Here is a 54369-nt window from a genome sequence, read left to right as displayed (position 1 = left end):
CCCCGCTCGGCGCGCGCCGCGGCCGAGTACACCATCAGGCGGGCCGCCTCGAGCTTCATCGCCATGTCGGCCAGCATGAACTGCACACCCTGGAAGGTGCTGATGTTCTTGCCGAACTGCTTGCGGTCCTTGGTGTACTCGATCGCCGCGTCCAGCGCGCCCTGGGCGATGCCCACCGCCTGGGCGCCGATCGTCGGACGGGTGTGGTCCAGGGTGCGCAGCGCCGTTTTGAACCCGGTTCCCGGCTCGCCGATGATCCGGTCCCCCGGAATCCGGCAGTTCTCGAAATAGAGCTCCGTGGTCGGCGACCCCTTGATGCCGAGCTTGTGCTCCTTGGGCCCGATGGTGAAACCCTCGTCGTCGATGTGCACCATGAAGGCCGAAATCCCGTTGGCGTCCAGATCCGGATCGGTCACGGCCATCACGGTGTACCAACTGGACTTGCCGCCGTTGGTGATCCAGCACTTCGACCCGTTGAGGATCCAGTCGTCGCCGTCGGCCTTGGCGCGCGTGCGCATCGCCGCGGCGTCACTGCCCGCTTCGCGCTCGGACAGCGCGTAGGAGGCCATCACCTCGCCGGCGGCGAGCGCCGGCAGCACCTGCGCCTTGAGCTCTTCGGAGCCGGACAGGATCAGCCCCATGGTGCCGAGCTTGTTCACCGCCGGTATCAGCGACGACGAGGCGCATACCCGGGCCACCTCTTCGATCACGATGCAGGCCGCGACCGAGTCCGCGCCCTGCCCGCCGTAGGCCTCGGGCACGTGCACCGCGTTGAAACCCGATGCGTTCAGCGCGGCCAGCGCCTCGTCGGGGAACCGGGCCTGCTCGTCGACCTCTTTGGCGTACGGAGCGATCTCCTTCTCCGCCAGCGCCCGAATCGCCGCCCGTAGTTCGTCATGCTCCTGCGGGAGTTTGAACAGGTCGAACGACGGATCCCCGGCCCACCCAGACATGACAGCCTCCTAAGCTACTCGCCGGTAACTTTACCTTGAAGCATCGCGTCCTTCGCAAGCACGCTCTGTGCCAACTGGTCTTGATAATCCACCATTCGCGCCCGCAGCGCAGCGTCGGCCGAGCCCAGAATGCGCACCGCCAGCAAACCTGCGTTGCGCCCACCACCGATGGACACGGTGGCCACCGGCACGCCCGCCGGCATCTGCACGATCGACAGCAAAGAATCCAGCCCGTCCAGGCGCGCCAACGGGACCGGCACCCCGATCACCGGCAGGGGTGTGGCCGAGGCCACCATCCCGGGCAGGTGCGCGGCGCCGCCGGCCCCGGCGATGATCACCTGGATGCCGCGTCCCGCGGCGTCGCGCGCGTAGTCGAACATCCGCTGCGGCGTGCGGTGCGCCGAGACCACCCCGACCTCGAACGGGACGTCGAACTCGGCGAGCGCCAGCGCCGCCTCCTCCATCACCGACCAGTCGCTGTCGCTGCCCATGATGACGCCGACCCGGGGACCGGGCTTGTGCTCACTCATGCGGATTCCATCCATCGCTCCATTCCCCGTGCGACAACCAGTGTGCCGCGCTTTCGGCCCGCTCGCGCAGCGTCGCCGAGTCCTTGGTGTCATGCCCGAGCAGGTTGATATGGCCGATCTTGCGACCGGGCCGTTCGCCCTTGCCGTAGAGGTGGACCCGGGCGTCGGGATACCGCGCGAACAGATGGTGCAGCCGCTCGTCCATCGACATCGACGGGGTCTGCGCGGCGCCCAGCACATTGGCCATCACGGTCAGCGGGGCGATCGGCGTGGTGGCGCCGAGCGGATAGTCCAGCACCGCGCGCAGATGCTGCTCGAACTGGCCGGTGGCCGCCCCGTCCATGGTCCAGTGCCCCGAGTTGTGCGGTCGCATCGCCAGCTCGTTGACCAGCAACTGGCCCTCAGCGGTCTCGAACAGCTCAACGGCCAGCACACCGACGACCCCCAGCTCATCGGCCAGCCGCAGCGCCAGTTGCTGGGCGGCGGCGGCTGTCTCATCGGAGAGGTCGGGGGCCGGCGCGATCACCGTCACGCAGATCCCGTCTTCCTGCACGGTCTCGACCACCGGCCAGGCCGCGCCCTGGCCGAACGGTGAGCGGGCCACCAGTGCGGAAAGCTCGCGGCGCATCACCACGCGCTCCTCGGCCAGCACCGGTACTCCGGCCGCCAGATAGTCGGCGACCACCGCCCGGGCCTGGGGCAGGTCGTCGACCAGGGAAACCCCACGGCCGTCATAACCGCCCCGGGCCGCCTTCACCACCATCGGCCCACCGGTCAGCTCCGCGAAACGCTCAAGGTCTTCGGTGGTCTCGATCGCGGCGAAGCGGGGCACCGGCGCCCCCAGCTCCGCCAGTCTGCGGCGCATCACCAGCTTGTCCTGGGCGTGCCGCAGAGCCGCCGGTGGCGGTGCGACGTTGACCCCTTCGGCGACCAGCCGGTCGAGCAGTTCGCCCGGGACGTGCTCGTGGTCGAAGGTGAGCACGGTGGCGCCGTCGGCAGCGCGGCGCAGGTCGTCGAGGTCGGTGTGGGAGCCCAGTACGACGTCCGGGGTGACTTGGGCTGCCGGCTCGTCGGGAGCGGCCGCCAGCACCCGCAACCGCTGTCCGAGCGCGATCGCTGCCTGATGGGTCATCCGCGCCAGCTGACCACCGCCCACCATGGCGACCAGGGGGCTGCGGCCATCCGATGGCGGCGGGGTGGTTGCGGCGTTCGGCACGGGCAATATCGTGTCACGCCCGTACGCGGCGATCGCAAGTGCGGCGCAGCCGCACGCAGCGGGTCGCCGCCTCAGGCACAGCCGATCGCAAGTGCGGCGCGGCCACCTGGGCGCCCCAGGGTCGTTACGCAGTCGTTAGGTGGGAAGGGTGCCGAGTCCGTACACTGGCAACTTGTGTCTTTTACCGACGCCACCATCGCCCGCCTGCCGCGGGTGATCCGCCCGCTGGCCGAACGCCATCACGAGTTGATCAAGTTCGCCATCGTCGGGGCAACCACATTCGTCATCGACTCGGCGTTGTTCTACACGCTCAAGCTGACGATCCTGTCTCCCAAGCCCGTCACCGCCAAGGTCATCTCCGGGATCGTCGCGGTGATCGCCTCCTACATCCTCAACCGGGAGTGGAGCTTCAAGGACCGGGGTGGCCGGGAACGCCACCACGAGGCCCTGCTGTTCTTCGGCGTCAGCGGCGTCGGTGTGCTGTTGTCTATGGCCCCGCTGTGGTTCTCCAGTTACGTGCTCGGGCTGCGAGCGCCCATGGTTTCGTTGACCGTCGAGAACCTGTCAGACTTCTTCTCGGCCTACATCATCGGCAACCTGCTGCAGATGGCGTTCCGGTTCTGGGCATTTCGCCGCTGGGTCTTTCCCGACGAGTTCGCCCGCAGTTCCGAAGCCGCGCTGGACGCCACGCTGCAGACCGGCGCGCTCGCCGAGGCGATCGAGGACTCGCTGGAGGCCGGCGGGGACACCGGCGTGGTGACCTTGTTCAGGCGCCCGGCCCGTCGTCATCAACCGCCGGCGGACGGCCTGTCGAAGACTTCGTGATAGAGCAGCGTGTGCACCTGCTCCACGCGCGGAATGTCATAGAACTCCAACGGCTCCTGTGACGCCGACTCGATGATCAGCGTGCCGGTCCGCAGGATCCGGTCGATGAACCCGTGGACGAACTCCACACTGTTGATCCGCGCCAGCGCGATGTCGATGCCGCTGCGGGTCAGCAATCCGTGGCGGAACATCACCCGCCGGTCGGTGACCACGAAATGCGTGGTCAGCCAGCTCAAGAACGGCCAGAGCGTCAGCCAACCGACCACCACCAGCCAGATCGCCCAGATCACTGCGAACACGACGTTCTTGGCGGTCGGATCCCAGGCCAGCGGGTTGATCAGACCGGCGGCGAACGCCGCGCAGGCCGTGGCCAGCAGCAGCACCAGCACCGGCGCAATCAGGCGCTTGACGTGCGGGTGCCGGTGCAACACGACGTGCTCATCGGCGGCGAGCACGCTTTCCGGATAACCCACTGGCAGCCCTATTCGTTGGGCCGCAGCCGGGTGACGTCGCCGGCAGAGACGGTGACGGTGCCATCGCCGGTGTCGATGACCAGGCGCCCCGTGTCATCGATGGATTCGGCCAGTCCCTCCACGCGCCGGCCACCGGGTATGTCGGCGCGCACCTTGGCGCCCAGCGTGCAGCTGTGCCGCCGGTAATCCGACAGCAGCGCGTCGTCGGCGCCACCGGCCGCACGCCAGGCCGCGATCCGATCCGCCAGGTTACGAAGGACCTTGGTGGCCACAATGTTTCGATCGACTACCGGGGCACCGAGCATGGCCAGCGACACCGCCGTCGGCTCCGGCGCTTCCTGCGCCGTCATGGTCACGTTGAGTCCGAGACCCACCACGATCAGCTGCTGGGGCGCGGCCACTTCGGCCAGGATGCCGGCCAGCTTGCCCTCCCCCACGATGACGTCGTTGGGCCACTTGAGGCCGACGCGCAGGCCCGCGACGTCGGCGATGGCATCGGCCACCGCAACCCCGGTGGCCAGGGGCAGCCACCCCCAGCCGGATGTGGGCACGGTGTTTGCGGCAACGCCCACCGACAGCGCGAGCTGGCTGTGCGCCGGGGTGCTCCAGTGCCGACCGTGCCGCCCACGACCGGCGGTCTGGTGCTCGGCCAGCAGCACGGCCCCGTCGATGTCTTCCCCGGCGGCCGCGCGCGCCAACAGATCGGCGTTGGTGGAACCCGTGCTGTCGACGACATCCACGACACGCCACGGGCCGTTGGGCGTGGTCAGGCCCGCCCGCAACACCGTCGCGTCCAGCGGCGGCCGGGGCGGAGAACTCATTGCGCCAGCTTAGCCACCAGCTCCCCGGCCACACCGGTTGAAACGCCCGGTTCGCGGGTAAGCGGCCAGGTGGAGGAGGTGATCGAATGGTCACCAGGGGTTTGACGCGGCGTGTTCACCACCGTCACAGCGCCCAGTCGGTCGCGGTGTCGCTGGCCAGCCGGTTTGTGGTGAAGAATCTGGTGCGCGTGTGGGCGCTGCAACCCGACCTGGGGTGGCCGCTCGCTTCGGTGGACCGCCTGGCTGGGGTGGTGCCGCGGCCGCCCTCAGCGCGAGTGGAGCGCTTCGCCCTCGGCCACTGCGCCGCCGAGCAGGTTCGCGCCCACGACGTCTCCGACCAGCGGGCCATCCTGTATCTGCACGGGGGCGCGTTTTTGACCTGCGGACTCAACACCCATCGCACGCTGGTCGCCCGATTGTCGCGAGCGGCGGATGCGACGGTGCTCAACGTCGGCTACCGGATGCTTCCGCAACACCGGATTGCCGACGCGATCGACGACGGCCTGAACGGCTTGCGCTGGTTGCTGCGCCACGGCTACGACCCGGAGCAGATCGTGGTCGCCGGGGACTCCGCCGGCGGCTATCTGGCATTCCTGACCGCGCTGACCGCCGTGCAGACGCAGCTGTTGACTCCTGCGGGCGTGGCGACCGTCTCACCGTTCACCGACGCGGACCCCACCGCGAAGCTGGCGCACCGCAATGCCCAGCGCTGTGCGATGTTTCCGTGCGAGGCACTCACGGCGTTCACCCGTTACCTGCAGCGCGCGCGGGCCTTGTCGCCGATCGACGCCGACCTGTCGGCACTGCCGCCGGTCACCATTCACGCCAGCATGGACGAACTGCTGCTTCCCGACGCCGAGGTGATGGAGCAGCGCCTGGATGCCGCGGGGGTGCGTTGCGACCTGCACCTGTGGGAAGGCCAGGTGCACGACTTCCCGCTGGCCGCCGACGTGCTGCCCGAGGGACGCCGGGCCATCGGCTACATCGGCGACTTCGTCAAGGAAGTCACCCTCGGCGCGGCGCAGCGGCGGCCGGACATCGCGCCCCCGCCACCGGTCCGCGAAGCCGGCGCCCCCGGCGGGCTCTTTGCCTAGGCGGGTCCGGTCGGGCGATCCGATGGCCCGCGATTAAGATCGTTTCTTATGACCAGTGTTACTGAGCACGCCGGTGAATCCCTCGTAGAGGCACAAGCCGAGCATGTCGTCGACATCCACACCACCGCGGGCAAGCTCGCCGATCTCAAGCGTCGGACCGAAGAGACCCTGCACCCGGTCGGTGAGGCCGCGGTCGAGAAGGTGCATGCCAAGGGCAAGCTGACGGCTCGGGAGCGGGTCTACGCCCTGCTTGACGAGGGCTCATTCGTCGAGCTCGACGCGCTGGCCCGCCATCGCAGCACCAATTTCGGCCTGGCCGACAAGCGTCCGCTCGGCGACGGCGTGGTCACCGGCTACGGCACCATCGACGGCCGCGAGGTCTGCATCTTCAGCCAGGACGCCACCGTGTTCGGCGGCAGCCTCGGCGAGGTCTACGGCGAGAAGATCGTCAAGGTCCAGGAGCTGGCCATGAAGACCGGCCGGCCGCTGATCGGGATCAACGACGGCGCCGGCGCCCGCATCCAGGAGGGTGTGGTCTCGCTGGGTCTGTACAGCAAGATCTTCCACAACAACATCCGGGCCTCCGGCGTCATCCCGCAGATCTCGCTGATCATGGGCGCGGCGGCCGGTGGCCACGTGTACTCCCCCGCACTGACCGACTTCATCGTGATGGTCGACCAGACCTCCCAGATGTTCATCACCGGCCCGGACGTGATCAAGACCGTCACCGGTGAGGAGGTCACCCAGGAGGAGCTGGGCGGCGCCCACACCCACATGGGCAAGTCCGGCACCGCGCACTATGTCGCCTCGGGCGAGCAGGACGCGCTGGACTACGTCCGCGACCTGCTGAGCTACCTGCCCCCGAACAACTACGCCGACCCGCCGCACTTCCCGGTACCGGCGCCCGAGGGCTCCATCGAGGACAACCTCACTGCCGAGGACCTCGAACTCGACACGCTGATTCCGGACTCGCCGAACCAGCCGTACGACATGCACGAGGTCATCACCCGGATTCTCGACGACGACGAGTTCCTCGAGGTCCAGGCCGGTTACGCCCAGAACATCATCGTCGGCTTCGGCCGCATCGAGGGTCGCACCGTGGGCATCGTGGCCAACCAGCCGACCCAGTTCGCCGGCTGCCTGGACATCAACGCCTCGGAGAAGGCCGCCCGGTTCATCCGGACCTGCGACTGCTTCAATATCCCGATCGTGCTGCTGGTCGACGTGCCCGGCTTCCTGCCCGGTACCGAGCAGGAGTACAACGGCATCATCCGGCGCGGCGCCAAGCTGCTCTACGCCTACGGCGAGGCCACGGTCGCCAAGATCACCGTCATCACCCGCAAGGCCTACGGCGGCGCCTACTGCGTGATGGGTTCCAAGGAGATGGGCGCCGACGTCAACGTGGCCTGGCCGACGGCCCAGATCGCGGTGATGGGCGCCTCCGGCGCCGTCGGGTTCGTCTACCGCCAGCAGCTCAACGAAGCCGCAAAGAGCGGTGACGATGTCGATGCGCTCCGGTTGCAGCTGCAGCAGGAGTACGAAGACACGCTGGTGAACCCCTATGTCGCCGCCGAGCGGGGCTACGTCGACGCGGTGATCCCGCCGTCGCACACCCGCGGCTACATCGCCACATCGCTGCGGCTGTTGGAACGCAAGATCGTCCAACCGCTGCCCAAGAAGCACGGGAACATTCCGCTGTGAGCGACGACGCCACCGAAGTCACCGAGGCTTCCGAAGTCCCCACCGCCACCGAGCCGCACATCAAGGTGCTGCGGGGCAACCCCACCGACGAGGACATCGCGGTGCTGGTCGCGGTGCTGGGTGCGGCCGGCGGCGGCGCCGCCGAGCCTGCCGCGCGGGACCGCAATCTGTGGGGAAACCCGGTCGACAAGCTGCGGATGCCGGTGTTCAGCTGGCAGCGGATCACCCTGGTGGAACGCACCCACATGCGCCGGTGACACACCGGTGACGCGGCTGGTTCTCGGTTCGGCCTCCGCTGGCCGGCTGGCCGTGCTGCGCGGCGCTGGAATCGACCCCCTGGTGGTGGTCTCCGGTGTCGATGAGGACGCCGTCATGGCAAGTCTGCCCGAGGACGCCGGCCCGGCTGCGGTCACCGGCGCCTTGGCCGCCGCCAAAGCCGAGCAGGTGGCCGCTGTTCTTCAGCCCCCGGTAAGCGCCGATTGCGTTGTGATCGGCTGCGATTCGATGCTCTACATCGACGGCAAGCTGTGCGGCAAGCCGCCGACGGTCGAGCAGGCCCGCATTCGCTGGCGCGCGATGGCCGGCAAGTCCGGCCAGCTGCACACCGGTCACAGCCTGATCCGGCTGCGTGACAACGTGATCACCCATCAGATCACCGAAACCGCTGTCACCACGGTGCGATTCGGTTGCCCCGATGACGACGACCTGGAGGCCTACCTGGCCAGCGGGGAGCCGCTGCGGGTGGCCGGCGGATTCACCCTGGACGGTCTGGGGGGCTGGTTCGTCGACGGTGTCGACGGCGACCCCTCCAGCGTCATCGGCATCAGCCTGCCGATGGTGCGCCGGCTGTTGCGTCACGCCGGCCTCTCGGTCGCCGAGCTGTGGGCGACCAACCCCGCTCGCCGAGCGTGAACTCCGGGCGGGATTCCCGCCGGATTCCCGCCACCACTTCACACTCGGTGCACTGTCGGTGCTGTTCGGCAGGCTCTCGTCATGGACGAGCCCTTCCTCGGCAGTGAGGCCCTCGCAGCCGGCCGGTTGACCCGGCACGCACTGCGCAGCCGGCACCGCGTCGTCTATCCGGGCGTGTACCTGCCCGCGGGCAAGCCCCTCACACCGGTGAACCGTGCGCAGGCCGCCTGGCTGTGGTCGCGGCGGCGCGCCGTGCCGGCCGGCCGCTCGGCGGCGGCGCTGCACGGCGCGAAGTGGCTCGACGCGGGTTACCCGGCCGAGCTGCACTACGCCAACCGCCGTCCGCCGCCGGGCATCAGGACGTGGGCTGACGAACTCGCCTCAGACGAGGTCACCGCGGTCGGCGGCATACCGGTGACGACGCCGCTGCGCACCGCGTTCGACATCGCGTCGCGCTACCGGCTGGATGCGGCCGTCGCCACGATCGACGCGCTGGCCCGCTCGACCAGATTGAAAGTGGCCGACATCGAACTGTTCGCCCAGCGCTACCCGGGGCATCGGGGCATCCGGCACGCCCGTGCCGCCATCGGACTGGTCGATCCGGGGGCCGAGTCGCCCAGGGAGACCTGGCTGCGCCTGCTGTTGATCAGAGCCGGCTTCCCCCGGCCCACCACCCAGATCCCGGTCTACGGCGAATACCGCACGCTGATCGCGGTCGTCGACATGGGTTGGGAGGAGATCAAAGTCGGTGTCGACTACGAGGGCGACCATCACCGTCTGAGCGTCAGGCAGTTCAACCACGACATTCGTCGTGCCGAGGCGCTGGCCGAGATGGGCTGGATCGACGTGCGCATCACCAAGGACGACACCGTCGGCGGAATCGTCGGCCGGGTGGGGGAAGCACGAGCCCGCCGAGTGTGAACTGGGGGCGGGATTCCCACCTGATTTCCGCCCCCAGTTCACACTCGGTGCGCTGGCCACAGCAAAGCAACGCGGTAGGCTCGGCATCGTGCCAGTTCCTGCCGATCCCGCGCCCGCCCTGCAGTCCTACGCCCACCCCGAACGGCTGGTGACAGCCGATTGGCTCGCGGGCAATCTCGGCAGGCCGGGCCTCGTCGTGGTGGAGTCCGACGAGGACGTGTTGCTCTACGACATCGGCCACATCCCGACCGCCGTCAAGATCGACTGGGTTACCGATCTCAACGATTCCCCGGTCCGCGACTACATCACCGGTGAGCAGTTCGCCGACCTGATGAACCGCAAGGGCATCTCCCGCGACGACACCGTGGTCATCTACGGCGACAAGTCCAACTGGTGGGCCGCCTACGCGTTGTGGGTCTTCACCCTGTTCGGTCACGAAGACGTCCGGCTGCTCGACGGCGGGCGCGACCTGTGGGTCTCCTCGGGCCGCGAGACCACCCTCGACGTGCCGTCGAAACAGACGACCGGCTACCCCGTCGTGACCCGCAACGACGCTCCCATCCGGGCCTACAAGGACGACGTGCTGGCCCACATCGGCCGGGTACCGCTGATCGACGTCCGCTCGCCGCAGGAGTACACCGGCGAGCGCACCCACATGCCGGAATACCCCGAGGAGGGTGTGCTGCGCGGCGGCCACATCCCCACCGCGGTGTCAGTCCCGTGGAGCAAGGCCGCCGACGATGCCGGCCGATTCCGCAAGCGCGAGGAACTCGAGCAGCTGTACTCCTTCCTCGAGCCCGACGACAAGCCGATCGCGTACTGCCGCATCGGGGAACGCTCCAGCCACACCTGGTTCGTGCTGACCCACCTGCTGGGCATGGAGGGGGTCCGCAACTACGACGGCTCGTGGACCGAGTGGGGTAACACCGTTCGCGTGCCCATCGTCGACGGTCCGGAGCCCGGAGCGCTACCAGCAGCCGCAGCCGGCTGATGAGTCTGCCGGAGGCATTGGCGCAGGTGGTCTCCGACTTCGCCGAGGTCGAAGGCCAGGACAAGCTGCGACTGCTGCTGGAATTCGCCGACGAGCTGCCCGAGCTGCCCGATGACCTGGCCGAGTCGGCCATGGAACCGGTACCGGAGTGCCAGTCGCCGCTGTTCATGCATGTCGATGCCGCCGACCCGCAGCGGGTGCGGCTGTACTTCAGCGCGCCCCCCGAGGCGCCGACGACGCGCGGCTTCGCCTCGATCTGGGCGGCGGGCCTCGACGGGCAGCCGGCCGACGTCATCTTGGCCGTGCCGGAGGATTTCGCCTCGCGACTGGGCCTGGCGGCCCTGATCAGCCCGTTGCGCCTGCGCGGAATGTCGGCCATGTTGACGCGCATCAAGCGGCATTTGCGCGCAGCGTAGGGGCACCTGGAACAGGTTGGGTGGTCGCGCTTTACACTGCTGTGAAGTTACATTCTTAAAGACCTTTCTTAAACATGCCATCAGGAGGGCCAGTGGCGAACCATGCCAGCTCGAAGATCTCCAAGGTGCTCGTCGCCAACCGCGGGGAGATCGCAGTCCGGGTGATCCGCGCCGCGCGCGACGCCGGATTGGCCAGCGTGGCCGTGTACGCCGAACCCGACGCCGACGCCCCGCACGTCCGGCTCGCCGACGAGGCGTTCGCGCTCGGCGGTCAGACCTCCGCGGAGTCCTACCTGGTCTTCGAGAAGATCCTGGACGCCGCCGCCCAGTCCGGCGCCAACGCCATCCACCCGGGCTACGGCTTCCTCTCGGAGAACGCCGACTTCGCGCAGGCCGTGATCGATGCCGGGCTGATCTGGATCGGGCCGAGCCCGCAGTCGATCCGCGACCTCGGTGACAAGGTCACCGCCCGCCACATCGCCGCCCGCGCCAAGGCGCCGCTGGTGCCCGGCACCCCGGACCCGGTCAAGGACGCCGACGAGGTGGTGGCCTTCGCCCAGGAGCACGGCGTGCCGGTGGCGATCAAGGCCGCGTTCGGCGGCGGCGGTCGCGGCATGAAGGTTGCGCGCACCATCGAGGAGATTCCCGAGCTGTTCGAATCGGCCACCCGTGAGGCGATTGCGGCATTCGGTCGCGGCGAGTGCTTCGTGGAGCGCTACCTGGACAAGCCGCGCCACGTCGAGGCGCAGGTGATCGCCGACCAGCACGGCAACGTGGTGGTCGCGGGCACCCGCGACTGCTCGCTGCAGCGCCGCTTCCAGAAGCTCGTCGAGGAGGCCCCGGCGCCGTTCCTGACCGACGCGCAGCGCAAGGAGATCCACGAGTCCGCCAAGCGGATCTGCAAGGAGGCCGGCTACTACGGCGCCGGCACCGTGGAGTACCTGGTCGGCCAGGACGGGCTGATCAGCTTCCTGGAGGTCAACACCCGCCTGCAGGTCGAACACCCGGTGACCGAGGAGACCTCGGGTATTGACCTGGTGCGTGAGCAGTTCCGCATCGCCAACGGCGAGAAGCTGGATATCACCGAAGACCCCGAGCCGCGCGGCCACTCGATCGAGTTCCGCATCAACGGCGAGGACGCCGGTCGTGGCTTCCTGCCCGCGCCCGGCCCGGTCACCCGGTTCGACCCGCCGACCGGCCCCGGCATCCGGATGGACTCCGGCGTGGAGACCGGCTCGGTGATCGGCGGCCAGTTCGACTCGATGCTGGCAAAGCTGATCGTCACCGGCGCGACCCGTACCGAGGCCCTGGAGCGCGCCCGGCGCGCCCTGGACGAGTTCCACGTGGAGGGGCTGGCGACCGTCATCCCGTTCGACCGGGTGGTGGTGCGCGACCCGGCGTTCGTCGGCGACGAGAACGGCTTCTCGGTGCACACCCGCTGGATCGAGACCGAGTTCGAGAACACCATCGAGCCCTTCAACGGCGGCGAGCCCCTCGACGAGGACGACGCCCAGCCGCGGCAGAAGGTGGTCGTCGAGGTCGGCGGCCGGCGCGTGGAGGTGTCGCTGCCCGGCGATCTGGCCCTGGGCGGCGGCGGCGGGGCTGGTGGAGCCATCCGCAAGAAGCCCAAGGCGCGCAAGCGTGGCGCGCACGGCGGCGCGGCGGTGTCCGGTGACGCGGTCACCGCCCCGATGCAGGGCACCGTGGTGAAGGTTGCCGTCGAGGAGGGCCAGGAGGTCGCCGCCGGTGACCTGGTGGTGGTTCTCGAGGCGATGAAGATGGAGAACCCGGTCACCGCGCACAAGGACGGCACCATCACGGGCCTGTCGGCCGAGGCCGGATCGGCGATCACGCAGGGCACCGTGCTCTGCGAGATCAAGTAACCGGCCTCCCCCGTCCGACAGCCGTGCTGAGCCCAAGAGCGAGGAACCGGACATAGAGCCGGTCGAGATCAACGCCGGCCCGTGGTATCTGCGGATGCCACGGGCTGACGACCGGGTCGATGATCGCCCGAGCCTCGCCGACCTCGGTGAGACGGATCCGGACTACGTGGCCAAGGCCGCCCTGGGGTGGGCCGGCGAGACGCGCTATCTGTGGGCGGTGTGCAAGCCGACGACGGGTGAGCTGCTGGCCGAGGTGACGCTGGATCCGGTCTCGGGCGAAATCAGCACCCGCCACCGGGCAGGCCACCTCGACGCCGCCCAGACCGGGGCACAGTCGGTGTCCCGTTTCGCCGCGGGCGCTTTAGGGATGACGGTGGTGACCGCCGGCGGGGTGGGTGGCCCGGTGTCGGGTGATGTAAAACCAGATCGAGCCGACGATCGCCAAGACTAGCGCGACGATCCCGAAACCCAGGGTCCACTCACCGTTCTGCTGGGCGGCGGCGCACAGCGCGCCCACCAGTGCAGCCGTGGCCATCAGCAGCACGGCCAACGCCGGCAGCTCATGGCCATCCTTGAACACCAGTCCGGTCCGCGGTCGCGTCGTGCGCCGTAGGTCCATGCCTTCCTCGGTGTCGTCCATGAGACTGTCTGTACCCGAAGCGCAGTCCCCCGAAACCCCGGTGGCCCCTAGGCCGCGGCGTCGCGCAGCGCCGCCAACAGCGGTCCGGCAGCCTCTTTGAAGAAGGCCTCCTGGGATTCGCCACCGATCTGGATCAACGCGATGTCGGTGAACCCCGCTTCCCGATAGGCGCCCACGGCCTGCACGATCGCGTCCAGATCCGGACCGCACGGGATCGCCGCCGCGACGTCCTGGGGCGTCACGTAGCGTGTGGCCGCCTCGAAGGCCGCCGGGGTGGGCAGCTCCGCGTTGACCGGCCAACCGCCGCCGAACCAGCGAAACTGCCGGTGTGCACGCTGCACCGCCGTGTCGCGGTCTTGATCCCAGCACACCGGCAACTGCCCGACGATGCGTCCGCCGGGCAGCCCGGTCCCCTGCCGGGCAGCGTGCCAAGAGTGCACCAATTGGCGGTCGGGTTGCACCGCGATCAGGTGATCGGCGGCTGCGGCGAACCTCTCGACTCCCTTGGGACCCGACATCGCGACGGCCAGCGCGACCGGAATGTCGGGGAGGTCCCACAACCGCGCCTGGTCGACGTGGAAGTAATCGCCGTCGTGGTTGACCGTCTCGCCCATGAGCAGCTCGCGGATGATCTTGATCGCTTCGGTGAGCATGGCTTGGCGGCGCGCGAGATTCGGCCAGCCGGGGCCGGTCACAATGTGCTCGTTGAGGTTCTCGCCACTGCCCAGGCCCAGGGTGAAGCGGCCCTCGGCGAGGATCTGCACGGTGGCCGCCTGCTGAGCCACGATCGCCGGGTGGTAACGCATGGTGGGACAGGTCACGTAGCTGTACAGGTCCAGCTGGGCGGTGGCGTGGGCGATCGCACCCAGCAACGCCCAGGCGTTGGGAGCATGCCCCTGTGATGCCAGCCAGGGCGAGAAGTGATCGCTGCAGACCGCGAAATCGAAGCCGTGCTCCTCGGCCGCAACCGCGCAGCGCACCAGTTCGGCGGGACCGTTCTGCTCGGTCATCAGGGTGTAGCCGAAGCGTGTCATGCTCGCGGGGTACCCACGGTCCTACCGGCGAAACGGCACCGCCGTTTGGTGAGGCGGGTGCGCGGGGTACACGCGAGGGTGCCCACCGCAGCGATTCAGACCGAAGCGAACCTGCCCCTCGAGTGCGGGCCCCTGTCGGCGGCGGTGTGCCGGCTTCTGCGCCGGCCACCCGGGACGTCGCCGGGGCCGCTGCCGCCCACCGCCGGCGTCGACGGCTACGCGCGCGACCTGCAACTGGCGCTCTACGTCTGCTACGAGCTGCACTACCGGGGCTTCGCCGGCGTGGACCCCGGCTGGGAATGGGACGCCACGTTGTTGGCGCTGCGCGCCGAACTCGAGCGGGCATTTCTCGACCGGGTGCGCAGTGATGTCGGGCCCGTGCCCGCGTCCGCGTCCGCCCGCGCCGAGATGGACGCTGCCGCGACGGAGCCGCTGCACGGTACCGGGCCGTCCTGGTACCTGCGCGACCGCGGCACCTGGGACCAGGCCCGCGAATACTTCGTGCACCGCTCGCTGTATCACCTCAAGGAGGGCGATCCGCACGCCTGGGTGATCCCGCGGCTCACCGGCCAGGCCAAGGCCTCGTTCGTCGCGGTCGAGTTCGACGAGTACGGCGCCGGACGGGGCGCGCGGGTGCACCAGCAACTGTTCGCCGATCTGCTCACCGCCGCCGGCCTGGATGCCGGGTACCTCGCCTACCTCGACGTGGTTCCCGCCGAATCGCTGGCAGTGGTGAATCTGATGTCGCTGTTCGGGCTTCATCGTCGCTGGCGGGGCGCGGCCGCCGGACATTTCGCCGCCACCGAGATCACCTCGCCGCCCGGATCGAGCCGAATCGTCGCGGCATTGCGCCGCTTCGGTGCACCGGACGCCTGCGTGGCGTTCTATGCAGAGCACGTCGAGGCCGACGCAGTGCACGAACAGGTGGTCCGCGCGGACGTTATCGGCGACCTGTTGGACCACTCTCCGCGGTTGGAGACCGATGTCGTGTTCGGTATCCGGGCTCACGATGCTGTGGAAAGTCGGCTCGCCGATGTCATGACGTCAGCCTGGTCAGCGGGGCGTTCGTCGTTGCTGACAAACTGAAAGTTAAGTCTGGGCTGGGAGTTTCCCGAAAGTGTCGGACGATCCCTTTACCAGTCGAAGCGGATGTCGGTAACGTCTGGTTTCTCCGGTTGAGCTCACAGCCGCAGTGAAGCGTCCATGTCAACACGGATCCGTAAGTGATTTCGTTGACATGATCCAACAGCACGATTCGTCGACTGATGGAGCCATAAGCATGACCACCATCGATTTGTCGCAGAACGCTTTCGCCGCGCCCGCCACAGAAGCCACCCAGGTCTGGCGGAGTCATACCGCCCGGTTCACCGTCCATTGGGGCCGCACGGGTGCCGTCGTCGCCGTCAACGGAGAGGTCGACGCCGTCAACGCCGGCCCGTTCGCCGACTACGCGCAACGTTGCGCCGAATGCTGCGAGTGGCTGGTAGTCGACTTGGCTGAGCTGACATTCATTGGCACCGCCGGTTTTACGGCGCTGCAATCGATCAGCGCGCGGTGCGAAAGCGCGCAGACGCAATTCAAAGTGGTCACAAGCCCCGCCCTGTCGAACCTGCTGCGAATCTGTGACCCGCAGTCGCGTCTTCCGCTGGTTACCTCGCTGGCGGATGCCTTGGCCGACGTTCAGCGGTCGGGCCGCCCGCTTCGCCTGGTGCCCTGACGGTCCTCACCCCGCCGGGACATCGGCGACGGAAGGGGAACACGTGCGTGGGCAACCGGCTGTGCTGTTCGACATCGACGGCACCCTCGTCGATTCCAATTACCTGCATGTGTACGCCTGGCAGCGTTCGTTCGCCGAGTTGAACGTCGAGGTGGAATGCTGGCGCATCCACCGCGCCATCGGCATGGACGGCGCGGAGCTGGTACGCACATTGTCCGGCGATGCCGATGAGGACGTTCGCCACCGGCTCCAAGACCTGCACTCGCGCTACTACCTTCAGTCCGCGGAGCTGCTCGCACCACTTCCGGGAGCTCGCGCACTTCTGGAATCGGTTGCCGCCTTGGGCCTTCCGGTGGTGCTGGCCACTTCTGCCCCAGAGGACGAGTTGACGGTCCTGCGCCAGGTCCTCGCGTGCGATGAGTTGATCACGGCAGTCACCTCATCGGCCGACGTCGATGTCGCCAAGCCGCACCCGGGCATCATCGGCGTCGCACTGGATCGCGTCGGCGCCACGGCTGAAAGCGCGGTCTTTGTGGGCGACGCGGTCTGGGACGCGAAGGCATGCGCACGTGCGGGGGTGGTCAGCATCGGTCTGCTCAGCGGCGGCGCATGCCGCTTGGAGCTGGAAAATGCCGGGGCCGCTGCGGTTTTCGACAATGCCGAGGATCTGTCGGCACACCTGGGTCAGACGCCGATCGCCGGGTTGGCCGGCGGCCGCGGCCCGCAGTGAATGGCGGACGGCCGCCGACAGTCGGCTACTTTCCCCGGACCCGGCGGTTGTGTTTCTTGATCGCCGTGACCAGCTCGGACTTTCGCATCGTCGAGCGTCCGTGAATGTCCAGCCGCCGGGCAAGGTCGAGCAGGTGCCGCTTGCTCGCGTTGGCGTCGACGCCCTCTGCTGAGCTTCCGGAGTTGTTCGGCCCGCCACCGGCCGCGAGCTGATCTGAGGGGCCCCGCTTCTTCTTCGGCTCCCAATGGTCGCCGACCTTCTCGAAACTGTGCTTGAGCGCTGCGTAGGCGACTCGGTGGGCGCGCTGCTCGCTGCCGTACTCCTTGGCCGCCGCGTCGTGGGCTTTGGCGAAGGTGCGTTGTGCCTTGGCGCTGGAACGCTGCAGCGTGGTGGGCAACTCGCCGCGTTTGGCGGTGCCGCTCTTCGTCGTCTTGGGCATGAGACCTCCAATAGCGATCCGATGCCTCCGGGATACCCACCGGGTCCGGCCGGAAATCCTCTGCCGCATCCATGCGGATGGTCAAACCTCGCGATCGAGGCCGGTTTCTGCGAATCAGGTTTGAAATGGCTTTGGCCGGGGAATGGTGGCCCTACAGGTGAATGGAGGACGGATGCGCTTCGGTGGATTGGCCGGGACGGTGGTGCTGTTGTGGTTGCTCATCGGCGCCTTCGCGGCGTGGCAGCGCGGGTACTTCCACGAGGGCCCCACCAGTTGCGCCTCGGCCGGTACCATCGCCGTCACCGTCTTGGCCGGCCCGCTGAACTATGCGGGCGTCAAGCCTGTGGTCTCGGATTGCCGTTTACCGCAGCCCTCTTCGTCGGATGCGGTCAGTTTCATTGTGTGAGAGAAGGGATTAGTGATGATTGCCCTCGGAGTAATCCTGATTATTCTGGCGCTCATCTTCAAGATCAACATCCTCTGGACTGTCGGCATCATTCTGCTGATCGTCGGCGCGGCCTTGTGGATTCTGGGCGCAGTCGGGCGCCCGGTGGCCGGTCGGCGCTACTGGTATTGATCGGTACCCGCGGCACACCGGACGCCCCCGGACCGCGCCTCGCGCTGATGGACTCGAGCCTGCGCTGCGGCTCGTTCACGCGCGGATAGACAGGGCTGGGAGCGATGACGGTCACTGCCGATCTTCAGCGCGGCCCTGCCGGGCACATCGCCCTGTTCTACCGGTCACCGCAGGAGTATCTCGACTGCCTGGTGCCGTTCGTCGCCGACGGTGTGGCGGCTGGGCAGCCCGTATTGGTGGCGGTGCCCGGCCCGAACCTGTCGCGACTGCGCCAGGCCTTACCCGCGGACACCGCCGCGGCTGTGAGCCTGATCGACATCGGCACCGTGGGGCGCAACCCCGGTCACGTACTGGGCGGCGTACTGGGCACATTCGCCGACAGGCACCCCTCGAGTGCGGTACGGATGGTTTGCGAGCTGGTCTGGCAGGGCCGATCGGCACCGGAGTATCCGGCCTGCGTCCAGCATGAGGCTCTGGTCAACGAGGCCTTTGACGGCCGGGACATCACCGTGCTGTGCCCCTACGACGCAGGCCTGGACTCGAAGACGCTCGCCGACGCCGAGATCACCCATCCCCTGCTCGGGCATTCCGGGCAACCACAGCGAGCGAGTTCGGATTTCGCGCCCGATGCCGCGTGGGCCCGCTACAACGAGCCGCTGCCGCCGAGCCCCACGGCGGCGAGCTACACGCTGCACCGGCTCACCGATCTGGCCGGTGCCCGGCAGTTCTGCGCGAAGTACGCGCGCTGGTTCGGCTTCGCCGGCACCGATATCGCGGACTTGCAACTGATCGTCAATGAGCTGGCATCCAACAGCCTGCAGCACGGACGTGGCCCGTGCACACTTCTGCTCTGGGACAGTGGCGACCAATTGGTCTGCCAGGCACGCGATCTGGGGTACTTGACGGACCGATTGGCCGGCCGGCGGCCCTTTATCGATGGAGATGGGCACGGATGCGGCCTCTTCGTCGTCAACGCGACCGCGGACCTGGTCCGCATCCACACGGCCGCGACCGGAACCACCGTGCAGGCGCACCTTCGGATGAGCTGACGCACTGGCTGCGCCTCGGCCCGGCCGGTGCGTCGGCGAGCACGTTGCGCGCAGAGCACCGGCGGGGTACCCGCTGCCGAGGAGAGCAGACAGACAGCGGGTACCCCGCCGACGCGCACGGTGACATCGCGGGCGGCGATGGCACACCGGTTATCGCTGGAACATCACCTCCTTCTTCGCGGCCTGGCAGTCACCGCGGCCTCGGAGGCGACCGCTGTGTCGGCCACACGGTTCCGCTGCGCTGCCGCGGTTCGCACCCGCACCGGAGCAGTACGGGTTCGGGCCAACCACGCCGGGCCGGCCTGACGGCGGCGAGCGTACGAAGGCGAGGCCGGGCGACGGGCATTTCGGTGCGTGCCGCGGTGCAGGTCTGCGGTATCGCGGCGAACAGGCGCAACCATTCGGCGCGCACAATGTCCTCCGCTTCGTCGAGGACCTCCGCGGACAGGGTGTCGGTGGTCATGGTGCTCACCTCCTTCACCGGGTAGCAGGCCGCCGCCCGGCCCCTCGCAATCAGGCGTTGATGATCCGATCGCCGTGGCCGCTGGCGATCTTGATGCGGCGCGGCTTCGCCTTCTCCGCGACCGGGATGGTCAGCCGTAGCACGCCGTCGTGGTAACTGGCCTGGATGTGTTCGACGTCGAGGTTGTCGCCGAGAAACAGCTGCCGGCTGAACACACCGCGCGGCCGCTCCGCGGACACCATTTCGCGGTTCTGGTCCAGGGGGCGCTCGGCGTGCACCGTCAGCACATTGCGCTCGACATCGAGATCCAAGGAGTCTTCCGCGACGCCGGGCAGGTCGAATTCGACGATGAACTCGTCACCGTCGCGCCAGGCGTCCATGGGCATGACCGCCGGCCGGGCCGCGGTGCCCAACACCTGCTGGGTCCACCGGTCGAGATCACGCAACGGGTCTGTACGCATCAACATCATCTCCACCTCCTAGTCCTACGGCAGATCATCTATGTCTGCCGACATAGATTTTTATATAGCACTGGTGCTAGATTGCCGCAAGAGGTAGCGAAGGAGTTTTCGGCGAGTGGGAGCGATACGCGGTGAGTGATGCGATGAGTGCCCGGTCCGGGCTGGGGGTATACGGCATCTCGGTGGCAGCTGAGTTGTCCGGTATCGGCCCGCAGACCCTGCGGCTCTACGAGAGCCGTGGGCTGCTCACCCCGGCGCGCACCGCCGGCGGGACACGTCGCTACAGCGACGACGATCTCGCTCGGTTGCGCCGCATCACCGAGCTGGTGGCCATCGGGATCAACACGGCGGGCATCGGGCAGATCCTCGGCCTGGAAGCCCGCAACGCCCGGCTGGAGGCCGACAACGTTCGCCTGGAGTCGGACAACAATAGACTGCAGACCGACAACACTCGGTTGAGATCTGACAACACTGCGCTGAAATCGGACTATGCCCTGCTCGCGGCCGCGCAGCGCGCCGACCGGCCCGCGCAGGCCGGGCCGCGAACACGCAAACGAAAGGGGTCATGATGAGCAACCCTCAGGATCTGCCGCCGACCGACGCATCGGAGGCGGACCTCGCCGAACAGCGCATTCCCGCCGACGCCGACGACGAGGGGCTGGACCCCGCCCGGCTGGAAAACATCGCCGAGGTCGACGCCAATCCTGCCGACGTGATCGAGCAGGCCATCAGTGTTCCGCTGCCCGACGACGACTACCAGGCCGAAGGCTAAACGACGCGGCTACTGCGTGTCGGCCCGGTCGCCGCGCGCCCCCTTGCACCGCCGATGACTGGTGTCGCACAGCGGATAGTTGCGGCTGCGGCCACAGGTGCAGATGGCCACCATGAACCGATCCGATTCGACGACACCTTCGGGCGTCTCGATGCGTACGGGCCCGGCGACCAGCACCGGGCCGTTGCGGACGGGCCGCACCACGGTGCTCACGGCTTGACCGCCCGGATGACGACCAACTGTTCCACGCGACAGCCGCGCGGCACTCGACCGGTCTGCTCCAGCCAGTCGGCGTGCGCGGAGAGCACCGGGCCGAACGGGATGTCGCGCACCGCCACGACCTGGGCGGCAAGGCCCGATTGGCGCAGACTCCGCAACGAGTGCGCCACCCCGGCAAGAGCGGACTGCACCAGCAGCAGGGTCCCGCCCCCGCCCAACAGCGATACCGCGGAGCGGCACAGCGGATCCAGCACGATCCGTCCGTCGACGCCGCCGTTCCAGGACCATTCGGGTCCGCCCGCCGACGGGATGGGACCGCCGCCGGCCGGCGAGGGAACGTAAGGCGGATTGGCAACCACCAGATCGAAGGGCGCGCACCGCAGTGCCTGACTCCAGGTCCCCTGCCGGATCGTCACATCCACACCGGCCGCACGTGCGTTGTCCCGTGCGCACCGCACCGCCCGCGGGCAGATGTCGTAGGCGGTGACGCTTGCCGCACCCAGCTCGGCCGCCGCGATGGCCGCCACCCCACTACCCGTGCACAGATCCAGCACACGGGCCCCACCGACCAGGCCGCTGTCATTCATAGTGTCGATGAGAAGGTGCGAATCGTCCTGCGGCGCATAGACGCCGTCCACGTTCAGCGGCCTACGACGTAGTGCGTTGGGCCTGTAGAAGGTTGTCATCGGTGGCTAACCGCCGTTCTTGCTGCGGATGTCGCGCACCGACTGCCGGGCGGACTCGGTGAACTCGTGCATCTTCTGTCGCGCGCCCTGGGCGAGGACGCCTGCCCGGTCTGGGTCCTTGAGCATCGCTTTGGCGGTGTTCTTGGCCATCGACTTCTCGATGTGCGGCGGCACCGGCGGGACATCAGGGTCCACAACCACTTCCAGCACCACCGGTCCGGACGCGGCCAATGCCTGGTCCCACGCGGCACCTATGGTCTCGGGGCTGTCGCAACGGATGCCGGTCAAACCCAGCAGCTGCGCGAACTCGGCATAGGGTACGTCTGGAAGTGTCTGCGAGTCTTCGAATTTGGGCTCACCGCCCATCGCCCGCTGCTCCCAGGTCACCTGGTTGAGGTCTTTGTTGTTGAACACGCAGAAAATCAGCGGTCCCGCGGACAACCGGTCGCGATAGCGCTTCACGGTGATCATCTCCGCCATGCCGTTCATCTGAAACGCGCCATCGCCGACGATGGCGATCACCGGCCGATGCGGGTGGGCCAGTTTGGCGCTGATCGCATACGGGGTCCCGGGGCCCATGGTCGCGAGGTTGCCGGACAGCGAGGCCGCCATGCCGCGCCGTAGCCGCAGGTGCCGCGCCCACCAGTTGGTGACCGACCCGGCATCGGTGGTGACCACGGCGTTCTCCGGTAGCCGCTTGGACAGCTCATGAACCACCAACTCGGGGTGCAGCGGGCTGGCCTTGTCGTGAGCGCGGTCGTCCAGCACCCGCCACCAGGTCTGTACCTCGCTTTCGATCTTGTTCCGCCACGACCGGTCTTGCTTGCGATGCAACAATGGAATCAGTTCGGCGAGCGTGTCTTTCGAGTCGCCGACCAGGTTCGCCTGGACGGGATAGCGCACCCCGATCATCTTCTCGTCGTGGTTGATCTCCACCCCCCGGGCCTGTCCCTCCTCGGGCAGCCACTCGGAATAGGGAAAGCTGGTCCCGATCATGAACAAGGTGTCGGCGCCGGACATCATCGCAACACTGGCCGTGGAGCCCAGCAGGCCTATCGGCCCGGTCACGTAGGGCAGTTCATCGGGTAACGCCGCGCGGCCCAGCGCCGTCTTGGCCACCCCGGCGCCGAGCAGATCGGCGGCCTCGGCCACTTCGTCGGCGGCATCGGCGGCGCCGGCCCCGACCAGGATCGCCACCTTCTCGCCCTCGTTGAGGATCTCGGCAGCTCTGCGCAGTTCGCTCGGTGGCGGGACCATCCGCGGCTTGGTCCATCCGACGCTGCTGAACACGGCACCGTGCTGCCGCGGCGGCGAGGTCACCGCCTCTTCCTCGGCCACGTCCTCCGGCAGGATGATGGTGGCCACCGTCCGATTGGTCAGCGCCACCTTGCAGGCTCGGTCCACCAGATGGCGGGCTTGCACGGGCGCCATGCACGTTTGGACGAAATCCGAAGCGACGTCCTTATACAGCGAGTTTGCGTCGATCTCCTGCTGGAACGCCGTACCCAGCGACAACCGCCGCTGCTGACCGACGATCGCAACCACCGGCTGGTGGTCCAGCTTGGCGTCGTAGAGGCCGTTGAGCAGATGGATGGCACCGCCGCCGGACGTGGCAAGGCAGCAGCCGAGTTCTCCGGTGAACTTGGCGTGGCCGGTCGCCATGAACGCGGCCATCTCCTCATGGCGCGGCTGGATGAACTCGGGGTCGCCGCCGGCGCGGTCCAGCGCACCCACCATCGACAGAATGCCGTCGCCGGGGTAGCCGAAGATTCGGTGGACCCCCCACTGACGAAGCCGCTCGAGGATGAAGTCCGCGGTATTCGGCATCAATTGCTCCCTTCGACTGGCACACGGTTACCCGCCACCGGCGTTGTCAAACGGTGGGTTGTGCCGCCGGCACACCGGTTTCGGCCACGGCTTTGCGAGCCACCCGCAGGTCGTCGACGAACGCCCGGTAGGCCTCGGCATGCTGTTCGCTGCGGTCGCGCAGCACTGCCGAGGGATGCACCGTGGCCAGCACCCGCGGCCTGCCGCCGGATCCCGCCAGGCCCGGCAGGCACCGCAGCTGTCCGCGACCGTCGGAGATCCGAAATGACGGTCCCAGCAATGACTGTGCGGCGGTGGCTCCCAAGCAGACCACCACGTAAGGCCGCACCGAATCGATCTCGGCGATCAGCCACGGGCGGCACGCCACCACCTCGGTGCGGCTGGGCGTCTGGTGGATCCGGCGGGTGGTTCCCGTACGGCTGGTGAATTTGAAATGTTTGACGGCATTGGTGACATAGGTCAGTTCCGGGTCGATGCCGGCCTCCCGGACGGCCCGGTCCAACAAGCGCCCGGCAGGACCCACGAATGGGTGCCCCTCGAGATCCTCGTGGTCGCCGGGTTGTTCACCGACCAGCATCAACGGCGCGCCTCGGCGGCCCTCGCCGAAGACGATCTGGGTCGCATCGCGGTACAGGGTGCAGCCCCGGCATTGACCGGCTGCCTCGCGCAACGCGGACAGTGTTCGCCGCTCCGGCAGGTAGCGTTGCGCACCCGGAACTTTCGGCTCTGCCATCGCTAGGCCACCGGTTCGCGAGCGTGCTGCGCTGTCCGCGACGGCGGCGCGTTGCTGCGGCACCGTGGCCGCACAAGATCGAGCACGGCGATGCGGTTCAGTTCCCGGTCGCCGGAGCGCTGACGGAGGTCGATCCCGAGATCGTCGTGGTGGCGGAACTCGTCGTGGCCGACGAGCTCGCGGTCTCCGAGGTGTCCGTCGAAGTGCTCACGGTCTCCGAGGTGTCCACAGACTCGGGGTCCGCGCTCGCGGGCCCGGCCGAACCCGGCCCGGCAACCACCACCACTGCGGCGACCGCCAGACCTGCGATCGCCGCCGATGAGCCCAGCGTCTTGCCCGAAAGTCTCAGCGCACCCATGCCGCCCCCCTGGTGAATCCGTCGTGCCGTCGATGGCACGTTCTTGAGGGCGTTTACCCCGATGGTCGGCGCATAAACATCGTCGGCGAAAACCCGGTCACTAGCCGCCCGGTGTGCCATTGCCCACGCAGGTCGTTCGGGCACGGCGACTGGCACCGAGATCGACGATGTCGCGCGTATCAACCACCACGGCGCCGCTTGCGGCACGCGGTGCCACCGCTGCCGGAGGAATGAGCACGCCGGCGATCACCGCGCGACGGCTCCCGGACCCGGCCGCGATACGGCGCAGCGCAAAGTCGGCGGCGATCCCGAGCCAGGCCGGCCACCCGATGCGCAACAGACGGCGCCGGCGACCCAGCAACCCCACTATGCCGACCATCCCCGCAGCGCAGGCGATCAGGTGCAGTGGCAACCGTCCACCGATGGCCCGCCACCCGTGGCGGTGCCTGCGGCGCGTCAGCGCGTCACCGCGCTGGGCGCCAACACCGCTCACGACACGCCTCGCACCCCACCCTCGGCCCACTGGTGGATGCGCTGATTCGCGGGTCCCGACCGTGATCCGGCCGCCCGCCTTCATCAGGCGCAGTGCAATATCGGCGTCCTCGCGCAATGCGCGCGGGAAGCGTTCGTCGAAACCGCCGCAGGCCACCAGCGCCTCGCGCCGATACACCATGTCCGCGGTGATCAAGCGTGCATCAGCCCGCCGCAGGGTGCGCCCTTCAGCATCGAACGGGCGGCGGTACGTCAGCCTGGGCACCGCGTTCCTCGCCTGCGAGCCGACCACGTCCGGGCCGGCATCACGCAGGTCGGCTTCCAGGCGTTCACACCAGTTGTGTCCGGGCACCACGTCGTCGTCCAGGAAGCAGATCCAGTCCGCGCGGGCCGCCCGCCAGCCGACGTTGCGCGCAGCGGCCGGTCCGCGCCCCCCGGAACGCAGGCCGGTGACCGACAGGAAGCCCGTGGTGGGCCATAACGGCGCCGGCCTGCCCGGCCGGTCATCGACGATGATCACCTCGCCGGCGGGCAGCCTGCTCCCGTCGCCCAGCCCGGCCAGCAGCCGATTCAGCGACGGGCGCCCGGTCGTGGCTATCACCAGTGCATAACTCGGCGTCATTGGGCATCCCGCCGCATCACGAAGGGATCCTGGCCCTCGAGCTCCTGCTCGGCCGCCGCAACGACCCGGCCGTCGACGACCAGCGTCGCGGCTGGGTCGTGGAAAACGGCGCTGATGCCCAGAACCCGCACCCGTACTCCCCCGGACTACGCGAACCGCTTCGATACCCCAGGGGGACTACCCACCAGAAGCGCTGCTAAACGGCTGGTGAAGCGGTTCTCTAAAGCCTTGCGGTGAAACCGATCTGGCTTCGGCACCAGGAGACGGTCCGCTCGAGACCCTGGGCGGCTGGAACGGCAGGATGCCATTGCAGAGCTTCGCGGGCCAGGCGGATATCGGGACAGCGCCGGCGCGGGTCATCCGGTGCGGCGGGCACATGGCGGATCTGCGAAGGGCTTGCCGACACCTCGCGGATCAGCTCGGCGACGTGCAGCACCGTGAGCTCGTCCGGGCTGCCGATGTTGACCGGGCCGGTGACGTCGCGCTCCGCCAGGGCGATCAACCCGGCGATGGTGTCGTCGACGAAGCACAGTGAGCGGGTCTGCAGACCGGTGCCGGCGACCGTGATCGGTTCGCCACGCAGGGCCTGTCTACAAAATGTCGGCACCATCCGGCCGTCGTCCGGCCGCATTCCGGGCCCGTAACTGTTGAAGATTCGGGCCACCCCGATGTCCGCCTCGCGGGTTCGGCGATAGGCGAACGACAGCGCCTCGGCATACCGCTTAGCCTCGTCGTAGACGCTGCGTGGTCCGATCGGATTGACGTTGCCCCAATAACTTTCGGGCTGAGGGTGCACGAGCGGATCACCGTAGACCTCACTGGTGGACGCCAGCACGAACCGCGCTCGGCACGCCTCGGCGAGACGCAGCGCGGCCAGGGTCCCCGCAGCGCCGGCCCGCAGGGTGGCAATCGGCAGCCGCAGATAGTCCACCGGCGAGGCCGGCGAGGCCAGATGGAACACCGCGTCAAGCGGCCCGAACCGGGTGGGATCCTCAAAGCCCAGGGCGACATCGTGCTCGAGGAACTCCAGTCCGGCAAGCCGGCGCACGGCGGCGAAACTGGCCGCCGAACTGGTGGACAGGTCATCGACACACCACACTCGCTGCGCGCCCCGGGCGATCAGTGCGGCGCACAACCGACTCCCGAGGAATCCGGCGCCACCGGTGATCAGAACCCGGTCGAGCGCGTGCACCGCGACCACGTCCGTGTGGGCCCGATCCGCCGGTCGGGCCCATTGCCGCTCAGTGTCGGGTCTGGCTCGTCCAGATCAACACATCCTGAACGCCGTCGTTGTAGACCACTTCGTCCGGCGGCGGGCCGATGACGTCGAAGTAGATCTTGCCGTCCGCAGCGCTGCCCGCAGGGATGGGCCCGGGGCTGATACCGCCCGGTGTGGGGACGGTGTTGATAACCCGGTAGGCCTGGCTGTCGCCGGCACGGGCGCTGAAGTCTGCCACCACCGGGGTCACCGTTCCACGGTCGGCGTGGGCGGTCACGTCGGCTTGATAAAGCTTGCCGCGGGGTTGGTAGCCGGGGATCACGACGTCGGCGGGTCCCAGACCGCTGACCGTGTACGTCGTCGCCAGCGCCCCGTCGTCGAGCTGTTCGGGTGTCCCGAACGGTTGGATCGCCGGTTCGGCCGTCGCGGTGGAAACGGCGAAAACGCCCAGCACGGCGATTCCGGCCGCACCGGCAGCCGTCTTGACCGCAGTTTTGGAAACCTTCACCTGGCCCCTCCCATCGAGTCGATACTTAACGGACGGGTTCCCTTCGCGGGAACCGCTCCGCGCCTCGTCACAGCGCTTACCCAGCACGACGTGCGGGGAAACACGGATAAGGTGGTTGCACGGCATGGGGAATTTATGGATAGTTACGGGGCTCGGGCGTTCAGTAAGTAGCGCCGGTCTGGACTGTCCGGGCGTTCACGCCTGCTTTTCCAGGCCGCGGCTTGCCCGCCGGCGCTGGGGAAATCAACTCATCTCGTTGAGGCAGGAGAAGGCGGGTATGCGGTGATCGGCGATATCGATGCTTCGTTCGCGACGCCCCGGGGCGACGATTCCGAGGTCCACAGCGACTTGGACCTGATCGTCGGCCATGGCGAGCCGCAGCGGGTCGGCCGGTTCCGGTACTGGCTGGGCGAGCAGCGCTGGGAATGGTCGGATGCCGTGGCGCGCATGCATGGCTACGAGCCCGGCACGATCGTGCCGAACACGGAGTTGCTGCTGCAGCACAAGCATCCGGAGGACCGGCCCCAGGTCGCCGAGGTGTTGGAGCGGGTCCTGCAGGGCGAGCCGTTCAGCAGCCGGCACCGGATCATCGACACCGGCGGCCAGGAGCACTGGGTGATCGTGGTCGGTGACCGCATGCTCGACGAGGCCGGCGTGGTGACCGGCACGGCGGGCTTCTATGTCGATGTCACCGAGGTGCTGCAGGCCGACGTCAGCGCCGCGGTCTCCGAGGTTGCGCAGTCACGAGCGGTGATCGAGCAGGCCAAGGGTGTGCTGATGGTCGCCTACGGCATCTCCGCCGAGCGGGCGTTCGACATTCTGGTGTGGCGTTCGCAGGAAACCAACGTCAAAGTGCGCGACCTGGCGACCCGATTCCTGGCGGCGTTCACCGGCAAGTTGCCGGGTGATGTCCTGTCCGATCTTGACCACACCCTTTTGACCGTGACCTGACACCCGGCCCGAAGACTGCGCTGGAGCCGCCGCACGGTGAAGGTTGCCTGCGCGGCCGGAGTGGGTAGCCACTCACAGGTGGAGAGTGTGATGGCAGGGCGAGGCCGCCCCCGCAACCTCGCAGGCGTGGGAGCAACGGCCGGCGGGGTTGAGACGATGTCGCGGGCCAAGATGGTCTGCCCGCAGGGGGACGACCCTGACTAGCGCGTCAAGTCAGCTGACGGTGACGGTGGCGACCGGCGCCGAGGCCAGTCTGCTGACCGCAGCCGGCACCTTGGACAGCAGTACCTACCTCGAATTGCGCGACTGTGTGATTAGGGCGGCACTCGCCGAGCCGCCCGCAGTGGTGATCGACGTCAGTCGGCTTGACGTCCCGGCGTCGTCGGCGTGGTCGGTTTTCACGAGTGCCCGATGGCATGTCAGCACCTGGCCCGCTATACCGATCCTGCTGGTCTGTCCGCAACCGGACGTGGCCGCTGCGATCTCGAACGCCGGAGTGACGCGCTACCTCCCGGTGCACGCCGACGTCGAATCCGCGGTGGCCTCGCTGGCGGAAAATTCGCCTCCACGCCGACGCGCCCATACCGTGTTGCCTCATCGCGTGAGCAGCCTGCGCGGTTCCCGCGACTTCGTCGGCGAATGGCTGACCAACTGGTCGCAGGAACACCTGATACCGGCAGCGCAGGTGATCGTCGACGTGCTGGTGGAAAACGTGCTGCGGCACACCGACAGCCCCGCGGTGGTAGCACTCGAAAGCGCCAGCTCCACGATCACCATCGCGGTTCACGACACCAGTGACGTCCCCGCGATCCGCCACGAATCCGCCACCGGAGGAGTCGATCGGGCCTCCGGCCTGGCGGTTGTCGGCGCCCTGTGTCGCGCATGGGGTAGCAACCCCGCCCCGAACGGCAAAACGGTGTGGGCTGTGCTCGGCCCGGAGAACCGGATCTGACCGTCGCCGGCATCATCGGTGGTTCACCACTTGCTGTGCCACCCCGGCCAGCGGAGTGTTCGACGTCTGCGACAGGCGCTTGAGCAACTCGAAGGCTTGCAGGGCGTCGATGCCGAACCGTTCCATGAGCATGCCCTTGGCCTGGCCGATCACGTCGCGAGAGGCCAACGCACTGCGGAACTGTTCGTCACGGCGAACCATGTGCCAGGCCAGCGCGGCGTGGGTGGCGAGAGTCAAGCCCAGCTCCACCGAGTCGTCGTCGAACGCGTTGGCGGACTCGGAGTAGAAGTTCAGCGCACCGGTGGTGTCCTCGCCGGTGAACAGTTCGAACGCCAAGATGGACCGGATGGGCGTGGTGGCCAACACCTCCCGGCAGAAAGACGGCCAGCGCTGCTCGCACGCGATATCGTCCACCCGGACCAGGTGGTGCTCCCAGGCCGCTGTCAGACAGGGTCCGTCGCCGAGACGGCGCTGGACATCGTCCAACAGCGCCGGGTAGGGATCGGTGGCCCACGGTGTCTGGACCTCGCCGCGCGAGGTGGTGAGCGTGACGCCGGCGTGCTGGGCACAGGGCATGTGCGCCAAGAGGTTCACCACCAACTCATCGAGCGCGCTGTCGGACTCGACGCCTGATCGCTGATTCAAGTTCTGAACCAGATCAGCCACCTCGCGCATGAGGTCGTTGCGGCTCGTCACCGCCATCCTTCGCTCCGCCCAGCTCCGTCAGATCTATCTATGTTCCTACGCTGGGGCTGACGGGGCAACCACTTCTGGCACCGACAGGTGGGCGCTCACCTGGACCCGGGGACATGGGCCACCCTGCGGGCCGACGGCACGGCAGGAAGGAGCCGTTGGTAGACCCGCACCGTGTCGCCGGCGATGCGATCCCAGGAGTATCGCGACCGGACCCGTTCGCGCCCGGCGGCCCCGAAGCCCTCCGCCGCACGAGGATTCCCCAAGATGGCGCCGATCGCGTTGGCGCAGGCCGCCGGATCCTTCGGCGGTATCAGTAGGCCGGTCTTGTCGTGCACGACGGTGTCGAGCATGCCGCCCACCGACGACGCCACCACCGGCACCCCACAGGCCATCGCTTCCAGCGGGACGATGCCGAAGGGGTCGTACCACGGTGTGCATGCCACGACATCGGCGGACCGCAACAGCGCCGGCATATCGCTGCGGGCCACCGAACCGCACAGCGAGACCCGTTCGGCAACACCGAGATCGGCGGCCATCTCCAACAGCCGCCGTACCTCGGGGACGGCGTCGAGATCGGCCCGCTGTGGCCCCCCCGCGATCACCAGCTCAGCGCTGGGCAGGCGGGGCAACGCCGCTATCAGCGTGTCGAATCCCTTGCGAGGCACGAACCGTCCGACCGCGACGATGCGCCGCCGCGCCGAGCGGGCCGCGACTGGGCCGCGGGGGGTGAACCGATCCACGTCGACGCCGCAGGGCACCACCGAGATGCGCAGTCGGTCCCGGCCCAGTCGCCTCAACTCGAATACCTCGTCGGTACAGCCGGCCGTCACCCAGGTCGCATCTTCGGCGACGCGGGCCTCCAGCCGCAGCCGCTCGGCCGGGCTGGTATCGCGATTGCCCTGGTGGCGCCGCTTCACCACGCCCAACGCGTGAAAGGTCTGGACCGTGGGGACCCGGCGGCGTTTGGCGGCCAGCTGGGCGGCGATCCCCGACATCCAGAAGTGCGCATGCGCGATGTCCGGCCGCTCGCGCTCCCACTGCGCGTCCAGATAGCGACCGAAGCCGACCATGTACTGCAGCAGTTCGTCTTTGGGCATGGGCAGCGGCGGCCCCACCGGCACGTGCACCACCGTGTATCCCCGGTCGGTGCGCACGCGTTCGGGCAGGTCGGGGTTGTCGCGACGGGTGTAGACCTCGACATCGTGACCGCGGCGGGCCAGCGCCGCCGACAGCTCGGCGACATGGACGTTCTGGCCGCCCGCATCGGCCCCGCCCAGTTCCGCGAGCGGACTGGCATGTTCGGACACCATGGCGACCTTCACTGCACCCCTCCCCCGGTACCGCCGCCCGCGGACGTGCACTGCGCCTCGATGACCTGGTCCCATTGGTGCAGGAACCGATCGAGGCCGAAGTGCTCCATGGCGTAGTTGCGGGCCGCCTTGCCGACCACCTCGGCCAGGTAGCGGTCGGCGATGAGGCCGCGGAGCGCGGCCCCCAACGTGTCGAGGTCGGCGCTGACCACACCCGCCTCGGGCGGCACCACCAGCGGGGCCATGGTCGCGGCCACCGCCACCACCGGCATGCCCAGAAACATGGCTTCCAGCAGCGACAGGCCCAAGGAGGTCCAGCGCGCGGTATGCAGATACACCCGGCGGTGCGCCAGTTCCTTCATGAGCTGGTCGGACCGCAAGTCGCCACGGCCGACCACGCCGGCGCACCGATGCGCCGGCTCGTTGAGGGCTTCGGTGCCGATGCCCCACACGTCGACCGGCGCGGACTGCCCGAGTACGCCCAGCAGGTCGGCGCCCACCGTGCGCCACCGCCGCAGCGGTTCGTTGATCAGGACACCTGCGGCCGCAATGTCGCCGGTGTACAGATGGCCCGGGTCGGCGATCCCGTGATCGATGACCATGGTCGGCGCGCGGCCGTTGTCCCACATGAGCTGGTTGAAAGCGGTGACATGGATCAATGGGATGTCGTCGCGGTCCGCGATCGGGTGCCGGCTCTCCACCACAAATGGCCGGGGCGTGTTGTGCTCGACGTACACCGCGGGGACGTCCACTCCGGGCCGGCGGCCCAGCAGGCGTGCGGCCAATTCCACCTCGTGCGGCCGCTGCAGCACCACTAGGTCGATCTCCCGATCGCGCAGGGCACCCATGGGGACTTCCTGCGCCTGCCGCCAGTCCCGGCCGCAGCACCCCCGCCCGTCGGGATCGCGGGGCGCGTTGACCGGAATGAGGTAGCGGTGCGGACCGGCGACAAAGGAATCCATCCACGAGCCGTGCACATGCCAGACCAGGATGCAACGGGGGGTGGTCTGCGCAAACGCCATTATCGGCTTTTACCCCGACCTGCGGCGGTTAAACACCGAACGTCACGGGGAAGCGGTTTGCTGCAACGGAATCGGGGCGCACTGCCATAACCGCCGTTACCGAATCGTTGCAGAGCGGCGAATATCGGCGTAGGTTCAGTAGCAGGTTGAGTTCACAGCCACCCGGAAAGACGCGTCATCCACGCCAGCCAGGGAGGCTTCCTCCCTGCTTCTCATCCGTGAGGTGTAACTCGCATCGACGCGATCCACAGTATGAGTTTCCACTGATGGAGTAATCCCCATGCCCGCTTTGAAAACCGTCGGCTCGGCATCGCCGCCGCACGCCCCTCCCCCTTCCGATACCTGGGAAAGCCGCACCGCGCGCTCCGTCACCCGCTGGGGACGCTGCGGTGCGGTGGTCACCGTGGGCGGCGAACTCGACGCCGCCAACGCCGGCCAGCTGGCCGACTACGTGCAGCAATGCGCGCGCTACTGCGAATGGTTGGTTCTGGACCTCGACAACCTGGATTTTTTTGGTGTCGCAGGCTTTTCGGCGTTACGGACTATCGCCGAACGATGCGCCAAGACCAGCGTCCACTGCACGACGGTGCCCGGCGCGGCGGTCGCGCGCCTGTTGCGCATCTGCGACCCGACGCAGGCCTTGCCGACGTCGTCGTCGCTGGCCGAGGCTTTGGCGGGCGTGCAGAACCTGGGCCCGCGGCCCTGAGTGCAGTTCGCTCCGAGGTCGGCGGTCGACGGCCGCCGCCTCGGAGCGAATGTCGTTACGGCCCAGCATCGCCTCGCCGACGGCCATAAGCCGCAGGGGTCTCCCCGGGGTTACTATCCGACCCGGCCTGCCAGCTGGCGGGCGGCGAAGTCCGCTCCCTGCTGAACCATCGAGGCGTCGGCCCCGGAATAACTGTCATGTGCGGCAAAGTTCATACCGTCGGAACACACCGCGTCCTCCGGCGCACATACCTGCAGCGTCTTCGCCCGATACAGGGGGCCGATCACGACCGCGGGCTCGTTGAGGAAGTTCATCGCCCGCTCGTTGGGCATGGCGAACAGCACCACCGCTGCCACATGCTCGGCGATGTCGGGATCCAGCGGCTTGGGCACGGTCGCGGGGTCTACGCCGTCGGGTACTTGAGCCGACGTCACGAAGCCCATCACCGCGGCGCCCTGGGAGTAACCCCCCAGCACCATCTTGGTACTGGGGCAGCTGGTGGCTCGGGAGACGACGTGGGCTCCCGCGTCACGAATACCGTCGACACCGGTGTCCCAGTGGTCATTGGCCGGGTAATTGACCGCGTAGACGGCGGGGCTGGTTCCCAGGCGTGCGTTCAGCGCGTTGAGGAACTCCTGTCCGGTCGGGCCGACGCCGGGCGGTTCCCCGGTCCCCCGGGCAAAGACCACCTCGGTATCGGGGCACGGAGCGGCGCCCGCCCCGGGAGCACCGGGGCCGAGCAGCACCGCCGCTCCGGCCGCGGAAACCGCGATGGCCAGCGGGGCAAGGGAACCGAGGCAGGTAGGCGCGAACATGTCGATGGAGGTAACCACCTCTGGACCCACTCAAACCGACCGAGCCAAAATTTTTTGGCCGGCCATGGCATTCGAAGGCATTCGAAGCACCACTGGACAACGGCCCCCTGCTTTGTTAAGACAAATAGGTCAGGTCTCTGTCTTCAGACTGAAGGGCAGCGATCCGCGGTGTCTGGTATGCCAGCGGATGGAACCAAAGCCTCACAGGCCCTGTGTCGACTTTCTCCCCTCTCGCACACCCGGCCGCCGGGCCTTGGCGTCGGGTCTGCGTGAAAAAGGGGAGAAAATATGTCGAAAAGCACAATGCACCGCCGGCGTCGGGGGGTCGCGCTCACAGCTGCGTTGCTGCCCGCCGTGATCGGCTTCGGCGCGGCCTCTGGGCCCGCGGCCGCGGCCGGTCCCGAGTTCTTGCAGGTTCCCTCGGCAAGCATGGGCCGCAACATCACTGTGGAATTTCAGGGCGGCGGTGCGCCGGCGGTCTACCTGCTCGACGGTCTGCGGGCCCGCGACGATCGCAGCGGCTGGGACATCGAAACGCCGGCGTTCAGCGAATACAGCGGTTCGGGAATGTCGGTGGTGGCGCCGGTCGGCGGGCGGTCCAGCTTCTACTCCGACTGGTACGGCTCGGCCAACGGGCAGACCTACAAATGGGAGACGTTCCTGACCAGCGAGCTGCCCAACTTCCTGTCCGGCAAGGGCGTGCGTTCAACCCGAAACGCGGTGGTGGGGGTTTCGATGTCCGGGTCTTCGGCGCTGACGCTGGCCGCCTACCATCCGCAGCAATTCGCCTACGCCGCATCGCTTTCAGCACTGTTGACACCGTCGAGCGGCAACGGTCCCACGCTGATCGGCATGGCGATGAACGATGAGGGCGGATTCAACCCGCAGGACATGTGGGGGCCGTCGGGCAGTGCGGGCTGGCAACGCAACGACCCGACGGTGCAGGCCGGGCGCCTGGCGGGCAACAACACTCGGCTGTGGATCTACAGCGGCAACGGCACACCGTCGGAGATCATCGGCGAGGGAAGCCTTCCCGGCCAGGTGATCGAACAGATCGTCATGCAGAGCAACGTCGCCTTCCGCGACGCCTACACCGGTGCGGGCGGCCACAACGCGACGTTCAACATCGACAGCAACGGAGTGCACAGCTGGGGCTACTGGAATGCGCAGCTGGTGGCGATGAAGCCGGACATGCAGAGCACGCTGGGCGCCGGCGGGCGGGTGTGACGGCGGCGCCGCGCTAGCCGCGCACCCCACACGGGGGCGCTCAGTACCAGTGCCGTCGGCCGCCGACCGGCCGTCCCGCGGCACCGAGCAGCCAGAACACGGCCCCGATGACCAGGAGGACGATCCCGACCGCCCAGAGCACGTAGACGTGAAACACCAGTCCCAGGATCAGTAGCAGCAGTCCGAGGCCGATCATCAGTCGTACCCCAGGATCGCGTCACGTGCCCGATCCATCATCGAGGCAAACGGCCCGACGAAGGCGTTGGCCAGTGCGCCCTCCACCCCGGGGTGCGGTCGCGTCGGTGCGATGGTCTCGGCGAGCTTGACCGCACGCTCCAGCAGTTTGAGTTCGGAGTCGCTGAGTTCGCTGCGCAGTCCTGCGAACTCCTCGCGCTCTTCGTGCTCGGCGTGGTCGACGACCTCGTCGCGCAGTTCCCGGAGCTTCTCGGTGAAGAACTCCGAATCGACGTCGACGCCCTCGAGTTCACTGAGCTTCGTTTTGGCCTGCTTCTCCTCGGCCAGGCGCGCCTGGATCATGCTGCGGCCGTCCTCGAGTTCGTGGGCGGCACGCGGGTGCACGATCTCCTCTTCGGCCGTCTCGTGAACGGCCAGCAGGCGGCGCAGCCGAACGAAAGACTCGTCGCGCTCGCCGCCGGCAGCCCGCAGCGTCTCGTCGAACAGGGCCTTGATCCGGTGATGCTGTTCGGTGAGGAAGTCAACGACATCAATGGGGCCGTGCAAAGTCTTGTGTGCCATGTTCACTGGCTACCCCCACCGGCTGGGGGCAAAACCCTAGGCCACCACGCGGATGTGCTCCAGTGTCGAATCGGTGGCGTCGGGCAGCACCATTCCGGCTGACAGCCCCGAGCGCAGATAATCGATGACCGCGGGGGTGAGTCGCTCACCGGGCACCACCGCCGGCACTCCGGGCGGATACGGCGTGATCTGCTCTGCCGCGATGCGCCCGCCGGCCCGCGATGCGGCTACCATTTCGGTAGCGCCGAAAAAGGCGTCTCGGGGCAGCTGCACCGAATCGAGCTGCAGGTCCCGCGGCGAGGGCAGGCAGATCGGAGCCGGCGGGTCGAAACACGCCGCGGCGCTCCGCCACCCGCGCAACGCATCCAGCAGCCGGTCAGCGGTGCTGGAATCGTCGGCGAACGACAGAGTGGCCAGCACCCGCCGATGATCGGCCAATCCGACGTCAAGGCAACGGTGTTCGCGTAACCAGTCCCGGGCCTGGTAGCCCGAGGTACCGGTAGCCGACACATCGATCAGCACCTGCAACCGGTCCAGATCGTGCGAGGCCTCTGTGCCGAGCAGCGCATCGTCGAGCACCTCGACGTCGGGGATCTCGCCGACGCGATCACGCACGTCGGCCGCCAAGGTCAATGCGGCGTCCAACAGGTCATGCCCGTGTCGCACCATCTGCCGTCGCCAGCCGTCGAGCGCCGCGTAGATCGGCACGCTGGGGCTGGTGGTCATCAACAGGTCGGCGCACGCCCGGAGCCGATCCCGGTCGATGAGATCACCCTGGACGTGGTACACCGAGCCCTGTTCGAAACCGGCCCCCATCTTGTGCACGCTGACCACGCAGATGTCGGCGCCGGCGTCCATCGCCCAGGTCGGCAGGTCCTCATGGAAGGGCAGGTGCGCCCCCCATGCCTCGTCGACGATCAGCGGCTTGCCCCGGCGATGACAGATCTCGGCGATGGCAGCCAGGTCCGCGCAGGTGCCGTACGGCGAGGGGCTGACGACCAGGGCTCCCGCGGCATCGGGGTTCTGCTCCCAGGCGTCGGCGACCCGTTCGGGCGAGGGCGGATGGCACAGGTGCCGCTCGGCATCCCAGCGCGGGGCGATCCAACGCGGTGCGATGCCGGAGAAGATCAGCCCGCCCACCACCGCTTTGTGGCTGTCGCGCGGCAGCAGCAGTCCGCCGTCGGTGCCGGCCACCGCCATCATCGCGGCCCGAACCGACAGCGAACTGCCGCAGGTGGAGAAGAAGGCCGCCGATGCGCCGACCGCGTCGGCCATGAGCTGCTCGGCGTCGGTGAGGAAGTCGCCGCGCGCCGGCCAGTCGTCCAAACCGCCGCGCGCGAGCACGTCGGCCGCGAAGAGGTCACTTCCCAGCGCGGCGAGCACCGACGCATCGGCCCCGCGGCCCCGTCGATGTCCAGGTGGGCTGAACCCGTACCGATCCTTGCGCTGGTAGTCGGCCAACGCTTCCAGTACCGGTGCCCGGCGCTGATCCATAGCGGTGACGCATACCCAGGTGAGGCGGCCGGTAACCGGCAGGTGCGGGCCCGTTCAGCGCCGGAACGCGATGAGCAGCGCCAAAAGATCGGCGGTCAGCAGCACCCAACCGGCAACCGGGACCAGGAATCCGCGGCGCCGGCCCGCCGTGAAGAACGACACCAGGACGGTCAGTGCGGCGATCACCGGAGCGCCGTAATAGAGCACGCCGAAGACCGCGCCGCTCGGCCCGAGGTCGGGACAGGTTCCGGTGCTGCAGGCGGCCGTGCTGAGCACCGCTCCCGTCGCGAACACCATGACCAGAGCGGCACCCGCGACGGTCAGCAGAGCAGCCACCCAGTTGACCCACAGCCGGGCTCGGCGATTGTCCGTCTCGGCAGCAATCGGCTCTGCCATTACAACCCCGCCCCACGTACCGCGAACTCCTCGACCAGCGCGCTGCAGAACGCGGGCAGGTCGTCGGGTTTGCGGCTCGACACCAGGACCGACGGCCCGCCGTCGCAGCGAACCACCTCCCGGTCGACCCACTGGCCACCCGCGTTGACGATGTCGGTGCGCAAACTGGGCCACGACGTGAGCTGCCTGCCGCGAACGACGCCGGCTTCCACCAGCGTCCAGGGACCGTGGCAGATGACCGCAACGGGTTTGCCGGCGTCGAAGAATTCCCGGATGAACGCCACCGCGCGATCCTGCATGCGCAACTGGTCGGGGTTGGCCACCCCACCCGGCAGGACGAGCGCGTCGAAGTCGTCCGCCGAGACGTCGTTGACCTGTCGGTCCACGGTGAATTTGTCTCCGCGGTCCAGATGGTTGAACGCCTGAACCGGTCCGACGTCGGTGGACACCAGCTCTGCCCGCCCACCTGCCTCGGTGACCGCGCGCCAGGGCTCAGTCAGCTCGACCTGTTCGGCACCCTCCGGCGCCACCAGAAATGCGATCCGTCGGCCCTCCAGTGGTCTGGACATGATCTCCCCTTCCCCTGCTCCCGGCGGTTGCCCGGTACCGGCTCGCATACCCGGGTCGCCGGGAACAGAAACGGAAAGGGTGGTGTAGCAGTGCAATTGCGGGGGTATCCCGCCAGTCATGAAGGGACGGGCCGAGTGCGGGCGAGTTCACCCGACAGCCGCACACAACCAACGCGGCGCTGCGGGGCATTGACCGCCGGGCCGGCCTACCGTCCGGGCCGGCCCGGTCCGCAGCCCCGTGGGTGTCGGTACCCGTGGATCCCCGGCGTCAGAAAGAGCGCCACGGGTTGCCCCGGGCGATAGGCGATAGCGATGCTTGCCGAAAGTCAGGGCGCTGCGCGCACCTCGATCCGGCCACCGACCTCACGGCACTCCAGAGCCGGCTGATCACCGGTGGCCGGCCCGCTGAGCAGCGTCCCGTCGCTGATGTCGAAGCGTGAGCCGTGGCACGAACAGGTCACCACGGTGCCGTCCAGGTCACCCTTGCTCAGCAGGCAGCCACGGTGCCCGCAACGGTCGTGGATGGCCAGCACCCGGCCACCGTGGCGCAGCAGCAACACCGGTGTGCCGTCGGCATGGGCGCCAAGCAGGCGATCCTCGACCAGCTCGGCACTGTCGAGCACCGGTGTCCAGCCGGCCGGGCCCGGATCGAACACCGTCTGGTTGACGCCGACGCCGCGGGCATAGGCCAGGTGGCCGCCCAGATAGCCGCCCAGGCCCAGGGTGAGGGCGCCACCGAGGCCCAGCGACGCAGCGCGCAAGCGCCTGCCCCGCAGCCGGTTGACCAGCGACGCGACATAGAGCAGCAGCGCGCCGGAATTGGCGCTGGCGTGGGCCAGCCCCACCCGCCGGACCGCCTCATCGGACAGTTCGGTGTCGGCCCAGTCGCTGATACCGGTGATGGCGGTCGGCGCGAACGCGACGATCCCGACTGCGGTCAGCCGGTTGGCCGCCGCCGAACCGGAACGCGGGGCCAGCACGTCCAGCAACAGCGCAGACAGAAACGAGCCGATAACCAGGCTGGTCATCGGCGGATGGGCGGGATGCCCCAATCCGGTTCCGCTGATGAGGTCCTTGAGCCTGCCCCGCCCGATCAGCCGACGCACTCGGGCGCCGGCCAGCGCAGCCGGGGTATCCAGAACGCCTGCGCGCTCCACGGCCTCGGTCAGGCGCCGGGCCAACGCTGTGGCCGTCGATTGCTTGGGCATGTCCCCTCCGATCTTCATGGGCCGCATCTGTCCGGCCGTGCCACCGGCTGCGGGCGACCGCGGCGGCCACGGTGCCGCCACGGTCAACCCGTCCGTGGCCGCACCATCGCGTCTCCCCCCGCCAAAGGGGCGGTGCCCCGTTTGGCCCGTCCGCGATGGTGCTGCCGGCCCCGGTCGACTAGGGCGTCATTCAGTACTTGTCACACGTCTTGGCGATGGGACCGACAAGGTTGACGTACTGCGCCGCCTCGGGCACCGCCTGCGCCTGCTCGAGCATCTCCTCACGCTGCGGGGCCGGCGAGTTGAGGAAGTTCTGCAGGAACGACTGCGCCAGGGGTGTGGCGTTGAATTGTGCTGCCGCTTCCGGAGACTGCGCGTTCATCGCGGCGACCACCTGGGAGTAGTTGCACGTGGTGTTCACCGCGGGGTGCTGCGACCAGTGGCCGGGCCCTCCCGGCGGGCCGGACGGGTTCAGCTGACCCGGCGGCAGATCCCGCTGACCCGGCGGGAGGCCCTGCTGACCCGGCGGAACGGGCTGGCCGGGGATACCCTGCTGGCCCGGAATGCCCGCAGCGGGGGCGCCCGGGGCGGGGACGCCCGGGCCCGGCACGCCTGGGACGCCCGGCTGGATCGGCTCGGCGTTCGCCAGTCCGGTGCCGGCCGCCAACGCCAGCGCCATGCCACCGGTGGCGGCAAGCCTGGCCAAAGACGTTGTGATCATGGAATTTCCCCTTCCACTCGTGTTCCGTCGACGACGGCACCGAACTAGGCTTGCCGTTTTCGCCCGGGCTAAACCCCGGTTTGCCTGCCCGTTGCAGTGGGTATCGGACCCAGTGCTGTGATTACTCGAGTCCTCGCTGTGGCGGGTCTGGCGAGCGGAGCCGTGCTGGGCTGGACTTCCCCCGGCCCCGCGGATGCCGCGGATTGTCCCGACGTCGAGGTGGTTTTCGCCCGCGGTACGGGAGAACCGCCCGGAGTCGGGTGGATAGGCCAGCAGTTCATCGACGCCCTGCGCTGGCGCACCTGGGGACGAGCCGTGGGCGTCTACCCGGTCGACTTCCCCGCGGTGCCCGAGTTCGGCCCGTCGGCCGCCGGTGTCGCCGACGCCTCCCGCCATATCCGGGAGATGACGGCCGGCTGCCCGGCTACGCAACTCGTGCTCGGCGGATATTCGCGCGGCGCGGCCCTGATCGGGTATGTGACCGAACCCGCAGCCGGGGGGCTTGGCGAGGGATTGCCGCCCGACGCCGCAGGCCACGTCTCCGCCGTCGCGCTACTGGGCAAGCCGTCACCGGCGTTTCTGAATTCACTCGGGGCGCCGGCCCTGGCGGTCGGGCCGGCCTACGCAGGCAAGACGATCGACCTGTGTGCGCCCGGGGATCCGATCTGTTCGCCGGGCGGCGACGGCAGCGCGCACGCGGCCTATGCGGCAAACGGGATGACAGCCCAAGCGGCGGACTTCGCGGTCGGCCGCCTCCTGCCGCCGGCAGCACCGCCCGGGCAGCCGCTGTGACTCGCGGGGCGCGCTGACTCGCGGGGCGAGCGCCCGGCGCCCTACGGCTTGAGCGTGATCTTCACGGCGCCGTCGCGCTTTTCCTGAAATATCTTGTACGCGTGCGGGGCCTGTTCGAGCGACAGTTCGTGGGTGGCGAAGGTGTCGACGCCGAGGGGGTCGTCGTCGGTCAGCCACCCCATCAGGGTGTCGACCCGCGGCTTGACGTTGGCCTGCCCCATCCGCAGCGTGATCTGCTTGTCGAACAGGGTGAACATCGGTAGCGGGTCGAGCTTGCCGCCGTAGACACCGACCACCGAAATGGTGCCGCCGCGACGCACGATCTCGATCGCCGAGTGCAGCGCGGCGAGCCGGTCGATACCGGCCTTGCTGATCAACGGCCCGGCGACGGCATCCGGCAGAAGCGAGCTCAGCTGCTGCACGGCCTTGGCGCCACCGGAGCCGTGCGCCTCCATGCCCACGGCGTCGATCACCGCATCGGTCCCCTGCCCCGCGGTCCTGTCGCGGATCACCTCGGCGAGGTCGGACACCTCGCGCATATCGATGACCTCGATGCCGCGGCGGGCCAACCGCCCCAGCCGCTCGGGCACCCGGTCCACGCCGATCACCCGGGCCCCCTGGTGGGCGGCGATCCGGGCCGCCATGTCACCGATCGGTCCCAGTCCCAGCACCGTCACCGAACCGCCGTCGGGGATGGCTGCGTACTCCACGGCCTGCATCGCGGTCGGCAACACATCCGAGAGGTAGACGAACCGGGAATCCGGCGGACCCTCAGGAACTTTGATGTGGGTATAGGAAGCCTGCGGCACCCGCAGGTACTGCGCCTGCGCGCCGGGGACCTGGCCGTAGAGCTTGGAATACCCGAACAGCGCCGCACCGGTGTCCTGATCACGCACCCGGGTGGTGTCGCATTGAGTCGGCAGACCGCGGCGGCACATGCCGCAGTTGCCGCAGGCGATCTGGAACGGGATGACCACCCGGTCTCCCGGCTTGAGGTTGCTGACCTCTCGGCCTACCTCGACCACGATGCCGATCGGCTCGTGCCCGAGGATGTCGCCGGGGTCCATGAACGCACCGAGCACCTCGTAGAGGTGCAGATCAGACCCGCAGATGTTGGTGGTCGTCACCTCGATCACAGCATCGGTGGGCTGCTCGATCTTCGGGTCCGGGACGGTGTCGACCTGGACTTTGCGCTTGGCCTGCCATGTGACTGCCCGCATAAGGTCGCCTCCCTTGTGTCACCGCCCGGCTACCCGCGGGCTCCACGATGCAAACCCGTTGCCCACCGGCGTTCGCCGGTCTCCGCCGCAAGGTTTGGCCGTGGCGCAGGCGGGTACGCCGCAGTGAACAATCCAGCATTGCCCGAGGGAGTCACCATGTTCGTGCACAACAAGGAGATGCAGTTCGAGGTCCGGGTCGAGCGGCCGGACCCGCGATTCGCCCGGCTGCTGCAGGAGCAGTTCGGTGGCGAGAACGGCGAACTCAAGGCGGCGATCCAGTACTTCACCCAGGCGTTCATCCTGCGCCGCAAGAATCCGAAGATGTACGACCTGTTCATGGATATCGCCACCGAGGAGCTGAGCCATCTCGAGATGGTCGGTTCGCTGATCACCATGCTGCTCGACGGCCTCAACGACGATCTGAAGAATGCCAATGAGCGCTGCGACTGGATGCCGGCGGTGTCCAGCCACGACGGACGAGAGCAGCTCCTGCACCACGTCGCCCTCAATCCGCTGCACTTCGTGGAGACCGGTGGGGGGCCGCACGTCAGCAACGCCGCGGGCACCCCGTTCACCGGCGCCTACATCAACGCCAACGGCGACCCATCAGTGGACTTGCGCAGCAACCTCGGCGCCGAGTCGCGGGCCAAGGTCGTCTACGAATACCTCAAACAGTTCACCGATGACCCCGGGGTCCAGGACACCCTGACCTTTCTGATGACCCGCGAAGTCACCCATTTCCAGCAGTTCACCGCCGCGCTCAACGAGTTGCCGGTCAACTTCCCGCCCGGCCAGGCGCCGGGCGACGAGCGCTTCCAGAACGTGGCGTTCAACCTCTCCGAAGGGGAGTCCAGCCGCGGTCCCTGGAACCAGGGCCAGGGCCCGTGGCCGCAGGGCATGGAGTGGGAGTACATCAAGACGCCGACTCGAGAGTGGCTCGACGGTTCCGTTCGACGCAACCGCGGCCCGCAGGACAACCCCGAGGGTAGCCCCGCGGTCCATGCGGAAAAGCCCTTCGCACACGAACAGCACAGCGCCACAACGTAATACCAGGCAATACCAGATCTACCCTTCGCCCCCAAGCGCCCGCCGGTTCAGCTCTTGGGGGCGTCGGGCGGGTTGTCGGCAGCCCGGCCGCTGAGCCGGTCGCGCAGGTGGTCGGCGGCGGCGGCGGCCAAGCCCACCGTGTTCTGGGCCAGGCCCCCCGACGGGGCGTTGGGGTGCGGCCGGGTCGGGGCAATCTTCTTCGCGGCCTGCATTCTGTCGCCCAGCTTCTCGAGCTCCTCAGTACCGACCGCCGCAGCGAATGGCGGCCACACGATGGTCTCCTCGTAACTGATGTGTTCGCGGGCCGCGGCGATGAATTCTTCGAGCGCACGGTGAAATTCGGGCTCGCCGGGGTGGCCGTTCTCCAGCTCTTGCAGCAGTTGCTTGCCGGCCTCCTCCTGCGCAATGGCGTGGTCGGCCAGATGGTCTCCGTCGTCGAGCGCAGCACGCACAGCAGGCCAGAACAGCTGCTCCTCGACCGCCTCGTGTTGAGACTCGGCGATCACCAGGTTGGTGACCATGGTCCCCAACCCGCTCTGCTGCGCACCGTCGCCGCGCGACGCGCCGTCGAGAACCTCCAACATCCCCAATACGCTTTCGTGGTCTGCGCGCAGAAAGCTCAATGCGTCCATGGGTTTCCCCTCCCCGGTCGATGATGAGTCCGGCTCCGAACCCGCTCGGTCGCATACCCACCCGGATAGGTCCGAAACCGGCACGTTTCACCGGCGTCGCGCGGGGTACTGATCGAACATGACGTCCTTGTGGCTCGCCGACCGGATCGCGACCTCACCGCACTCGGGTACCGCCGAAGACCTGCCCGGCTTCGCCGACGTGGTGGTGGCAGGCGCCGGTATCACCGGTCTGATGACCGCGGTGCTGCTGGCGCGGGCCGGACGCGACGTGCTGGTGCTGGAGGCCCGGACCGTCGGTTCCTGCGCGACCGGCAACACCACGGCCAAGATCAGTCTGCTGCAGGGCACGCAACTGTCGGCGATCTGGGCCAAACAGGGCAAACGCCTGGCCGGGGAGTACCTGGAGGGCAACCGCGCCGGACAGGACTGGCTGCTGGCGTTCTGCGCGGCGGCCGGGGTCGCGGTCCAGCGTGAGGACGCCTACAGCTTCGCGCAGTCCGAGCGCGGCGTGGCGGCCGCGCGCGCGGAGTTCGAGGCCTGCCGCGCGCTGGGGCTGCCGGTGACGTGGGAGCCGCACGCCGACGTACCGTTCAGCTACCACGGCGGCGTGCGACTGGCCGAGCAGGCACAGTTCGACCCGATGCCCTTCCTGGACGCTCTGCGCGCCGAACTGCTCGCACATGGCGGACAACTTCTGGAACATGCACGTGTGCAACGTGTTTCAAGCAAACACCGCGGCCTTCACCTGGACGTGAACGGCCCGCGCGGCCAGACCGAGGTGCATGCCAACCAACTGATATTGGCCACCGGCATCCCGATCCTGGACCGCGGCGGGTACTTCGCCCGGGTCAAACCCAGCCGGTCCTACTGCATGGCGTTCGACGTGCCCGGCGAGATCACCCGGCCCATGATGATCTCCACCGATTCGCCGACCCGATCGCTGCGCTATGCACCGGTCAACGGCTCGCGGCGCCTGCTGGTCGGTGGGGCCGGGCACACCGTCGGCCGCGAGAAGTACCCGATCGATGCGCTCGCCGAACTGGAGTCGTGGGCAGTCCGGCATTACCCGGGCGCGACCCGCACGCACCTGTGGTCGGCGCAGGACTACGCCCCCGTCGACGAGCTGCCCTACGTCGGTCCCATCCTGCCCGGAAACGACACCACGTACGTGGCGACGGGTTTCAACAAATGGGGCATGACCAACGGGGCAGCCGCAGCGCTGGCGTTGTCGGGCCGGCTGCTGGGCGAGCGACCCGAGTGGGACCGGGCGTTCGCCAGTTGGAGTCCTCGTGAGCTCCGCGGGCTGCCCGAGGCCGCGGCGGCCAATTTCGCTGTCGGCCTCAATCTGGCCAAGGGCTGGATCACGCCGACGACACACATCGGCCAGCACTTCTTGGGAAAGGACGCCGGTGTGGTCAGCGGTCCCCCGTGGCACCTGCAGGCCCAGTGCCGGGTGGACGGCGTGGAGCACCGCCTCTCACCGGTCTGCCCGCATCTGGGCGGCATCGTCACCTGGAACGACGCCGACTTGGCCTGGGAGTGCCCGCTGCACGGCTCGCGCTTCGCCCCCGACGGCACCCTGCTGGAAGGTCCGGCCACCCGCGGCCTGACCGCCAGCAGCTGAGCCCTACTGCAGCTGGTCGCGCAGCTTCGCCAGCGACTTTGCCAGCAGGCGCGACACGTGCATCTGCGAGATACCGACCCGCTCCGCGATCTGCGTCTGGGTCATCGACTCGAAGAACCGCAGCACCAGCACGGTGCGTTCACGTTCCGGCAGGGCTTCCAGCAAGGGCCGCAAAGCCTCTCGATCCTCAATCCGGTTCATCCGGGCATCGACGTCACCGAGCGTGTCAGCGATCGAACGGACGTCGTCCTCATCCGAACTGCCGCCACCGTCGATGGACAGCGTGTTGTAGGAGCTTCCCGCGACCAGTCCTTCCACCACCTCGTCACGGCCCAGCTCCAGCTCGGTCGCCAGTTCCGAGGCGGTGGGCGCCCTGCCCAGTCGCTGGGACAGTTCAGCCGTCGCCATGCCCAGCCGCAGGTGCAGTTCCTTGAGCCGGCGGGGCACCTTGACCGACCAACTGTTGTCGCGGAAGTGGCGGCGGACCTCGCCCATGATGGTCGGCACAGCGAAAGAGACGAAATCCGAGCCGGTCTCGACGTCAAAGCGCGTCACGGCGTTGACCAGACCCACCCGCGCGACCTGAACCAAGTCGTCTCGCAACTCGCCGCGTCCCTCGAAGCGGCGAGCGATGTGATCCGCCAGTGGCAGACACCGTTCGACGATCTTGTCTTTGCGATTGCGGAAGTCCGGCGACCCGGGTTCGTATTGCGCCAGCTCCCGAAACATATCGCCGACATCGGAATACTCCGAGCCGGACTGTGAGCCGCTGTCGGCGGCACGCGGAGTCACCGCTCGGAGTCCGCCCGGCGGGTTGTCAGCGTAACCCCGAATACCTCACCCGGGCTGTCGGACTCATGGCCGCCCCGAAACGTCTGCACGTCGTCGACCAGCGAGGTCAGTACGTGCCAGCTGAAACTCCCCGGGGCCAGCACGCCGGCCCCGTCACCGGCTGCCGACGCCTGAATGGTGACCCTGTCGTCGTGCGGGTCGACGACCACCGTCAGCATGGCGCCGGGCGCCGCGCTGCGGATCAGCTGGGTACACAGCTCGTCGATCGCCAGCCGCAGGTCGGCGACGGTGTCGACGTCGAGATCCTCGAATGTGGCGATCGCACCGACAAGCATGCGCACCACTGCCAGACTTTCCAGTCTGGGCGAGACCCGCAGCTCAACTGCCCGCTCACTGCACGCCCGCTGGGTCGGGTCACTGTGGATGTCGGTCATGAGGCCTCCCGGCGGAATCGGACCGAGACTACTGCTGCGTGTCACTCGACTGCTCACCACCCTCGCCCGCAGGCCCTGTCGCATCCCGCCTTCTGCAGAAACCGTCAACATCGCACGCCGACTGGCCAAAGATCAGTCATGGAACGTCTGTACCCCCTGACCGCGTAGTTCAATCCTGATCCCCGCCCCCGCCACGCAGCGGCCCGGCCGGGACGCCCGGCCGGGCCGCCGTGACCCCCCGGGTTATCGTCTGGAGGGCTGCCGAGGCGCCTCAGCGTGAGCCATGTGCCACTGCCGGTTCACCCTGCCGATCCGGCGATCTTCGAACAGCAGCCATACCGTGCCGAGGCTGGCCGCGAGCACCGCCAAAACCGCCACCTCCACCCCCTGACGCTCATGACCGGTTCCGAATGCGGCGAGGCAGGCGATTGCGGCCACCATCCCCACCACCAGCAGGGAGTAACCGGGCCAGCCCAACACGTCGATCATGGCGCGGCCCGCATGGGGCCGGGTCGTCCGGACATGGTCGACGGGGTCGTGAAATGTGTCGCCCATCGCGATCCTCCTCGTGTGCGCAGACCGTAAAGGTCGCCCCGGGAACTCCACCGCTTTTCCGGGCGCGCCCCCGACCGCGACCTGCCAACCATCGTATGCCGATGCGCTTGGGTCAGGCCCTGTCCCGCAGCAGGTTCACAGCGACACAACAGCGAGGTGTCGGGCGATGATCAGGGACGACGACCGCGGTCAACCCATGCCGATGATCGGTACGGTGCTCATCATCACGACGGCGACCATCAAGGTCAGCAGGAGCCAGCCCGCGCCCTGCCAGCCCCACCATGTGCCCCGCTCCCGCCAGACCCGGTAGGTACGCGCGAAGGCCCGCAGCGCGCCGGCGCCCAGGATCGCCGGAGCGCCGGCGGCCAGCACGATCCGATACGGCCGTGCGCACCCGGCCGACGCCGACGCCGGGTCGCAGGAACCCACCCACAGCACGGCCACGACGACGAACACCAACGCCGCGACGACGACCAGCCCGGCGAATCGGATGGCCGCCCGGACCTCCTCATCCTCCTGCCCCAGCCGATCACCGCGGTGAGCAGATTGCGATGGTTCCACGTCTCCCACCGTCCGCGCTGATGCCCGCTGCGTCAAGAAGATTCAACGCTGGGTTCAACGTTTGAGCGCGCGGAAGCCCGGGAAGCCCTGCCATTGTGGCGGACCCGGGAACCGCGTAGGCCCGCCACATTACGAAGGGAGCATGTATGTCCGACGAGAAGAGCCGCGCCACCAAGGACGGCGTCCGAGGCGCCGTGGAAGGTGTCAAGGGCAAGGCCAAGGAAGTGATCGGAACCGTTACCGGTGACGACGAGACGGTCCGCGAGGGCCGGGCGCAGCAGGACAAGGGCGAGGCGCAGCGCGATGCCGCCAAGCACCAGGCCGAGGCGGAGTCGGCCCAGGCGGGCGCGAAGGCCGCCGAAGCGCGCCAACAGACCCACCAGTAGCCCGAGGGGAGGACAGGCCCGGTCTGCCAGGCGGGCCGGGTCTGTCGCTACTTCCGGGCGGTTACGCACCCGGCAAATCGGGTATTAAAACCAGTACTGAAAGCCTTGACGGCGAATGCATCCACGAGTCGGAGCCAACCATGGAGATCCTGTTACTGACCGACAGCGACGAGTTCGAGAAGTCGCTGTCGGGGTTGCGCGCCTTCGGGCATTCGCTGGTCCGCGGACCGTTGGCCGTCGCCGGGCCGGCTGACTGCCACAACGCCGAAGCGGTAGTGGTGGACGGATCCTCGGACGTGTGCAGTGCCCGCGAGAGCTGTCGCAAGATCGCGGCCTGGGACCTCGGGCCTGCGGTCGTGGCCGTGGTGACCGCCGAAGACTTCGCCACCGTTGACCTCGACTGGCCGGTGGACGACGTACTGGTGTCGACCGCCGGTCCGCTTGAGGCCAACGCGCGCCTACACCGGGCGCTGGCGCGCCGAAGCGGATCAGCCCACAGCGCAGTGCGATTCGGGGCGCTGGTCATCCGCCCGGACAGTTTCACCGCGTCCCTGGCCAACCGCGAACTCGGCCTCACCCTCACCGAGTTCAAACTGCTCAGCTATCTGGTGCAGCATGCCGGCCAGGCGTTCACCCGTACCCGGCTGCTCCGCGAGGTATGGGGCGGCGAGGGCAGCCGGCGAAAAGTCGACGTGCACATCCAGCGCTTGCGCGCCAAACTCGGGGCCCAACCCAGCTCGATCGTCGATACCGTGCGCGGGGTGGGCTACATGACGCCCGAGCCGCGTCGGGCGCAATGGCCCATCGCCAATTGAGACCAGAGGGTGGAAGAGACGATGACCGACCGGCCCGACCTCGACGCCGGGGACCCCGACGGCTACGACACACTTCCGCCGGAGGAGGCCACCGACTCCGACGAACTCCGCAATGACGACGGTGACGCGACCGTCACCGCACCGGACAGCTGGCAGGGCGATTATTCGACGCTCCATGAGTCGTTGGACGACAAACTGGCTGCCGAACAGCCCGACGTGATCCGTCCCCCCGCCGACCCGGCCGCCGAGGTGCCCGAGGAGGGAGCCGGGGGTCGGCACCGCGCTCAGGTCTCCGGCACCCCCGAGGACGGCGAGTCGTTCTTCACCATCGAGGAATGATTGCGCGGTCGGTGCCTCAGAACACCACGAGCAAGACCGCCAGGTCGGCCAGCAGCAGCGCCCAACCGGACACCCAGACCGCGATCCCGCGCCGATACGTCGCCCAGAAGAACGCGAGGAACAGCGTGACGGCGGCCACTGCCGCCGCGCCGTGGTAGAGCAGACCGAACAACGCCCCGTGCACCTTCAGTTCCGGGCAGGCCGCCTGGGTGCACAGCGCCATACCGGAGACCCTGGCCAGCGCAAATGCCATCAACAGCGCAGCAGCCGGTGCGGTCAGCAGCGACAGCGCCCAGTTGGTCCACGTCCAGTCGCGACACGGCCTTTCCGGCGGCGACATCCGGGCGCCGGGCATAACGTCGGTGAATATCGGTCGGACGGGCGCCGCCGTCTCATCCAGAATCTTCATGCCTGCCCCCCAGCTGACTGGGCTGCGGATACCCGGCCACCCCCGGCCTGAAACCGCAGCACCGGGCATCGCCGCGCAGAACTTGGCACGATGGCCAGATGAGCCCGCACGCCCGAGAAGCCCCCGCGGGGCTGGCGCGTTTCTCGGCGCTGACCCGGGACTGGTTCACCAGTACCTTCACCGAGCCCACCGCGGCGCAGGAGCAAGCCTGGTCGGCGATCGCCGACGGACACAACACCCTGGTGGTCGCCCCCACCGGATCCGGCAAAACCCTGGCAGCGTTTCTCTGGGCGCTCGACCAACTGACCACCGAGCCCGGCGGGGGCACCCGAGTGCTCTACATCTCGCCGCTCAAGGCGCTGGCGGTCGACGTCGAGCGCAACCTGCGCACTCCGCTGGCCGGCATCGCCCGGATGGCCGCGCACCGCGACCTGCCCACTCCGGGCATCACCGTCGGAGTGCGCTCCGGCGACACGCCCCCCGCGCGGCGCCGGGCGTTGATCGCCAACCCGCCCGACATCTTGATCACCACCCCGGAGTCGCTGTTTTTGATGCTCACGTCCGCGGCGCGCGAGACGCTGAGCGGCGTGCGCACGGTGATCGTCGACGAGGTGCACGCGGTCGCCGGAACCAAGCGCGGCGCCCACCTGGCGCTGTCGTTGGAGCGACTCGACGCGCTGGCCGCCGCGAGCGGGGAGCGCCACCAGGCCCGGCCCGCCCAGCGGATCGGGTTGAGCGCCACCGTGCGGCCCCCAGAGGAGGTCGCCCGGTTCCTGTCCGGGCAGTCGCCCACCACGATCGTGGCTCCCCCGGCCGCCAAGACGTTCGAGCTGACGGTTCAGGTCCCGGTACCGGACATGGCCAACCCGGCCGAGGGCACCGTGTGGCCCGAGGTCGAGGAGCGCATCGTCGACCTCATCGAAGCGCATCGGTCGTCCATCGTGTTCGCGAACTCGCGGCGCCTGGCCGAGCGACTCACCGCACGCATCAACGAGATTGCCGCCCAGCGGTGCGCCGACGCCCCGACGGCCCCGCTGGCACGGGCGCACCACGGCTCGGTGTCGCTGCAGACCCGGGCCGATGTCGAGGAGGACCTCAAGACGGGGCGGTTGCGCGCGGTGGTGGCGACCTCGAGCCTGGAGCTGGGCATCGACATGGGCGCTGTGGACCTGGTGATCCAGATCGAGGCGCCGCCGTCGGTCGCCAGCGGTCTGCAGCGCGTCGGTCGCGCCGGCCACCAGGTGGGCGAAATCTCCTCGGGGGTACTGATTCCCAAGCACCGCACCGATCTGCTCGGCTGCGCGGTCGCGATGCAGCGCATGCTGGCCGGTCAGATCGAGACCCTGTCGGTGCCGACCAATCCGCTCGACATCCTGGCTCAGCACACCGTGGCCGCGGCCGCTCTGGAGCCGCTGGACACCGAAATGTGGTTCGACACCGTCCGCCGCAGCGCTCCGTTCGCCACTTTGACGCGCGAGGTCTTCGAGGCGACGCTGGATCTGCTTTCCGGCAAATACCCGTCGACCGAATTCGCCGAGCTGCGGCCCCGGCTGGTCTACGACCGGGATCACGGCACCCTCACCGGCCGGCCCGGCGCCCAACGGCTGGCCGTCACCTCCGGCGGCGCCATCCCCGACCGCGGACTGTTCACGGTGTACCTGGCGGGTTCGGAAAAGCCTTCCCGGGTAGGCGAACTCGACGAGGAGATGGTCTACGAGTCGCGTCCCGGCGATGTCATCGCACTGGGCGCCACCAGCTGGCGGATCACCGAGATCACCCATGACCGGGTGCTGGTCGCTCCGGCGCCCGGACAGCCCGGCCGGCTGCCGTTCTGGCACGGCGACGGTGTCGGGCGGCCGGCCGAGCTGGGCGCCGCGCTGGGCGCCTTCACCGGCGAGCTGGCCGCCCTGGACAGCGCGGCATTCGATCGGCGCTGCGCGAATCTGGGCTTCGATTCCTACGCGACGGACAATCTGAGGCGCCTGCTCGACGATCAGCGCACCGCGACCGGAACGGTGCCCACCGATACCGCGCTGGTGGTGGAGCGGTTCCGCGACGAGCTCGGTGACTGGCGGGTGGTGTTGCACTCCCCGTACGGGCTGCGGGTACACGGGCCACTGGCGCTGGCGGTGGGCCGCCGGCTGCGCGAGCGCTACGGCATCGACGAGAAGCCGACCGCCTCCGACGACGGCATCGTGGTCCGGCTGCCCGACGCCGCCGACACCGAGGCCCCCGGAGCCGAGCTGTTCGTGTTCGACGCCGACGAGATCGAGCCGATAGTCACCGCCGAGGTGGGCGGTTCGGCACTGTTCGCCAGCCGGTTCCGCGAATGCGCGGCCCGGGCCTTGCTGTTGCCGCGCCGGCACCCGGGCCGCCGCACGCCGTTATGGCAGCAACGCCAGCGGGCCGCTCAACTGCTCGACGTCGCACGCAAGTACCCCGCTTTTCCGATCGTGCTCGAAACCGTGCGCGAATGCCTCCAGGACGTCTACGACGTCCCCGCGCTGACCGCGCTGATGACCCGCATCGCCCAACGCCGGGTGCGGGTGTCGCAGGTGGAGACCGCGACCCCGTCGCCGTTCGCGGCGTCGCTGTTGTTCGGCTACGTCGGGGCATTCATCTACGAAGGCGACAGCCCGTTGGCCGAGCGCCGCGCGGCGGCACTGTCGCTGGACCCCACGCTGCTGGCGCAACTGCTGGGCCGGGTCGAGCTGCGCGAACTGCTCGATGCCGCGGTGGTCGAAGGCGTCACCGCGCAACTGCAGCATTTGACACCGGAGAAGGCGGCCCGTGATGCCGAGGGGGTCGCCGACCTGCTGCGGCTGCTCGGTCCGCTCACCGCCGAAGAGATCAGCGCCCGGGCCGCCGGCGCCGAGGTCGCTGGTTGGCTGGAGCATCTGCACAGTGCCCGGCGGGTGCTGACGGTGGCGTTCGCCGGCCACCGATGGTGGGTGGCGATCGAGGACATCGGCCGGCTGCGGGACGGCCTGGGAGTCGCGGTGCCGCCCGGGGTTCCGGCCGGCTTCACCGAGCCGGTCGCCGATCCGCTGGGCGAGCTGCTGGGCCGCTTCGCCCGCACCCGGGGGCCGTTCACCACCGGGCAGGCCGCACACCGTTTCGGTCTGGGGGTTCGCGTGGCGGCCGATGCGCTGGGACGCCTGGCCGCCGACGGCCGGGTGGTGCGCGGGGAATTCGCCGACTTTCCCGACTCCGCGGGCGACCAGTGGTGCGACGCCGAGGTGTTGCGGATCCTGCGCCGCCGGTCACTGGCCGCGCTGCGCTCGGCCATCGAGCCGGTCTCGCCGGGCGCTTATGGCCGCTTCCTTCCGGCCTGGCAGCAGCTCGGCGGGCCGGATGCCGTCACCAGCGGTGTCGACGGGCTGGCCGGGGTGATCGAGCAACTGAGCGGCGTCCCACTGCCCGCGTCGGCGGTCGAACCGTTGATCTTCGGGCAGCGGGTGCGCGACTATTCGCCGGCCATGCTCGATGAGCTGCTGGCATCCGGGGAGGTGCTCTGGTCGGGTGCGGGCGCCCCCGCCGGCAGTGGTCCGGCAGCCGACGGCTGGATCTGCTTTCACACCGCCGAGTCGGCCCCACTGACCCTGGCGCCTGGCGCACCCCTCGATTTCCGCGACAGCCACCGAATGATCCTGGATGCGCTGCGCGGCGGGGGCGCGTTCTTCTTCCGCCAGCTGTGCGGCGACGCGAGCGAGGCCGATCTCAAAGCCGCGCTGTGGGAACTGATCTGGGCGGGCTGGGTTACCGGCGACACCTTCGCACCGGTGCGGGCGGTGTTGGCCGGCACCCGGCGCGCCTCGCCGGCGCATCGCAGCGCACGCCCGCCCCGGCGCAGCCGTTACAGCGTCATGCACGCCGCGGCCCGCGCCCCCGACCCGGCAGTTGCCGGACGGTGGTCGGCCCTGCCGGCCCCCGAACAGGATTCGACGCTGCGCGCGCACCACACCGCCGAACTGCTGCTGCACCGGTACGGAGTGCTCACGCGCGGGGCGGTCGCCGCCGAAGCGGTGCCGGGCGGCTTTGCGACCCTCTATAAAGTCCTGACCGCGTTCGAGGATGCCGGGCAATGCCAGCGCGGCTACTTCATCGAGTCACTGGGGGCGGCGCAGTTCGCCCTGGCCTCCACCGTTGACCGGTTGCGGGGGTACCTCGACGGCCTCGATCCGGCCCGGCCCGACTATCACGCGGTGGCGATGGCTGCCGCCGACCCGGCCAATCCCTACGGTGCGGCGCTGAGCTGGCCGGCGCATCCCGGGACCGCCCGGCCGGGCCGTAAGGCGGGCGCGCTGGTGGTGCTGGTGGACGGCGAATTGGTGTGGTTCGTCGAGCGCGGCGGCCGGTCGCTGCTGAACTTCGCCGATGACGCCGAGTCGCAGCGCGCCGCCGCGGGGGCGCTGACCCAGCTGATCGCCGACCGGCGGGTCGCCGGGATCCTCGTCGAGCGCCTCGACGGTGTTCCGGTACTCGAGGTCCGCGATTCGCCGACGCTGGACGCCTTGACCGACGCCGGATTCTCCCGGACGCCGCGGGGCTTACGGATGCGCTGATGCCCGAGGGTGACACGGTGTTTCGCGCCGCAACGATGCTCGCCACGGCGTTGGCGGGCAAAACCCTGACCCGCTGCGATATCCGGGTGCCCC

64 protein-coding genes and 1 pseudogene (2 of these 65 cut by a window edge) are annotated in these 54369 nt (G+C 68.6%); 31 read left to right on the top strand and 34 right to left on the bottom strand.

Going from position 1 to position 54369, the window contains the following annotated elements; genetic code table 11:
• The 3 genes in view from AWC02_RS06675 to AWC02_RS06665 are tightly spaced (at most 14 nt apart) and all read right to left on the bottom strand, a layout consistent with a single transcriptional unit that may run on beyond the window.
• Window positions 1-953, bottom strand: partial view of an acyl-CoA dehydrogenase gene (locus AWC02_RS06675; protein WP_085127992.1) — the 5' portion only. Its footprint begins 217 nt before the window's first position; only the first 953 of its 1170 coding nucleotides appear in the window; the start codon lies at window positions 951-953; its stop codon lies beyond the left edge, outside the window.
• Window positions 954-967: 14 nt separating this feature from the next.
• Window positions 968-1483, bottom strand: coding sequence for a 5-(carboxyamino)imidazole ribonucleotide mutase (purE, locus tag AWC02_RS06670; protein ID WP_085127991.1), 516 nt, complete (start codon window positions 1481-1483; stop codon window positions 968-970).
• Window positions 1476-2699 (bottom strand): 5-(carboxyamino)imidazole ribonucleotide synthase, encoded by a 1224-nt coding sequence (locus AWC02_RS06665; RefSeq protein ID WP_419179208.1) that lies wholly within the window; start codon window positions 2697-2699, stop codon window positions 1476-1478. The genes purE and AWC02_RS06665 overlap by 8 nt, the downstream gene beginning before the upstream one ends.
• Window positions 2700-2873: 174 nt before the next feature.
• Here AWC02_RS06665 and AWC02_RS06660 point away from each other — a divergent pair, with 174 nt between their 5' ends.
• The gene (locus AWC02_RS06660; RefSeq protein ID WP_085127989.1) at window positions 2874-3524 is read left to right on the top strand and encodes a GtrA family protein; all 651 of its coding nucleotides are present in this window, start codon (window positions 2874-2876) and stop codon (window positions 3522-3524) included.
• On the opposite strand, the gene AWC02_RS06655 is transcribed toward AWC02_RS06660, so the two are convergent.
• A complete protein-coding gene (locus AWC02_RS06655) occupies window positions 3488-3997 on the bottom strand; it encodes a PH domain-containing protein (protein WP_085127988.1) in 510 nt (169 codons plus the stop codon). The two genes, AWC02_RS06660 and AWC02_RS06655, sit on opposite strands and share 37 nt — an antisense overlap.
• Before the next feature lie 8 nt (window positions 3998-4005).
• Window positions 4006-4818 (bottom strand): biotin--[acetyl-CoA-carboxylase] ligase, encoded by an 813-nt coding sequence (locus tag AWC02_RS06650; RefSeq protein ID WP_085127987.1) that lies wholly within the window; start codon window positions 4816-4818, stop codon window positions 4006-4008.
• 86 nt (window positions 4819-4904) lie between these two features.
• On the opposite strand from AWC02_RS06650, the gene AWC02_RS06645 reads away from it, so the two are divergent.
• The 9 genes from AWC02_RS06645 (at window position 4905) to AWC02_RS06605 (ending at window position 13187) form a co-directional block, all read left to right on the top strand.
• Window positions 4905-5912, top strand: a complete 1008-nt coding sequence (locus AWC02_RS06645) for an alpha/beta hydrolase (RefSeq protein ID WP_085127986.1) — start codon at window positions 4905-4907, stop codon at window positions 5910-5912.
• A 48-nt stretch (window positions 5913-5960) separates the two neighbouring features.
• The gene (locus tag AWC02_RS06640) at window positions 5961-7613 is read left to right on the top strand and encodes an acyl-CoA carboxylase subunit beta (protein ID WP_085127985.1); all 1653 of its coding nucleotides are present in this window, start codon (window positions 5961-5963) and stop codon (window positions 7611-7613) included.
• The gene (locus AWC02_RS06635; RefSeq protein WP_085127984.1) at window positions 7610-7870 is read left to right on the top strand and encodes an acyl-CoA carboxylase subunit epsilon; all 261 of its coding nucleotides are present in this window, start codon (window positions 7610-7612) and stop codon (window positions 7868-7870) included. The genes AWC02_RS06640 and AWC02_RS06635 overlap by 4 nt, the downstream gene beginning before the upstream one ends.
• A 7-nt stretch (window positions 7871-7877) precedes the next feature.
• Window positions 7878-8525 carry a Maf family protein gene (locus AWC02_RS06630; RefSeq protein ID WP_085127983.1) on the top strand — a complete coding sequence of 216 codons (648 nt, stop codon included), beginning with the start codon at window positions 7878-7880 and terminating at the stop codon, window positions 8523-8525.
• An 81-nt stretch (window positions 8526-8606) separates the two neighbouring features.
• Window positions 8607-9446, top strand: a complete 840-nt coding sequence (locus AWC02_RS06625) for a hypothetical protein (protein ID WP_085127982.1) — start codon at window positions 8607-8609, stop codon at window positions 9444-9446.
• A gap of 88 nt (window positions 9447-9534) precedes the next feature.
• A complete protein-coding gene (locus tag AWC02_RS06620; RefSeq protein WP_085127981.1) occupies window positions 9535-10437 on the top strand; it encodes a sulfurtransferase in 903 nt (300 codons plus the stop codon).
• Window positions 10437-10853, top strand: coding sequence for a SufE family protein (locus tag AWC02_RS06615; protein ID WP_085127980.1), 417 nt, complete (start codon window positions 10437-10439; stop codon window positions 10851-10853). The genes AWC02_RS06620 and AWC02_RS06615 overlap by 1 nt, the downstream gene beginning before the upstream one ends.
• A 92-nt stretch (window positions 10854-10945) precedes the next feature.
• On the top strand, window positions 10946-12736 hold the full coding sequence (locus AWC02_RS06610; protein WP_085127979.1) for an acetyl/propionyl/methylcrotonyl-CoA carboxylase subunit alpha: 1791 nt from the start codon (window positions 10946-10948) through the stop codon (window positions 12734-12736).
• 52 nt (window positions 12737-12788) lie between these two features.
• Window positions 12789-13187, top strand: a complete 399-nt coding sequence (locus tag AWC02_RS06605; protein WP_085127978.1) for a hypothetical protein — start codon at window positions 12789-12791, stop codon at window positions 13185-13187.
• Window positions 13188-13423: 236 nt separating this feature from the next.
• Here AWC02_RS06605 and AWC02_RS06600 read toward each other — a convergent pair whose 3' ends face one another.
• The gene (locus AWC02_RS06600; protein WP_085127977.1) at window positions 13424-14410 is read right to left on the bottom strand and encodes a TIGR03557 family F420-dependent LLM class oxidoreductase; all 987 of its coding nucleotides are present in this window, start codon (window positions 14408-14410) and stop codon (window positions 13424-13426) included.
• 78 nt (window positions 14411-14488) lie between these two features.
• Between AWC02_RS06600 and AWC02_RS06595 the strand changes: the two genes are divergently transcribed.
• The 3 genes from AWC02_RS06595 to AWC02_RS06585 all read left to right on the top strand — a co-directional run bounded on the left by AWC02_RS06595 (window position 14489) and on the right by AWC02_RS06585 (window position 16857).
• Window positions 14489-15496, top strand: a complete 1008-nt coding sequence (locus AWC02_RS06595) for an iron-containing redox enzyme family protein (protein ID WP_085127976.1) — start codon at window positions 14489-14491, stop codon at window positions 15494-15496.
• 193 nt (window positions 15497-15689) lie between these two features.
• Window positions 15690-16127, top strand: a complete 438-nt coding sequence (locus AWC02_RS06590; protein WP_085127975.1) for an STAS domain-containing protein — start codon at window positions 15690-15692, stop codon at window positions 16125-16127.
• Between the two features lie 43 nt (window positions 16128-16170).
• Entirely contained in the window at window positions 16171-16857 is a 687-nt protein-coding gene (locus AWC02_RS06585; RefSeq protein WP_237160347.1) for an HAD family hydrolase, read from the top strand.
• A gap of 25 nt (window positions 16858-16882) precedes the next feature.
• On the opposite strand, the gene AWC02_RS06580 is transcribed toward AWC02_RS06585, so the two are convergent.
• Entirely contained in the window at window positions 16883-17296 is a 414-nt protein-coding gene (locus tag AWC02_RS06580; RefSeq protein WP_085127973.1) for a ChaB family protein, read from the bottom strand.
• A gap of 172 nt (window positions 17297-17468) precedes the next feature.
• Between AWC02_RS06580 and AWC02_RS06575 the strand changes: the two genes are divergently transcribed.
• The 3 genes from AWC02_RS06575 to AWC02_RS06570 all read left to right on the top strand — a co-directional run bounded on the left by AWC02_RS06575 (window position 17469) and on the right by AWC02_RS06570 (window position 18922).
• Entirely contained in the window at window positions 17469-17702 is a 234-nt protein-coding gene (locus AWC02_RS06575; RefSeq protein ID WP_109560894.1) for a hypothetical protein, read from the top strand.
• A gap of 15 nt (window positions 17703-17717) precedes the next feature.
• Window positions 17718-17873 carry a DUF6131 family protein gene (locus AWC02_RS21865; RefSeq protein WP_165757858.1) on the top strand — a complete coding sequence of 52 codons (156 nt, stop codon included), beginning with the start codon at window positions 17718-17720 and terminating at the stop codon, window positions 17871-17873.
• A 104-nt stretch (window positions 17874-17977) separates the two neighbouring features.
• Window positions 17978-18922 carry a sensor histidine kinase gene (locus tag AWC02_RS06570; RefSeq protein ID WP_085127971.1) on the top strand — a complete coding sequence of 315 codons (945 nt, stop codon included), beginning with the start codon at window positions 17978-17980 and terminating at the stop codon, window positions 18920-18922.
• A 513-nt stretch (window positions 18923-19435) separates the two neighbouring features.
• Here AWC02_RS06570 and AWC02_RS06565 read toward each other — a convergent pair.
• Window positions 19436-19855, bottom strand: coding sequence for an Hsp20/alpha crystallin family protein (locus tag AWC02_RS06565; RefSeq protein ID WP_272818977.1), 420 nt, complete (start codon window positions 19853-19855; stop codon window positions 19436-19438).
• A gap of 134 nt (window positions 19856-19989) precedes the next feature.
• Between AWC02_RS06565 and AWC02_RS06560 the strand changes: the two genes are divergently transcribed.
• Window positions 19990-20415 carry a MerR family transcriptional regulator gene (locus AWC02_RS06560; protein WP_085127970.1) on the top strand — a complete coding sequence of 142 codons (426 nt, stop codon included), beginning with the start codon at window positions 19990-19992 and terminating at the stop codon, window positions 20413-20415.
• The gene (locus AWC02_RS06555) at window positions 20415-20618 is read left to right on the top strand and encodes a hypothetical protein (RefSeq protein ID WP_085127969.1); all 204 of its coding nucleotides are present in this window, start codon (window positions 20415-20417) and stop codon (window positions 20616-20618) included. Before AWC02_RS06560 ends, AWC02_RS06555 begins: the two co-directional genes overlap by 1 nt.
• 9 nt (window positions 20619-20627) lie before the next feature.
• Here the strand turns inward: AWC02_RS06555 and AWC02_RS06550 are convergent, their stop codons facing one another.
• The 4 genes from AWC02_RS06550 to AWC02_RS06535 are packed head-to-tail and all read right to left on the bottom strand — an operon-like array spanning window position 20628 to window position 24083.
• Window positions 20628-20831 carry a CDGSH iron-sulfur domain-containing protein gene (locus AWC02_RS06550; RefSeq protein WP_085127968.1) on the bottom strand — a complete coding sequence of 68 codons (204 nt, stop codon included), beginning with the start codon at window positions 20829-20831 and terminating at the stop codon, window positions 20628-20630.
• The gene (locus AWC02_RS06545; protein WP_085127967.1) at window positions 20828-21523 is read right to left on the bottom strand and encodes a HemK2/MTQ2 family protein methyltransferase; all 696 of its coding nucleotides are present in this window, start codon (window positions 21521-21523) and stop codon (window positions 20828-20830) included. The genes AWC02_RS06550 and AWC02_RS06545 overlap by 4 nt, the downstream gene beginning before the upstream one ends.
• Before the next feature lie 6 nt (window positions 21524-21529).
• Window positions 21530-23350: a thiamine pyrophosphate-requiring protein gene (locus AWC02_RS06540; RefSeq protein WP_085127966.1), complete on the bottom strand. Its 1821-nt coding sequence runs from the start codon at window positions 23348-23350 to the stop codon at window positions 21530-21532.
• Window positions 23351-23396: 46 nt separating this feature from the next.
• Window positions 23397-24083 (bottom strand): UdgX family uracil-DNA binding protein, encoded by a 687-nt coding sequence (locus tag AWC02_RS06535; RefSeq protein WP_085127965.1) that lies wholly within the window; start codon window positions 24081-24083, stop codon window positions 23397-23399.
• Window positions 24084-24106: 23 nt separating this feature from the next.
• On the opposite strand from AWC02_RS06535, the gene AWC02_RS06530 reads away from it, so the two are divergent.
• Window positions 24107-24457: a hypothetical protein gene (locus AWC02_RS06530; protein WP_085127964.1), complete on the top strand. Its 351-nt coding sequence runs from the start codon at window positions 24107-24109 to the stop codon at window positions 24455-24457.
• An 84-nt stretch (window positions 24458-24541) separates the two neighbouring features.
• Here the strand turns inward: AWC02_RS06530 and AWC02_RS06525 are convergent, their stop codons facing one another.
• From AWC02_RS06525 to AWC02_RS06515, 4 genes are all read right to left on the bottom strand, one after another.
• The gene (locus AWC02_RS06525) at window positions 24542-25555 is read right to left on the bottom strand and encodes a glycosyltransferase family 2 protein (protein WP_085127963.1); all 1014 of its coding nucleotides are present in this window, start codon (window positions 25553-25555) and stop codon (window positions 24542-24544) included.
• Window positions 25552-25686, bottom strand: coding sequence for a hypothetical protein (locus tag AWC02_RS22845; protein WP_272818976.1), 135 nt, complete (start codon window positions 25684-25686; stop codon window positions 25552-25554). The genes AWC02_RS06525 and AWC02_RS22845 overlap by 4 nt, the downstream gene beginning before the upstream one ends.
• Before the next feature lie 89 nt (window positions 25687-25775).
• A complete protein-coding gene (locus tag AWC02_RS06520; RefSeq protein ID WP_085128081.1) occupies window positions 25776-26747 on the bottom strand; it encodes an NAD-dependent epimerase/dehydratase family protein in 972 nt (323 codons plus the stop codon).
• A 49-nt stretch (window positions 26748-26796) separates the two neighbouring features.
• On the bottom strand, window positions 26797-27282 hold the full coding sequence (locus tag AWC02_RS06515; protein ID WP_085127962.1) for an MPT63 family protein: 486 nt from the start codon (window positions 27280-27282) through the stop codon (window positions 26797-26799).
• Window positions 27283-27564: 282 nt separating this feature from the next.
• Between AWC02_RS06515 and AWC02_RS06510 the strand changes: the two genes are divergently transcribed.
• Complete coding sequence (locus tag AWC02_RS06510; protein WP_085127961.1) at window positions 27565-28233, top strand: PAS and ANTAR domain-containing protein; 669 nt, start codon at window positions 27565-27567, stop codon at window positions 28231-28233.
• A 223-nt stretch (window positions 28234-28456) separates the two neighbouring features.
• Entirely contained in the window at window positions 28457-29185 is a 729-nt protein-coding gene (locus AWC02_RS06505; protein ID WP_085127960.1) for an STAS domain-containing protein, read from the top strand.
• Between the two features lie 12 nt (window positions 29186-29197).
• On the opposite strand, the gene AWC02_RS06500 is transcribed toward AWC02_RS06505, so the two are convergent.
• The 3 genes from AWC02_RS06500 to AWC02_RS06490 form a co-directional block, all read right to left on the bottom strand.
• Entirely contained in the window at window positions 29198-29887 is a 690-nt protein-coding gene (locus AWC02_RS06500; protein WP_085127959.1) for a GAF and ANTAR domain-containing protein, read from the bottom strand.
• Window positions 29888-29976: 89 nt separating this feature from the next.
• Complete coding sequence (locus AWC02_RS06495) at window positions 29977-31203, bottom strand: glycosyltransferase (protein WP_085127958.1); 1227 nt, start codon at window positions 31201-31203, stop codon at window positions 29977-29979.
• Complete coding sequence (locus AWC02_RS06490; protein WP_085127957.1) at window positions 31200-32213, bottom strand: glycosyltransferase; 1014 nt, start codon at window positions 32211-32213, stop codon at window positions 31200-31202. Before AWC02_RS06490 ends, AWC02_RS06495 begins: the two co-directional genes overlap by 4 nt.
• A 280-nt stretch (window positions 32214-32493) precedes the next feature.
• Between AWC02_RS06490 and AWC02_RS06485 the strand changes: the two genes are divergently transcribed.
• A complete protein-coding gene (locus AWC02_RS06485) occupies window positions 32494-32919 on the top strand; it encodes an STAS domain-containing protein (protein WP_085127956.1) in 426 nt (141 codons plus the stop codon).
• A 113-nt stretch (window positions 32920-33032) separates the two neighbouring features.
• On the opposite strand, the gene AWC02_RS06480 is transcribed toward AWC02_RS06485, so the two are convergent.
• On the bottom strand, window positions 33033-33734 hold the full coding sequence (locus tag AWC02_RS06480) for a cutinase family protein (RefSeq protein WP_085127955.1): 702 nt from the start codon (window positions 33732-33734) through the stop codon (window positions 33033-33035).
• Window positions 33735-34022: 288 nt separating this feature from the next.
• Between AWC02_RS06480 and AWC02_RS06475 the strand changes: the two genes are divergently transcribed.
• Window positions 34023-34961 carry an esterase family protein gene (locus tag AWC02_RS06475; protein WP_085127954.1) on the top strand — a complete coding sequence of 313 codons (939 nt, stop codon included), beginning with the start codon at window positions 34023-34025 and terminating at the stop codon, window positions 34959-34961.
• A gap of 40 nt (window positions 34962-35001) precedes the next feature.
• Here the strand turns inward: AWC02_RS06475 and AWC02_RS21860 are convergent, their stop codons facing one another.
• From AWC02_RS21860 to AWC02_RS22975, 7 genes and pseudogenes are all read right to left on the bottom strand, one after another.
• The gene (locus AWC02_RS21860) at window positions 35002-35157 is read right to left on the bottom strand and encodes a DUF6131 family protein (RefSeq protein ID WP_165757857.1); all 156 of its coding nucleotides are present in this window, start codon (window positions 35155-35157) and stop codon (window positions 35002-35004) included.
• Window positions 35157-35717 (bottom strand): hemerythrin domain-containing protein, encoded by a 561-nt coding sequence (locus AWC02_RS06470; RefSeq protein WP_085128080.1) that lies wholly within the window; start codon window positions 35715-35717, stop codon window positions 35157-35159. Before AWC02_RS06470 ends, AWC02_RS21860 begins: the two co-directional genes overlap by 1 nt.
• Before the next feature lie 36 nt (window positions 35718-35753).
• Window positions 35754-37211 (bottom strand): aminotransferase class I/II-fold pyridoxal phosphate-dependent enzyme, encoded by a 1458-nt coding sequence (locus AWC02_RS06465; protein WP_085127953.1) that lies wholly within the window; start codon window positions 37209-37211, stop codon window positions 35754-35756.
• 54 nt (window positions 37212-37265) lie between these two features.
• Window positions 37266-37607, bottom strand: coding sequence for a hypothetical protein (locus tag AWC02_RS06460; protein ID WP_085127952.1), 342 nt, complete (start codon window positions 37605-37607; stop codon window positions 37266-37268).
• Window positions 37607-38176 (bottom strand): type 1 glutamine amidotransferase domain-containing protein, encoded by a 570-nt coding sequence (locus AWC02_RS06455; protein ID WP_085127951.1) that lies wholly within the window; start codon window positions 38174-38176, stop codon window positions 37607-37609. The genes AWC02_RS06460 and AWC02_RS06455 overlap by 1 nt, the downstream gene beginning before the upstream one ends.
• A 326-nt stretch (window positions 38177-38502) precedes the next feature.
• Entirely contained in the window at window positions 38503-39384 is an 882-nt protein-coding gene (locus AWC02_RS06450; RefSeq protein WP_165757856.1) for a Rieske (2Fe-2S) protein, read from the bottom strand.
• Between the two features lie 190 nt (window positions 39385-39574).
• Window positions 39575-39805 (bottom strand): annotated as a pseudogene (locus AWC02_RS22975) (hemophore-related protein); the annotation flags it as partial.
• A gap of 438 nt (window positions 39806-40243) precedes the next feature.
• Between AWC02_RS22975 and AWC02_RS06440 the strand changes: the two are divergent.
• Complete coding sequence (locus tag AWC02_RS06440; RefSeq protein WP_336385670.1) at window positions 40244-40897, top strand: cutinase family protein; 654 nt, start codon at window positions 40244-40246, stop codon at window positions 40895-40897.
• A gap of 41 nt (window positions 40898-40938) precedes the next feature.
• Here the strand turns inward: AWC02_RS06440 and AWC02_RS06435 are convergent, their stop codons facing one another.
• Complete coding sequence (locus AWC02_RS06435) at window positions 40939-42117, bottom strand: alcohol dehydrogenase catalytic domain-containing protein (protein ID WP_085127948.1); 1179 nt, start codon at window positions 42115-42117, stop codon at window positions 40939-40941.
• Between the two features lie 156 nt (window positions 42118-42273).
• Between AWC02_RS06435 and AWC02_RS06430 the strand changes: the two genes are divergently transcribed.
• Window positions 42274-43164, top strand: a complete 891-nt coding sequence (locus AWC02_RS06430) for a manganese catalase family protein (protein ID WP_085127947.1) — start codon at window positions 42274-42276, stop codon at window positions 43162-43164.
• Window positions 43165-43211: 47 nt separating this feature from the next.
• Here AWC02_RS06430 and AWC02_RS06425 read toward each other — a convergent pair whose 3' ends face one another.
• Window positions 43212-43796: a hemerythrin domain-containing protein gene (locus AWC02_RS06425; RefSeq protein ID WP_085127946.1), complete on the bottom strand. Its 585-nt coding sequence runs from the start codon at window positions 43794-43796 to the stop codon at window positions 43212-43214.
• A 118-nt stretch (window positions 43797-43914) separates the two neighbouring features.
• Between AWC02_RS06425 and AWC02_RS06420 the strand changes: the two genes are divergently transcribed.
• Window positions 43915-45420 carry an FAD-dependent oxidoreductase gene (locus AWC02_RS06420; protein WP_085127945.1) on the top strand — a complete coding sequence of 502 codons (1506 nt, stop codon included), beginning with the start codon at window positions 43915-43917 and terminating at the stop codon, window positions 45418-45420.
• 3 nt (window positions 45421-45423) lie between these two features.
• Here the strand turns inward: AWC02_RS06420 and AWC02_RS06415 are convergent, their stop codons facing one another.
• The 4 genes from AWC02_RS06415 to AWC02_RS06400 all read right to left on the bottom strand — a co-directional run bounded on the left by AWC02_RS06415 (window position 45424) and on the right by AWC02_RS06400 (window position 47762).
• Entirely contained in the window at window positions 45424-46212 is a 789-nt protein-coding gene (locus AWC02_RS06415; protein WP_085127944.1) for an RNA polymerase sigma factor SigF, read from the bottom strand.
• Window positions 46209-46646, bottom strand: coding sequence for an ATP-binding protein (locus AWC02_RS06410; RefSeq protein WP_085127943.1), 438 nt, complete (start codon window positions 46644-46646; stop codon window positions 46209-46211). The genes AWC02_RS06415 and AWC02_RS06410 overlap by 4 nt, the downstream gene beginning before the upstream one ends.
• A 243-nt stretch (window positions 46647-46889) precedes the next feature.
• The gene (gene usfY, locus AWC02_RS06405) at window positions 46890-47201 is read right to left on the bottom strand and encodes a protein UsfY (protein ID WP_085127942.1); all 312 of its coding nucleotides are present in this window, start codon (window positions 47199-47201) and stop codon (window positions 46890-46892) included.
• 189 nt (window positions 47202-47390) lie between these two features.
• Window positions 47391-47762: a hypothetical protein gene (locus tag AWC02_RS06400; RefSeq protein ID WP_085127941.1), complete on the bottom strand. Its 372-nt coding sequence runs from the start codon at window positions 47760-47762 to the stop codon at window positions 47391-47393.
• Window positions 47763-47908: 146 nt separating this feature from the next.
• On the opposite strand from AWC02_RS06400, the gene mbp1 reads away from it, so the two are divergent.
• The 3 genes from mbp1 (at window position 47909) to AWC02_RS06385 (ending at window position 49302) form a co-directional block, all read left to right on the top strand.
• On the top strand, window positions 47909-48148 hold the full coding sequence (gene mbp1 / locus AWC02_RS06395; RefSeq protein ID WP_085127940.1) for a microaggregate-binding protein 1: 240 nt from the start codon (window positions 47909-47911) through the stop codon (window positions 48146-48148).
• A 140-nt stretch (window positions 48149-48288) separates the two neighbouring features.
• A complete protein-coding gene (locus tag AWC02_RS06390) occupies window positions 48289-48963 on the top strand; it encodes a winged helix family transcriptional regulator (RefSeq protein WP_085127939.1) in 675 nt (224 codons plus the stop codon).
• A gap of 21 nt (window positions 48964-48984) precedes the next feature.
• Complete coding sequence (locus AWC02_RS06385; RefSeq protein ID WP_085128078.1) at window positions 48985-49302, top strand: hypothetical protein; 318 nt, start codon at window positions 48985-48987, stop codon at window positions 49300-49302.
• Window positions 49303-49318: 16 nt separating this feature from the next.
• On the opposite strand, the gene AWC02_RS06380 is transcribed toward AWC02_RS06385, so the two are convergent.
• The gene (locus tag AWC02_RS06380) at window positions 49319-49711 is read right to left on the bottom strand and encodes a hypothetical protein (RefSeq protein ID WP_085127938.1); all 393 of its coding nucleotides are present in this window, start codon (window positions 49709-49711) and stop codon (window positions 49319-49321) included.
• Window positions 49712-49809: 98 nt separating this feature from the next.
• Here AWC02_RS06380 and AWC02_RS06375 point away from each other — a divergent pair, with 98 nt between their 5' ends.
• Entirely contained in the window at window positions 49810-54276 is a 4467-nt protein-coding gene (locus AWC02_RS06375) for an Lhr family helicase (RefSeq protein WP_085127937.1), read from the top strand.
• Window positions 54276-54369: the 5' portion of an endonuclease VIII Nei2 gene (gene nei2, locus AWC02_RS06370; protein WP_085127936.1), read on the top strand. Its footprint extends 656 nt past the window's final position; 94 of the gene's 750 nt are visible here — the first part of the coding sequence; its start codon is at window positions 54276-54278; its stop codon lies off the right edge, out of view. The genes AWC02_RS06375 and nei2 overlap by 1 nt, the downstream gene beginning before the upstream one ends.

Origin of the sequence: Mycolicibacter engbaekii (genome assembly GCF_002101585.1) — a bacterium.
Classification (GTDB): Bacteria; Actinomycetota; Actinomycetes; order Mycobacteriales; family Mycobacteriaceae; genus Mycobacterium; species Mycobacterium engbaekii.
The sequence above is the reverse complement of the archived record's forward strand: the minus strand, read 5'-3'. Positions and strand labels throughout refer to the sequence as shown.

Excerpts from the sequence above, each read along its gene's own strand:
- AWC02_RS06430 (WP_085127947.1), top strand. The coding sequence starts at position 42,274 with ATGTTCGTGCACAACAAGGAGATGCAGTTCGAGGTCCGGGTCGAGCGG.
- AWC02_RS06410 (WP_085127943.1), bottom strand. The coding sequence starts at position 46,646 with ATGACCGACATCCACAGTGACCCGACCCAGCGGGCGTGCAGTGAGCGG.
- AWC02_RS06650 (WP_085127987.1), bottom strand. The coding sequence starts at position 4,818 with ATGAGTTCTCCGCCCCGGCCGCCGCTGGACGCGACGGTGTTGCGGGCG.
- AWC02_RS06555 (WP_085127969.1), top strand. The coding sequence starts at position 20,415 with ATGAGCAACCCTCAGGATCTGCCGCCGACCGACGCATCGGAGGCGGAC.
- AWC02_RS06490 (WP_085127957.1), bottom strand. The coding sequence starts at position 32,213 with ATGGCGTTTGCGCAGACCACCCCCCGTTGCATCCTGGTCTGGCATGTG.
- AWC02_RS06435 (WP_085127948.1), bottom strand. The coding sequence starts at position 42,117 with ATGCGGGCAGTCACATGGCAGGCCAAGCGCAAAGTCCAGGTCGACACC.
- AWC02_RS06465 (WP_085127953.1), bottom strand. The coding sequence starts at position 37,211 with ATGGATCAGCGCCGGGCACCGGTACTGGAAGCGTTGGCCGACTACCAG.
- AWC02_RS06425 (WP_085127946.1), bottom strand. The coding sequence starts at position 43,796 with ATGGACGCATTGAGCTTTCTGCGCGCAGACCACGAAAGCGTATTGGGG.
- AWC02_RS06390 (WP_085127939.1), top strand. The coding sequence starts at position 48,289 with ATGGAGATCCTGTTACTGACCGACAGCGACGAGTTCGAGAAGTCGCTG.
- purE (WP_085127991.1), bottom strand. The coding sequence starts at position 1,483 with ATGAGTGAGCACAAGCCCGGTCCCCGGGTCGGCGTCATCATGGGCAGC.
- AWC02_RS06580 (WP_085127973.1), bottom strand. The coding sequence starts at position 17,296 with ATGCCCAAGACGACGAAGAGCGGCACCGCCAAACGCGGCGAGTTGCCC.
- AWC02_RS06540 (WP_085127966.1), bottom strand. The coding sequence starts at position 23,350 with ATGCCGAATACCGCGGACTTCATCCTCGAGCGGCTTCGTCAGTGGGGG.
- AWC02_RS06600 (WP_085127977.1), bottom strand. The coding sequence starts at position 14,410 with ATGACACGCTTCGGCTACACCCTGATGACCGAGCAGAACGGTCCCGCC.
- mbp1 (WP_085127940.1), top strand. The coding sequence starts at position 47,909 with ATGTCCGACGAGAAGAGCCGCGCCACCAAGGACGGCGTCCGAGGCGCC.
- usfY (WP_085127942.1), bottom strand. The coding sequence starts at position 47,201 with ATGGGCGACACATTTCACGACCCCGTCGACCATGTCCGGACGACCCGG.
- AWC02_RS06625 (WP_085127982.1), top strand. The coding sequence starts at position 8,607 with ATGGACGAGCCCTTCCTCGGCAGTGAGGCCCTCGCAGCCGGCCGGTTG.
- AWC02_RS06375 (WP_085127937.1), top strand. The coding sequence starts at position 49,810 with ATGAGCCCGCACGCCCGAGAAGCCCCCGCGGGGCTGGCGCGTTTCTCG.
- AWC02_RS06500 (WP_085127959.1), bottom strand. The coding sequence starts at position 29,887 with ATGGCGGTGACGAGCCGCAACGACCTCATGCGCGAGGTGGCTGATCTG.
- AWC02_RS06385 (WP_085128078.1), top strand. The coding sequence starts at position 48,985 with ATGACCGACCGGCCCGACCTCGACGCCGGGGACCCCGACGGCTACGAC.
- AWC02_RS06480 (WP_085127955.1), bottom strand. The coding sequence starts at position 33,734 with ATGTTCGCGCCTACCTGCCTCGGTTCCCTTGCCCCGCTGGCCATCGCG.
- AWC02_RS06615 (WP_085127980.1), top strand. The coding sequence starts at position 10,437 with ATGAGTCTGCCGGAGGCATTGGCGCAGGTGGTCTCCGACTTCGCCGAG.
- AWC02_RS06470 (WP_085128080.1), bottom strand. The coding sequence starts at position 35,717 with ATGGCACACAAGACTTTGCACGGCCCCATTGATGTCGTTGACTTCCTC.
- AWC02_RS06645 (WP_085127986.1), top strand. The coding sequence starts at position 4,905 with ATGGTCACCAGGGGTTTGACGCGGCGTGTTCACCACCGTCACAGCGCC.
- AWC02_RS06485 (WP_085127956.1), top strand. The coding sequence starts at position 32,494 with ATGCCCGCTTTGAAAACCGTCGGCTCGGCATCGCCGCCGCACGCCCCT.
- AWC02_RS06460 (WP_085127952.1), bottom strand. The coding sequence starts at position 37,607 with ATGGCAGAGCCGATTGCTGCCGAGACGGACAATCGCCGAGCCCGGCTG.
- AWC02_RS06575 (WP_109560894.1), top strand. The coding sequence starts at position 17,469 with ATGCGCTTCGGTGGATTGGCCGGGACGGTGGTGCTGTTGTGGTTGCTC.
- AWC02_RS21860 (WP_165757857.1), bottom strand. The coding sequence starts at position 35,157 with ATGATCGGCCTCGGACTGCTGCTACTGATCCTGGGACTGGTGTTTCAC.
- AWC02_RS06570 (WP_085127971.1), top strand. The coding sequence starts at position 17,978 with ATGACGGTCACTGCCGATCTTCAGCGCGGCCCTGCCGGGCACATCGCC.
- AWC02_RS06560 (WP_085127970.1), top strand. The coding sequence starts at position 19,990 with ATGAGTGCCCGGTCCGGGCTGGGGGTATACGGCATCTCGGTGGCAGCT.
- AWC02_RS06475 (WP_085127954.1), top strand. The coding sequence starts at position 34,023 with ATGTCGAAAAGCACAATGCACCGCCGGCGTCGGGGGGTCGCGCTCACA.
- AWC02_RS06565 (WP_272818977.1), bottom strand. The coding sequence starts at position 19,855 with ATGATGTTGATGCGTACAGACCCGTTGCGTGATCTCGACCGGTGGACC.
- AWC02_RS06590 (WP_085127975.1), top strand. The coding sequence starts at position 15,690 with ATGACCACCATCGATTTGTCGCAGAACGCTTTCGCCGCGCCCGCCACA.
- AWC02_RS06420 (WP_085127945.1), top strand. The coding sequence starts at position 43,915 with ATGACGTCCTTGTGGCTCGCCGACCGGATCGCGACCTCACCGCACTCG.
- AWC02_RS21865 (WP_165757858.1), top strand. The coding sequence starts at position 17,718 with ATGATTGCCCTCGGAGTAATCCTGATTATTCTGGCGCTCATCTTCAAG.
- AWC02_RS06455 (WP_085127951.1), bottom strand. The coding sequence starts at position 38,176 with ATGTCCAGACCACTGGAGGGCCGACGGATCGCATTTCTGGTGGCGCCG.
- AWC02_RS06640 (WP_085127985.1), top strand. The coding sequence starts at position 5,961 with ATGACCAGTGTTACTGAGCACGCCGGTGAATCCCTCGTAGAGGCACAA.
- AWC02_RS06380 (WP_085127938.1), bottom strand. The coding sequence starts at position 49,711 with ATGAAGATTCTGGATGAGACGGCGGCGCCCGTCCGACCGATATTCACC.
- AWC02_RS06525 (WP_085127963.1), bottom strand. The coding sequence starts at position 25,555 with ATGACGCCGAGTTATGCACTGGTGATAGCCACGACCGGGCGCCCGTCG.
- AWC02_RS06535 (WP_085127965.1), bottom strand. The coding sequence starts at position 24,083 with ATGGCAGAGCCGAAAGTTCCGGGTGCGCAACGCTACCTGCCGGAGCGG.
- AWC02_RS06545 (WP_085127967.1), bottom strand. The coding sequence starts at position 21,523 with ATGACAACCTTCTACAGGCCCAACGCACTACGTCGTAGGCCGCTGAAC.
- AWC02_RS06450 (WP_165757856.1), bottom strand. The coding sequence starts at position 39,384 with ATGCCCAAGCAATCGACGGCCACAGCGTTGGCCCGGCGCCTGACCGAG.